The organism is Sporosarcina sp. SG10008 (assembly GCF_044569405.1).
In the GTDB taxonomy this organism is placed as follows: domain Bacteria; phylum Bacillota; class Bacilli; order Bacillales_A; family Planococcaceae; genus Sporosarcina; species Sporosarcina psychrophila.
The window spans coordinates 15,001-72,671 of record NZ_CP172607.1 but is presented as its reverse complement, the minus strand read 5'-3'; the positions used below and the strand labels follow the sequence as shown (position 1 = coordinate 72,671).

General features: G+C 41.7%; 49 protein-coding genes, 2 rRNA genes and 2 riboswitches (1 of these 53 running past the window's edge). Of the genes, 4 read left to right on the top strand and 47 right to left on the bottom strand.

Annotated elements, in window-relative coordinates; genetic code table 11:
* Window positions 1–367: 367 nt before the first annotated feature.
* The 8 genes from ACGLYD_RS00310 to ACGLYD_RS00275 form a co-directional block, all read right to left on the bottom strand.
* Entirely contained in the window at window positions 368–655 is a 288-nt protein-coding gene (locus ACGLYD_RS00310) for a hypothetical protein (protein WP_399630702.1), read from the bottom strand.
* A 28-nt stretch (window positions 656–683) separates the two neighbouring features.
* On the bottom strand, window positions 684–965 hold the full coding sequence (gene qoxD, locus ACGLYD_RS00305) for a cytochrome aa3 quinol oxidase subunit IV (RefSeq protein WP_067205671.1): 282 nt from the start codon (window positions 963–965) through the stop codon (window positions 684–686).
* A gap of 1 nt (window position 966) precedes the next feature.
* Window positions 967–1,563 carry a cytochrome aa3 quinol oxidase subunit III gene (gene qoxC, locus ACGLYD_RS00300; RefSeq protein WP_067205669.1) on the bottom strand — a complete coding sequence of 199 codons (597 nt, stop codon included), beginning with the start codon at window positions 1,561–1,563 and terminating at the stop codon, window positions 967–969.
* Window positions 1,550–3,508, bottom strand: coding sequence for a cytochrome aa3 quinol oxidase subunit I (gene qoxB, locus ACGLYD_RS00295; protein ID WP_399630699.1), 1,959 nt, complete (start codon window positions 3,506–3,508; stop codon window positions 1,550–1,552). The genes qoxC and qoxB overlap by 14 nt, the downstream gene beginning before the upstream one ends.
* 59 nt (window positions 3,509–3,567) lie before the next feature.
* Entirely contained in the window at window positions 3,568–4,494 is a 927-nt protein-coding gene (qoxA, locus tag ACGLYD_RS00290; RefSeq protein ID WP_399630696.1) for a cytochrome aa3 quinol oxidase subunit II, read from the bottom strand.
* An 818-nt stretch (window positions 4,495–5,312) separates the two neighbouring features.
* Window positions 5,313–6,179, bottom strand: coding sequence for an aminoglycoside phosphotransferase family protein (locus tag ACGLYD_RS00285; RefSeq protein ID WP_399630695.1), 867 nt, complete (start codon window positions 6,177–6,179; stop codon window positions 5,313–5,315).
* Window positions 6,180–6,339: 160 nt separating this feature from the next.
* Window positions 6,340–7,293: an alpha/beta fold hydrolase gene (locus ACGLYD_RS00280; protein WP_399630692.1), complete on the bottom strand. Its 954-nt coding sequence runs from the start codon at window positions 7,291–7,293 to the stop codon at window positions 6,340–6,342.
* 245 nt (window positions 7,294–7,538) lie between these two features.
* Window positions 7,539–8,192, bottom strand: a complete 654-nt coding sequence (locus tag ACGLYD_RS00275) for a M48 family metallopeptidase (protein WP_187046616.1) — start codon at window positions 8,190–8,192, stop codon at window positions 7,539–7,541.
* Window positions 8,193–8,978: 786 nt separating this feature from the next.
* Window positions 8,979–9,156: riboswitch (Lysine riboswitch) on the top strand.
* Window positions 9,157–9,278: 122 nt separating this feature from the next.
* Between ACGLYD_RS00275 and dapA the strand changes: the two genes are divergently transcribed.
* Entirely contained in the window at window positions 9,279–10,163 is an 885-nt protein-coding gene (gene dapA, locus ACGLYD_RS00270; RefSeq protein ID WP_338653631.1) for a 4-hydroxy-tetrahydrodipicolinate synthase, read from the top strand.
* A gap of 104 nt (window positions 10,164–10,267) precedes the next feature.
* Here dapA and ACGLYD_RS00265 read toward each other — a convergent pair whose 3' ends face one another.
* The 6 genes from ACGLYD_RS00265 to ACGLYD_RS00240 all read right to left on the bottom strand — a co-directional run bounded on the left by ACGLYD_RS00265 (window position 10,268) and on the right by ACGLYD_RS00240 (window position 15,114).
* Window positions 10,268–10,834, bottom strand: a complete 567-nt coding sequence (locus ACGLYD_RS00265) for a DUF4256 domain-containing protein (RefSeq protein WP_338653633.1) — start codon at window positions 10,832–10,834, stop codon at window positions 10,268–10,270.
* 115 nt (window positions 10,835–10,949) lie between these two features.
* Window positions 10,950–11,603, bottom strand: a complete 654-nt coding sequence (phoU, locus tag ACGLYD_RS00260; RefSeq protein WP_338653635.1) for a phosphate signaling complex protein PhoU — start codon at window positions 11,601–11,603, stop codon at window positions 10,950–10,952.
* A 19-nt stretch (window positions 11,604–11,622) separates the two neighbouring features.
* Window positions 11,623–12,393, bottom strand: coding sequence for a phosphate ABC transporter ATP-binding protein PstB (pstB, locus tag ACGLYD_RS00255; protein ID WP_399633064.1), 771 nt, complete (start codon window positions 12,391–12,393; stop codon window positions 11,623–11,625).
* A gap of 76 nt (window positions 12,394–12,469) precedes the next feature.
* On the bottom strand, window positions 12,470–13,297 hold the full coding sequence (pstA, locus tag ACGLYD_RS00250; RefSeq protein WP_067205651.1) for a phosphate ABC transporter permease PstA: 828 nt from the start codon (window positions 13,295–13,297) through the stop codon (window positions 12,470–12,472).
* A 1-nt stretch (window position 13,298) separates the two neighbouring features.
* Complete coding sequence (gene pstC / locus ACGLYD_RS00245; RefSeq protein WP_187046612.1) at window positions 13,299–14,213, bottom strand: phosphate ABC transporter permease subunit PstC; 915 nt, start codon at window positions 14,211–14,213, stop codon at window positions 13,299–13,301.
* 58 nt (window positions 14,214–14,271) lie between these two features.
* Complete coding sequence (locus tag ACGLYD_RS00240; protein ID WP_082786475.1) at window positions 14,272–15,114, bottom strand: phosphate ABC transporter substrate-binding protein; 843 nt, start codon at window positions 15,112–15,114, stop codon at window positions 14,272–14,274.
* 1,281 nt (window positions 15,115–16,395) lie between these two features.
* Between ACGLYD_RS00240 and ACGLYD_RS00235 the strand changes: the two genes are divergently transcribed.
* Window positions 16,396–17,094 carry a dihydropteridine reductase gene (locus tag ACGLYD_RS00235; RefSeq protein ID WP_399630687.1) on the top strand — a complete coding sequence of 233 codons (699 nt, stop codon included), beginning with the start codon at window positions 16,396–16,398 and terminating at the stop codon, window positions 17,092–17,094.
* A gap of 50 nt (window positions 17,095–17,144) precedes the next feature.
* Here the strand turns inward: ACGLYD_RS00235 and rlmD are convergent, their stop codons facing one another.
* The 4 genes from rlmD to ACGLYD_RS00215 all read right to left on the bottom strand — a co-directional run bounded on the left by rlmD (window position 17,145) and on the right by ACGLYD_RS00215 (window position 21,483).
* Window positions 17,145–18,506, bottom strand: a complete 1,362-nt coding sequence (gene rlmD, locus ACGLYD_RS00230; protein ID WP_399630684.1) for a 23S rRNA (uracil(1939)-C(5))-methyltransferase RlmD — start codon at window positions 18,504–18,506, stop codon at window positions 17,145–17,147.
* Window positions 18,507–18,981: 475 nt separating this feature from the next.
* Window positions 18,982–19,101 (bottom strand): cytochrome bd oxidase small subunit CydS, encoded by a 120-nt coding sequence (gene cydS / locus ACGLYD_RS00225; protein ID WP_399630682.1) that lies wholly within the window; start codon window positions 19,099–19,101, stop codon window positions 18,982–18,984.
* A 13-nt stretch (window positions 19,102–19,114) separates the two neighbouring features.
* On the bottom strand, window positions 19,115–20,140 hold the full coding sequence (locus ACGLYD_RS00220; RefSeq protein WP_067205642.1) for a cytochrome d ubiquinol oxidase subunit II: 1,026 nt from the start codon (window positions 20,138–20,140) through the stop codon (window positions 19,115–19,117).
* The gene (locus ACGLYD_RS00215; RefSeq protein ID WP_187046609.1) at window positions 20,137–21,483 is read right to left on the bottom strand and encodes a cytochrome ubiquinol oxidase subunit I; all 1,347 of its coding nucleotides are present in this window, start codon (window positions 21,481–21,483) and stop codon (window positions 20,137–20,139) included. The genes ACGLYD_RS00220 and ACGLYD_RS00215 overlap by 4 nt, the downstream gene beginning before the upstream one ends.
* A gap of 382 nt (window positions 21,484–21,865) precedes the next feature.
* Between ACGLYD_RS00215 and ACGLYD_RS00210 the strand changes: the two genes are divergently transcribed.
* Complete coding sequence (locus ACGLYD_RS00210; protein WP_187046608.1) at window positions 21,866–22,294, top strand: NUDIX domain-containing protein; 429 nt, start codon at window positions 21,866–21,868, stop codon at window positions 22,292–22,294.
* Between the two features lie 262 nt (window positions 22,295–22,556).
* Here ACGLYD_RS00210 and ACGLYD_RS00205 read toward each other — a convergent pair whose 3' ends face one another.
* From ACGLYD_RS00205 to ACGLYD_RS00150, 12 genes are all read right to left on the bottom strand, one after another.
* Window positions 22,557–23,495, bottom strand: a complete 939-nt coding sequence (locus ACGLYD_RS00205; RefSeq protein WP_067205634.1) for a diacylglycerol kinase — start codon at window positions 23,493–23,495, stop codon at window positions 22,557–22,559.
* An 81-nt stretch (window positions 23,496–23,576) separates the two neighbouring features.
* Window positions 23,577–24,146 carry a thioredoxin family protein gene (locus tag ACGLYD_RS00200; protein WP_067213823.1) on the bottom strand — a complete coding sequence of 190 codons (570 nt, stop codon included), beginning with the start codon at window positions 24,144–24,146 and terminating at the stop codon, window positions 23,577–23,579.
* A gap of 183 nt (window positions 24,147–24,329) precedes the next feature.
* Window positions 24,330–25,760 carry an Asp-tRNA(Asn)/Glu-tRNA(Gln) amidotransferase subunit GatB gene (gatB, locus tag ACGLYD_RS00195; protein ID WP_187046607.1) on the bottom strand — a complete coding sequence of 477 codons (1,431 nt, stop codon included), beginning with the start codon at window positions 25,758–25,760 and terminating at the stop codon, window positions 24,330–24,332.
* Window positions 25,761–25,762: 2 nt separating this feature from the next.
* Window positions 25,763–27,226 (bottom strand): Asp-tRNA(Asn)/Glu-tRNA(Gln) amidotransferase subunit GatA, encoded by a 1,464-nt coding sequence (gene gatA / locus ACGLYD_RS00190; protein WP_067205626.1) that lies wholly within the window; start codon window positions 27,224–27,226, stop codon window positions 25,763–25,765.
* Between the two features lie 25 nt (window positions 27,227–27,251).
* Window positions 27,252–27,539 (bottom strand): Asp-tRNA(Asn)/Glu-tRNA(Gln) amidotransferase subunit GatC, encoded by a 288-nt coding sequence (gatC, locus tag ACGLYD_RS00185; RefSeq protein WP_067205624.1) that lies wholly within the window; start codon window positions 27,537–27,539, stop codon window positions 27,252–27,254.
* A gap of 70 nt (window positions 27,540–27,609) precedes the next feature.
* Window positions 27,610–28,740 (bottom strand): CamS family sex pheromone protein, encoded by a 1,131-nt coding sequence (locus tag ACGLYD_RS00180; protein ID WP_342539655.1) that lies wholly within the window; start codon window positions 28,738–28,740, stop codon window positions 27,610–27,612.
* 4 nt (window positions 28,741–28,744) lie between these two features.
* A complete protein-coding gene (gene ligA / locus ACGLYD_RS00175) occupies window positions 28,745–30,757 on the bottom strand; it encodes an NAD-dependent DNA ligase LigA (protein ID WP_067205618.1) in 2,013 nt (670 codons plus the stop codon).
* 23 nt (window positions 30,758–30,780) lie between these two features.
* Window positions 30,781–33,018, bottom strand: coding sequence for a DNA helicase PcrA (gene pcrA / locus ACGLYD_RS00170; RefSeq protein ID WP_399630675.1), 2,238 nt, complete (start codon window positions 33,016–33,018; stop codon window positions 30,781–30,783).
* 52 nt (window positions 33,019–33,070) lie between these two features.
* The gene (locus ACGLYD_RS00165) at window positions 33,071–33,763 is read right to left on the bottom strand and encodes a heptaprenylglyceryl phosphate synthase (RefSeq protein ID WP_067205615.1); all 693 of its coding nucleotides are present in this window, start codon (window positions 33,761–33,763) and stop codon (window positions 33,071–33,073) included.
* A gap of 107 nt (window positions 33,764–33,870) precedes the next feature.
* Window positions 33,871–34,191, bottom strand: coding sequence for a YerC/YecD family TrpR-related protein (locus ACGLYD_RS00160; protein WP_067205613.1), 321 nt, complete (start codon window positions 34,189–34,191; stop codon window positions 33,871–33,873).
* A 27-nt stretch (window positions 34,192–34,218) separates the two neighbouring features.
* Window positions 34,219–35,283, bottom strand: a complete 1,065-nt coding sequence (locus ACGLYD_RS00155) for a DUF3048 domain-containing protein (protein ID WP_255428572.1) — start codon at window positions 35,281–35,283, stop codon at window positions 34,219–34,221.
* Between the two features lie 9 nt (window positions 35,284–35,292).
* The gene (locus tag ACGLYD_RS00150; protein WP_399630670.1) at window positions 35,293–37,011 is read right to left on the bottom strand and encodes an adenine deaminase C-terminal domain-containing protein; all 1,719 of its coding nucleotides are present in this window, start codon (window positions 37,009–37,011) and stop codon (window positions 35,293–35,295) included.
* 459 nt (window positions 37,012–37,470) lie between these two features.
* On the opposite strand from ACGLYD_RS00150, the gene ACGLYD_RS00145 reads away from it, so the two are divergent.
* Entirely contained in the window at window positions 37,471–38,163 is a 693-nt protein-coding gene (locus tag ACGLYD_RS00145; RefSeq protein ID WP_399630667.1) for a class I SAM-dependent methyltransferase, read from the top strand.
* A gap of 135 nt (window positions 38,164–38,298) precedes the next feature.
* Here the strand turns inward: ACGLYD_RS00145 and ACGLYD_RS00140 are convergent, their stop codons facing one another.
* The 17 genes from ACGLYD_RS00140 to ACGLYD_RS00060 form a co-directional block, all read right to left on the bottom strand.
* Window positions 38,299–39,009: an ABC transporter permease gene (locus tag ACGLYD_RS00140; protein ID WP_338653650.1), complete on the bottom strand. Its 711-nt coding sequence runs from the start codon at window positions 39,007–39,009 to the stop codon at window positions 38,299–38,301.
* Window positions 39,006–39,854, bottom strand: a complete 849-nt coding sequence (locus tag ACGLYD_RS00135; protein WP_338653652.1) for an ABC transporter ATP-binding protein — start codon at window positions 39,852–39,854, stop codon at window positions 39,006–39,008. Before ACGLYD_RS00135 ends, ACGLYD_RS00140 begins: the two co-directional genes overlap by 4 nt.
* A gap of 119 nt (window positions 39,855–39,973) precedes the next feature.
* On the bottom strand, window positions 39,974–41,011 hold the full coding sequence (locus tag ACGLYD_RS00130; RefSeq protein WP_338653653.1) for a LytTR family transcriptional regulator DNA-binding domain-containing protein: 1,038 nt from the start codon (window positions 41,009–41,011) through the stop codon (window positions 39,974–39,976).
* Between the two features lie 417 nt (window positions 41,012–41,428).
* On the bottom strand, window positions 41,429–42,688 hold the full coding sequence (purD, locus tag ACGLYD_RS00125; RefSeq protein ID WP_399630662.1) for a phosphoribosylamine--glycine ligase: 1,260 nt from the start codon (window positions 42,686–42,688) through the stop codon (window positions 41,429–41,431).
* A 13-nt stretch (window positions 42,689–42,701) separates the two neighbouring features.
* Complete coding sequence (gene purH, locus ACGLYD_RS00120; RefSeq protein ID WP_399630659.1) at window positions 42,702–44,237, bottom strand: bifunctional phosphoribosylaminoimidazolecarboxamide formyltransferase/IMP cyclohydrolase; 1,536 nt, start codon at window positions 44,235–44,237, stop codon at window positions 42,702–42,704.
* A gap of 103 nt (window positions 44,238–44,340) precedes the next feature.
* Entirely contained in the window at window positions 44,341–44,913 is a 573-nt protein-coding gene (gene purN / locus ACGLYD_RS00115) for a phosphoribosylglycinamide formyltransferase (RefSeq protein WP_399630656.1), read from the bottom strand.
* Window positions 44,910–45,968, bottom strand: a complete 1,059-nt coding sequence (purM, locus tag ACGLYD_RS00110; RefSeq protein WP_399630654.1) for a phosphoribosylformylglycinamidine cyclo-ligase — start codon at window positions 45,966–45,968, stop codon at window positions 44,910–44,912. Before purM ends, purN begins: the two co-directional genes overlap by 4 nt.
* A gap of 15 nt (window positions 45,969–45,983) precedes the next feature.
* Window positions 45,984–47,405, bottom strand: a complete 1,422-nt coding sequence (purF, locus tag ACGLYD_RS00105) for an amidophosphoribosyltransferase (protein ID WP_067205586.1) — start codon at window positions 47,403–47,405, stop codon at window positions 45,984–45,986.
* Window positions 47,381–49,600, bottom strand: coding sequence for a phosphoribosylformylglycinamidine synthase subunit PurL (gene purL / locus ACGLYD_RS00100; protein WP_338653659.1), 2,220 nt, complete (start codon window positions 49,598–49,600; stop codon window positions 47,381–47,383). The genes purF and purL overlap by 25 nt, the downstream gene beginning before the upstream one ends.
* Complete coding sequence (gene purQ / locus ACGLYD_RS00095) at window positions 49,584–50,270, bottom strand: phosphoribosylformylglycinamidine synthase subunit PurQ (RefSeq protein WP_067205581.1); 687 nt, start codon at window positions 50,268–50,270, stop codon at window positions 49,584–49,586. The genes purL and purQ overlap by 17 nt, the downstream gene beginning before the upstream one ends.
* Window positions 50,267–50,521: a phosphoribosylformylglycinamidine synthase subunit PurS gene (purS, locus tag ACGLYD_RS00090; protein WP_399630650.1), complete on the bottom strand. Its 255-nt coding sequence runs from the start codon at window positions 50,519–50,521 to the stop codon at window positions 50,267–50,269. Before purS ends, purQ begins: the two co-directional genes overlap by 4 nt.
* Before the next feature lie 183 nt (window positions 50,522–50,704).
* Complete coding sequence (purK, locus tag ACGLYD_RS00085; protein ID WP_399630648.1) at window positions 50,705–51,826, bottom strand: 5-(carboxyamino)imidazole ribonucleotide synthase; 1,122 nt, start codon at window positions 51,824–51,826, stop codon at window positions 50,705–50,707.
* Entirely contained in the window at window positions 51,823–52,311 is a 489-nt protein-coding gene (gene purE, locus ACGLYD_RS00080; protein WP_067205573.1) for a 5-(carboxyamino)imidazole ribonucleotide mutase, read from the bottom strand. The genes purK and purE overlap by 4 nt, the downstream gene beginning before the upstream one ends.
* A gap of 257 nt (window positions 52,312–52,568) precedes the next feature.
* Window positions 52,569–52,668, bottom strand: a riboswitch (purine riboswitch).
* Window positions 52,669–52,744: 76 nt separating this feature from the next.
* Window positions 52,745–52,945: an NETI motif-containing protein gene (locus tag ACGLYD_RS00075; protein ID WP_399630644.1), complete on the bottom strand. Its 201-nt coding sequence runs from the start codon at window positions 52,943–52,945 to the stop codon at window positions 52,745–52,747.
* Window positions 52,942–53,463: a DUF2179 domain-containing protein gene (locus tag ACGLYD_RS00070; RefSeq protein ID WP_156476136.1), complete on the bottom strand. Its 522-nt coding sequence runs from the start codon at window positions 53,461–53,463 to the stop codon at window positions 52,942–52,944. Before ACGLYD_RS00070 ends, ACGLYD_RS00075 begins: the two co-directional genes overlap by 4 nt.
* A 1,461-nt stretch (window positions 53,464–54,924) precedes the next feature.
* A 5S ribosomal RNA gene (rrf, locus tag ACGLYD_RS00065) occupies window positions 54,925–55,040 on the bottom strand.
* 81 nt (window positions 55,041–55,121) lie between these two features.
* Window positions 55,122–57,671, bottom strand: a 23S ribosomal RNA gene (locus ACGLYD_RS00060); it runs 382 nt beyond the window's last position.

Genomic DNA, 57,671 nt, shown 5'->3' with positions numbered 1-57,671 from the left:
ACCAAAAATATGACCTCCAAGCATTCTAAAGAATACTATACAGCAATTATTAAAAGATGCAATATTTAGTATTTTACCTATTAAAGCTAATTCACCTATATATGATGAAATAAAAAAGATACCCGGTCCTAACACAAGTCGCAATTGTATCAGAACCAGGTATCTTACACTATCGATTATTTCATAATTCTTTACTACTACACAAAGCTGGTGGGTACCTTTTATTCTTTCATTATATTATCAACCCTTCACTCTTCACTAATCTCTAACGGTTTACCTTCTAAAATCTGCTCGACTTCTTCGTAACCAGTTAAAAATGCGAAGTCGTAACGTGCGGGTATTGCAAAAACATATTTTTCATTACGATTTAATTCTTTTGGTCCGATAGGTGCTGCCCTATATGGAACTTCTCCTGCTGTAATGAATCCCATTGCTCTATTGTGAAAATCATAATCGGTATATCTTGACGCGGATTTTCCGAAGTCCACTGAGGACGTCGAATAGAATTCATTGGACCATTTTCAATTACCTCTTCCGTTTGAGCCTGTGAAACCGCCAAGCCCTCCCACTCGTCCGTTACAATCGAATAATCCTTCCAAGTTGCGGGTAATGTGAAATCAAACCCATATTCTGTGTTTTTATAAAGGAGCGCCATTTTAGGCGCTCCTTTTAGATATATTCTGTTACATATCCCAAGCCAAAATTAGTAATGAACCCAAGATGGTAACAAGCGCTATAGCAACAGCATAATAGATATTCATATAAATCGCCTTTTTATCTTCAGTTTCACCAGCATGCATAAAGACAACGAGTTGAACTGCTGCTTGCACGAATGCTGTGACTAAAAGAATTGTCATCCCCACTGCAAATGAAAAATCTAAGAAATAGACAGTCAGTGCAGCTGCAGTAAGAACTAACGAAAAGATAAAGCCCATTACTTGTTTGCGCGGGAATAATTCGCTCATGTTACATCATTCCTTTCAAGTAGATGAAGCTGAAAATAAAGATCCAGACAACATCTAAGAAATGCCAGTAAAGTGAAAAGATAAATGATTTATTGGCTGTCTCAGGCGTCAAACCGCGCTTTTTCACTTGAAGGATGATGAATAATCCCCAAAAGAAACCAAGTGTAACGTGAGCTCCATGTGTCCCTAATGTAGTTAATAGGATAGCTGTGAATGCACTCGTTTGAAGGCCTGCTCCAACATGGACATAATGCGTAAACTCATAAATTTCTACACCTATGAATGCAAGACCAAGTAGCAAGGTAATCGCAAAGAATGTCATCATTGCATTTTTTTTACCTAGACGCATTGCATGAACACCAAGACCAATCATAAAACTACTTGTTAACAGTAAAATCGTTTCAAAGAGCACTGGAGTGAGTTCAAAAATCTCAGCTCCGGACGGTCCGTTGCCCGTACGATGCTCTAAAATGAAGTAGGTTGCGAAAAGTGTTGCAAACAGCATTACTTCGGCTCCAAGGAAAATCCAGAAACCTAAAATGTTCAATTTATTTTGTTCTGTACCATATTCAAGTGGAAGCGAGTTATCTGTTTTCATCAGCCCGCACCTCGCAATCTTTTTCAGTGTCTTCTACTTCTTGAACGGAAATGTAATGCCCGTGGTCTTTCTCGAATGAACGGTAAGCCAAACACGCAAAGATTCCAATTGTCGTAAGAATTGCAGGAAGCCACATGTTGAATATGAGCGAGAAGCCCCATACGAAGAAAATACAACTCATGATGAACGGCATACCGCTGTTATTCGGCATATGAATCTTTTCAATTTCATCTTTGAATAATGGTTGTCCTTTTTTCTTATGATCCCAGAACGCTTCAATGGAATTAACTTGAGGTGTCTTCGCAAAGTTATACGATGGCACCGGGCTATGAGTGGCCCATTCCAGCGTACGTGCATCCCACGGATCTGAACTGATATTTCTTGATGCATAGCGAATGCTGTGATAGATGTTATAGACAATTAAAGCAAAGCCTATCGCCAGTACAATTGCTCCAGCAAAGGACAGTAAATTAAGCGCTCCATACCCCGATGCTTCAGAGTACGTGTACATCCGACGTGCTTGTCCATCCAATCCAGTGAAGAACATTGGGAAGAATGTTACGTTAAATCCAATCGCGATAAACCAAAATGCCCATTTCCCAATTCTTTCACTTAACATGAAGCCAAACATTTTCGGCCACCAATACGTGAGACCAGCTATCATCGCGAAGACAACACCAGGAATAATTGTGTAGTGGAAATGCGCAACCAAGAACATCGTATTATGGTATTGATAGTCGGCACTGGCCATACCAAGCATTACCCCGGTAACTCCACCGATTGTAAAAATCGGAATGAATCCTATTGTATAAAGCATCGGAACAGTAAATTCAATTTTCCCTTTACGCATCGTAAGCAGCCAGTTAAATATCTTAATCCCGGTCGGAACGGCAATCGCCATTGTCGTGATTGAGAAAATACTGTTTGTCAGTGGACCTTGTCCCATTGTAAAGAAATGATGAGTCCAAACCAAGAATGAGAAAAACGAAATGATTACGATTGATGCAACCATTGATTTATACCCATAAAGGTTACGACGGGAAAAAGTAGAAATGATCTCACTATAAATACCGAATGCCGGCAAAATCAGAATGTAAACTTCCGGATGTCCCCAAATCCAGAACAGGTTCGCCCAGAGCATATCCATCCCGCCATTTGTCATCGTAAAGATATTTGTGCCGAATAGCCGATCCATCGTTCCCAATAGAAGCGCAATTGTCAGTACAGGAAATGCGAAAACGACAATTGCATTCGTGATTAAAGCAGTCCATGTGAACATTGGCATTTTCATCAATTTCATTCCAGGCACTCTCATTTTGAGTATCGTAGTCGTGAAGTTAATGCCTGATATTAATGTACCAATACCGGCAATCTGAATCGCCAGCATGTAATAATTGGTTCCTACAGATTGACTGAAGTCATTCCCTGCAAGTGGGAAATACGAAGTCCAGCCGGCATCAGGAGAGCCACCAACTACGAATGAAATATTGAATAACATCGCCCCCATAAAGAACAACCAGAAACTAAGCGCATTCAAACGAGGGAATGCTACATCGCGCGCTCCAATTTGCAATGGAACAACGAAGTTCATTAATGCATAGATAAATGGCATAGCCATGAAAATGATCATAACAACTCCATGTGTGGTGAAAACTTCATTGTAATGCTGAGCATCTAGCAGCTTGTTGTCAGGTACAGCAGTTTGTGCCCGCATCATAATTGCGTCTACTCCACCACGGAATAGCATTATCAAAGCAGCAATTAGGTACATAATACCGATTTTCTTATGGTCTACGGTCGTCAGCCATTCACGCCATAAATAACCCCATTTTTTAAAATATGTTAATCCGAAGAGAATCGCAATCATGGTTAGGCCAATGGCAACCATTGATGCGTAAATCGCAGGACTTGGATGTGGAATCGCAAAACGATCAAAGTACTCCATACTTCTATGACTCCTCTCAAAAATTAGACTCTATATGCAAAGTGATTTGTTTGGAAATTTTAATGTTGATGTTCCATGTCTGATCCACCATCAACATCGGTAGATTCGTCTTTTTTTGCTTTATCATCGGAATTACTTGATCCATGTTGATGTCCCCCATGCTCCCCTTCTGGAGCCGGTGAGAATTCCAAGTGAGTTTTATTAAACGTTAATTGGCCAAGATGACCCGGTTCTAATAACTCTTCAAATCTCTCTTCAGTAAGAGTATCCGCAGTCGCTTTCACTTCTTCTACCCATTTATCGAATTCCGATTCAGGCATCGCTTCCACATGGAATATATTCTCAGCGAACCCTTTACCGCTAAAGTTTGCATTTCTCCCCATGTATTCTCCCGGAACGCTAGCTGCCAAATGTAACGTGGTCACCATGTCCGACATTGCATATTTTTGTCCGCCAAGTTGTGGAATCCAAAAACTCGTGATGGGTCCGTATGAGTAAAGTCTAAATTCCAACGGTCGATCTGTTGGGATATACAAATAGTTAACCGTTTCGATATTTTCTTCCGGATAACTGAAATGCCATTTCCAGTCAGAGGAAGATGCATAAACAACCAATGGCTTTTGACCTTCATAACCCTTTGGTGTCGCCTCAACTTCATAAGTGGATTTGACAGTGATGATTGAAAGGAAAATGATAATCAGAACCGGAATACCAACAATAATCGCTTCAACCACCGGATTACCTTCGATATGTGGGGGCTCATAATCTGCGCTCTGTTTCGACGCACGATATTTTATTACGATGTATGCCAACATACCGAAAACCACGACCACAACCAACGCCATGGTAGCAATCGATATCCAAATAACATTAGAAATCGTTTCAGCTTGCGGCCCTTTTGGATCCATAACCATTACTGGTTCACAGCCAGCTAACACTGCGATAATACTGATAATCAAACCTAAAAAAGTCCATTTCATTCTCATGAAGGTACCCCTTTCTTTTACTCTATAAGCTTTAGTAGCATAATAAAAAAACATATTAGTCGGTTACTCTCACAACACATTTTCATCTTATTATAATGAAATACTAAAAACAATTACCTAAAGCGAACTTCATCAAAACTTCATCAATTCTTCACCGAAAGGCTAGTAATTACGTCACAAAACGTTCAACAAGTTCACTTTTCATTTATATAAAAATCATGAATACCTTATTATTATTAAATGTTTCATAGTCTGATTACTGAAAAAATATGTTATTCACCCCTTATTAATTCAGGCTTTTCTCACCTCACAAATACTGAAAGAAATAATTTAATTAAAACCCGTATTGGAATCAATTACATTCGTATTCAATTACTCGTTACCACACAAAAAACACTTTTTTTCTTGAATGTATTTTGGTTTCACATTATTAATAACATGCCAAACATCAAATCAATTAATAATAATTTGAGTACCGAGAGGATTAAATGATTTGTTATTGAGTCGAATACTGGACACAAAAAAGGTACCAGGTTAAAAACAATTCCCAATTGTTTTTAACCTGGTACCTTTTGCAATACTTGAATACCCAATAAACCTTTACCCCATTTATAGTAAAGAGATTATTTTTAATGGGTTGGATTCCTTAATAATCTATAATTAAATCTCCAACCATGTAACGCATCCAACGTGCGTTGGGTGCTGACGGTAGTATAAATTAAGATGTAACTGTATTCATTTCTAGAGGTACATATCTAAACTGACATTCGTTGCGTATGACATAATAAAAGGAAGGGGAAATAATCATCCCCTTCCTTTTATATAGTAAACTCAAATTCTTTTAAAGAAGGATTATTTGTCACTAAACCTTTTACTCTTTCTATTGTATTAGAATCTTTGGGTACCCCACCACTTCTATTAAGCACGAGCCACCTGAGACAAGCCAAGGCTTCAAAAACTTCAAGTTCCTTCTGCTGAATATCATTTTCTAAAAGATAAGCAGAACGAAACACATAAGCATATCGCTCTGAGACATATATTTTCAGTAAAGTAAGTGACCACGCAAAATCATATCTCGGGTCCCCTAATTGCCCATTCGTCCAATCGATTACAGTATACTGGTCATTTTCCTCCATAATGTTATTCACATGAAAATCGCCATGAATAATATGTTCTTGCTTTATTTGGGTTGTTTGTACAAGAGAAATCAATGCTTTATATATGTCAGAGTGTTCTCTTACTCCAGGAAAAAAATAGTCAATGAAATCGTACTTTGGAAGTTTTATATTTCCAATCTCTTTAACGGGAATTTGATGTATTTTTGATAAGATGTTTGCAATCTTTGTCATTTTCTTTTCGTTTGCTTTAAGCACAGGTATTCCGTCAAATGTTGTTAACAACACCTTATCTCCTTTTAGATTTATCCCCCAGCCTAATGGTTTAGAGACTGATAATCCTCGTTCCAATAGGACATTCAATAATCGATATTGAAAACTAATATCGGGTTTAGAACTCTTACTCCATACTTTCAATACAAAGCTATCTTTACCTGAACATATCTTCATGACTTCAGCTTCAAATCCATGATCCATTGGCTGCATGGTTAAGGTGTCTCCTTGAATTAATAGATCATCCATAACTTCATTTTGTTCTACCCAATTCACGATGCCTAAAGGGGTTCCCAAGAGTATTCCTTCTCCCTTCTCCTTAGTGAAAGATACACACTACCCAAACAACTCAAAATACCTTTTTATATTTTCACAAGCACTAGATTTCAATTTACTGCATCTTTTTTCTCCTATTCACAACTACGCGACACCAGTGAATAACGCGATTACATATCTCTTAGCACAACAAAGACATATTGTCATCTAACTGTTTTACAGCTCTGCTTATAGTATCTATAACTAATTCTGGGTTTTCTAAATGTATTGAATGATTATTGTTAGTTTTAATTTGCACAGTATTATTTGTCAAATTACTAAGAAGTTTTTGTTGTTTAATCCAAATTGGGTCTATATTATTAGAACTTAGAATTGTTACGGATAGATTTAAATTAAGTGGTTCGGACTTTTTAAGTTGCATAGCAGATTTTTCGCTATATAGAAATTCCTTAAAAACAGCTTCATAAGATTTTGAACGGTATCCTATATACTTAATATACTTCTGATATGGTTCTGGAAGTTGTTTTCTTCCAACAGGAAGTTTTAATAATTTCGGAAGCCCTAAACCACTGGTGAGATAACCGAACTTGAATAAATTCAGATTTTTCCTATGCATTTTCCTTCGAACAGCGTCCCATTCAGCACTCAAATATCTATTTTCATGAACAGAATCAATTAAGATTAAAGATGCTACCTTATTTGGATATTTACTAGCAAATAATCGCATATTTAGACCCCCAAAGGAATGTCCTACTAAGATATATGGTGGATTTATTTGAAGCTTCTCTAAAATCTCCGATAAATCACTAACAACATCTTCGCTTGTGTATGCTTTCTCTATTGCAGTGCTCCAACCATACCCTGCTCTATCAAATGAGATTACCCTGCAAAACTTAGATAATTGAGGCTGAATATAATACCAATCAATTGAACAGCAACTTAACCCCGCGTCTAATATTACAGTACATTTAGCCTCTTCACATTCAGAAACAACAGTATGAACTACCCTATCTTTTATATTTACTAAATCACCTATTTCTCTTACCCTATTCTTCTTATCAAAATACATGTTTGCCATTACAAACGGAAAACCTACTATCTCTAATGTGGTCTTAATGATTTTTTTAGTTTTCATGTCTTCCCACCTTCCCATACAAGGTAAATAATACCATAAACTAATTTAAATTCGCAGAAAACAATGCGAATTTTATAAATTGATTAAAATCCCCTGGATCTGTTCACCTCTTCCAATTTAACCAAATTGAAGTAAGTTGTGACCTCAACCATCGGGGAACTACAAGTAAAACATCACCAAGAACAATAGAGAATACGTTTTCGAACACAAAAAAACGATCACATTTCGAAATGTGATCGTTTTTATTAAAGTGACATTGAATACCCATGCCTCGCCAAATACTCTTCCTTCTCTTTATAATCCGGCATAATACTTCCGACACGTCTCCAAAATGAGCGATCATGATTCATATGAAGTATATGACAAAGTTCATGGATTATCACATAATCGATGACTTCAACCGGGGCCATAGCTAGACGATAATTAAAAGTTAGCTTTTTATCCGAACTACAACTACCCCACTTGGCTTTAGACTCTACTATTTCGATGATTTTAGGCTTTACTTTTAGTTGTTTTTGATATATTTTTATCCGTTCTTCTATAATCGTCCTACAGCTGGCGATATAGAACTTCTTGAGATTTCTTTTAAGTACCTCTTCATTTAACTCACTACTATCTATTAACTCATGAAGAAAACGGTCTTTCCCAAGGTATAAAAACTTCCCTTGAGCGTGATACTCTCTTGCCTTAGGGGCTTCTCGAGCTACTTCAATTTCATGTATTTTCTCTAGTATCCTTTTCCCTTTGCTCTCAATGGCACTGACAATCATTTCTTTACTTGTGTCATTTGGAGCTTTAACAGTTATGAAACCAAACGAATCTATCTGAATCGCTAGCTTCTTCCTATTTCCATACTGAACATTAAATTCTATAATTTCATTTTCAATTTCAACTTTCATAACTAACATCACCTTTATACATTTATTCCTAACTCTTGTTTATTAACTAATCCGCTGTTTTCTTTCTATTCTTAGCCACAATCCATCGATTCGCTTCCTGATACATTCATCTTAGTGTGTATTAACCATTCTGGCAACAAACGCTCCGTAGAGTAATTCAGGCGATACGTGTACAACTACTTTTTGGGACGAAAGAACAGCGGTTCTTCTTATCTGGATATAATCCGCCAAAGATACAATTTTGGCGGCTGAAACTTTCTTTATGATTTTCTCTTTTTTAATAGTAAAGAAGTGTCACTTTCTATTAGGCATCACATGATTAGATGCATAGTCTTTCTTAAAAGTAAGCAAGAAGCACATTATACAACGTTCAAGAGTGCCCGAAATTGTATCTTCGGGCACTTACACTCTCTATAGAAAGTCATCTATTCATTTCTTCCAAAACAGCTGCATTTTCCACTTGAACAATGCAGGAACGCGACAGGCTACTATCCACAACAGGATTACTAAAAAATGTATGGCTAGTACCCCTCAGTAAATCTGTCATGAATAGTTAGCCGGAAGCGGGCCGGAAATAGTCCAGTGAAAATGAAGGTCATCAAGCCCTTCTCACTAGTATTTTATTCAAATAAATGGGTCATCAACAGACGAAATAACATTTAAAAGAATATCAAGTCCCCATTAAATTCAGAACCTTTCTAGAACTCGGCACCTTTCCCTTGCAATTGCGTTAGAATAGAGGTAAGGTTTGTCTAATTAGAAATTCACTTATTTCAAAAATTTTGAAGTAAGGATAGAGGCGCAAAGACCATCAGTACACACGTGGAGGATGATGAGATCCTGTGACATTTGTGGAAAGGGGAATTTGCCGAAGTGGAGAGAATCTCATTTTCTTGAAGCTGGTTCTGTGTTGAATAAACACAGAATTGTCATATAGGAAACTATATGGAGGGCTATCTTATGCAAAGAAATAATTTATTATTTCTACTGCAACAACGAGCCCTTGTTGTTGCTTTTTTGCGTTCATTCACTAACTGCCCTTCTTCCTCTATTTTTTTAAAATAAATTATAGGATGTGGAGAAATAATGAATTTCGGACAAGTATTAACTGCTATGGTGACTCCTTTTGATGAAAATGGTGAAATTGATTTTCAAGCTACAAAAAACTTAATTAATTATTTAATTGCTAATGGAACAGATGGCTTAGTGGTATCTGGTACAACAGGAGAGTCTCCGACGTTAACAGAAGAAGAAAAGGTCAAATTATTCAAGTTTACAGTGGACGTTGTGAATGGCAGAGTTCCGGTGATTGCTGGTACAGGCTCGAACAACACAAAAGGATCAATTGAACTAACAATACTTGCAGAAGATGTAGGTGTCGATGGTATTATGCTCGTTGCGCCATACTATAACAACCCATCTCAAGAAGGATTATATCAACACTTTAAGACAATTTCGGAGGTCACATCTTTACCGATTATACTTTATAATGTTCCCGGACGCAGTGTTGTCAACATATCTGCTGAAACAGTCATTCGCCTTTCAAAAATACCTAATATCGTTTCTATTAAAGAGGCAAGCGGTGATTTAGATGCGATGGTCGAAATTATTACTCATACACCTGAAGATTTTTCATTGTATAGCGGTGATGATGGTTTAACAATTCCAGTGTTATCAATTGGTGGAACAGGTGTTATTTCTGTAGCATCCCATGTTATAGGAAATGAAATGCAAACGATGGTTGAACATTTCAAAAGCGGCAATATTCAAGAGGCAGCTAAGGATCATCGTAGACTACTACCTATAATGAAAGCACTTTTTGCTGCTCCAAATCCATCACCTGTAAAAGCAGCTTTGAATTTAAAAGGAATCCCTGTCGGTGGTGTCCGCTTACCTATGATTCCTTTAAGCGATGAACAACTAAGTTCACTACAACGAGCACTAAATATCCATGAAAAAGTAACTTTTTAAAAACCATTGTGAAGGGTACCAGGTTCCAAAACAATTCACAAATCAATAAGAACCTGGCACCCATCACTCTATCTCATCGTCTATAAGCTTAGTGGGTGCAAAATTTAGACCCTCAGCGAGCCACGGAACCCCCTGGCAGCATAGTAGGATTCTGCTCCATTGTGATACACAAAGACAGTGTCGTAGCGCCAATCACAAAAGATAGCCCCTCCGAGTTTTCTAATATTGGCAGGTGTTTGCACCCAGCTCGATGTTTTCATATCGAACTTTCCAAGTTCCTGTAACTCCCGGTATTGTTCTTCCGTTAAAAGCTCAATGCCCATGTCGGAAGCCATATCAAGAGCATTATTTTCTGGTTTATGCTTTTTTCTTGACTCCAACGCTTCAAGGTCGTAACAAACACTTCTACGGCCTTTAGGGCTTTCTATTGAACAGTCATAAAAAATATAATCGCCCGACTTTTTATCATGACCAACAACATCCGGTTCACCACCGGTTATTTCCATCTCATTAAGCGACCATAGTTTTTCAGTATTCGCTTCCAACTTCGCTTGGACTTTACTCCATTCAAGTTCTTTATGGCGATTCATGTTTTTCTCAAAACGAGCTTTCAATATTTCGAGTAATTCTTCACGTTGTTCTAGTGACAACTCCTTGTTTCTCTTTGTCATACTAGTTTCCTCCCCTATATTTTTATTATGTATAGAATACCCTTAATTTTTATTACGAGCTACCTTAAATAAAACCGGAGGAGAAAATTTTTCATTTTTCTCCCCCGGTTTATTTTTATGAATTAAAATCATATATCTGACCTTTAATCAGATATGCCGCGCTCTCAGCAATATTTGTGATGTGGTCTGCTGTTCTCTCAAGATAACGATTTACAAATAATAACTGAACAAGCTGATTTGTGTCTTCTGGATGTTCACTTAAATACGTAGTCAGTTTTTTATAGTTTTCACGACTACATTGATCCACTTCATCCTCTAAGTCGCCAACTTCTTTAGCAAGTACCATACTTTCCTCTAAAAAAGATCGAAGTGCTTTTCGGAGCATCTCAATTGATAGTTCATTCATCTTCTCTACATGTGTAAGTTCCAGTAAAGAGGTTGTCTGGCCAATCTTAATGGTTGATTTCGCAATATTTACTGCGAAATCCGCAACCCGTTCAATTTCAGATGAAATTCTTAGTACACCAATAATCTCGCGTAAATCCCTTGAAATAGGCGCTTCTTTTGCCATGATCCAGATTGCAAACTGGTTAATATCCATTTCAAGTTTATCAATCGCCGTATCGCCCTCTATGGTTTTAATAGCCAGCTCAACATCTTGTGTTTTCAAGGCTCTCACTGCTCTTTCTAGAGCAGTAATGGATAGTTCACCCATTTCGGTGATTTTAGTTTTTAATTCCTCTAAGTTTTTCTCGAAGTTTTCTCGCATACCCCTTTGTTACCCCCTATTATCCGAATCGACCTGTCACATAATCTTCTGTCCTTTGATCCTTAGGCGTAGAGAAAATTGTATCTGTATCATCGTATTCAACAACTTCTCCATTTAAGAAAAATGCTGTTTTATCAGAGATTCGTGCAGCTTGTTGCATGTTATGAGTAACAATAACAATCGTATAATCTTTTTTCAATTTCGTGATTAGTTCTTCGACTTTTAACGTAGAAATTGGATCTAGTGCGGAAGTAGGCTCATCCATTAATATAACATCTGGTTTCATCGCAATGGCACGTGCAATGCAAACACGTTGTTGCTGACCACCAGACAAACCTAGTGCTGATGTTTTAAGACGGTCTTTTACCTCTTCCCAAATCGCGGCTCCGCGTAAACTTTCTTCCACAATTCGATTTAATTCTTTTTTATTTTTTATGCCTTGCCCCTTTGGACCATAGGCAACATTATCGTAAATGCTCATTGGGAATAAATTTGGTTTTTGAAATACCATTCCCACTTTTGTGCGTAATTTAATTACATCACTTGAATTATAAATTTTTTCATGATCAATGACAACTTCACCTGTAATTTTCACACCATCAATTAAATCATTCATTCGGTTTAATGTTCGTAAAAAAGTGGATTTGCCACAACCTGAAGGACCGATTAAAGCAGTAACCTCATTTGCACGAATAGCAAGATCGACGCCGAACAGCGCTTGTTTCTCACCATAGAATAAATTCAAATCCGTTACATTAATTTTCGATGTACCTACTTTATGTTGCTCCATATGCGCAAATACCTTTCCTACTTGATTTTGTGTGATTGCTGGTTCCATTACTGCTGTACTCATTGATAAGCACTCCTTATTTGTTGGTTCCTTTGTTTAACTTTTTTGATATGTAGGTTGCTGAAAGGTTGATGATCAAAATGAGAACGATTAAGACGATCCCCACTGCTGCAGCAAGTTCAATGTCTCCCGATTCTTGTGTGACTAAATAGGAATGAACCGTTAACGTTCGAGCCGATGAAAAGATTCCATTTGGCATGGCAGCAACAGTTCCGGCTGTTAAGAAAATAGCAGCTGACTCGCCAACAATTCGTCCAACAGAGAGGATGATACCCGATAAAATCCCCGGCATGGCATTAGGTAAAATCACCTTATATAAGGTTTGTAGCTTCGTTGTCCCAAGTGCTAACGAACCTTCACGATAGGAAGCCGGTACTGTTTTCAATGCTTCTTCTGTTGTTCGGATGATGACAGGCAAAACAATAATCGTTAATGTTAATGAAGCAGCAATAATGGACATACCTAACTTTAAGGTTGTTACAAAGAATACTGCCCCAAACAAACCGTAAATAATCGAGGGGATTCCTGTCAAACTTTCTGTTGCAAAACGTATGATTCTTACCAAACGCCCTTGTTTCGCGTATTCTTGCAAGTAAACGGCCGCTAATATCCCAATAGGTGTTGCGATGATCAATGAAATAACAATTGTGTAGACCGTTGTTACAATCATTGGCCAAATACCGCCGCCTCCAGTTGGTGAATAATCGCCAAAGATGAAATCGAAGCTGATTAAACGAAATCCTTTATAAAAGATGAACCCCACAATCATAACGAGGACAGCAACCGATAAGAAAGCCGAGAACCATAAAAGTCCACGTAACAAGTTATCTTTAAATTGCCTCATCTTAGTTGCCACCCTTCGCACTGATTCTGGCTAATACAAAATTCAAAATTAATATAAATGAGAATAAAACAATTCCCGTTGCAAACAACATTTCTTGATGTGTACCGAATGCATAACCCATTTCTAAAGCAACATTTGTCGTCAGTGGACGAACACTATCTGTAAGGCTCGTAGGGACGATTAAACTATTACCAGCTACTAAGATAACTGCCATCGTTTCCCCAATGGCCCTACCTAAACCTAATACGATTGCCGTCATAATTCCTGACTTAGCTGCTGGTACAATGACTTTAAAAATTGTCCCAATATGAGATACGCCAAGTGCTAATGATCCTTCACGATATGTATGAGGGACCGCACGAATCGCTGTCTCTGCTACAGTCACAATTGTGGGTAACATCATGATTGCTAGCACAAGAATAACAGCTAGTAAACTTTGTCCTTTCACTAAACCGAACGTATCTTGTAAAAATGGAACAATGATTGCAAGTCCAAATACACCATATAATACAGATGGGATACCAGCTAGCAACTGAATGGCTGGTGAAATAATTTTAGCTACTCTTTTAGAGGCAATTTCCGCCAAGAAAATCGCTGTAAATAAACCGATAGGAACCCCAATAATTAATGCTCCAACTGTTGCATAAATTGATGCAACAATCATTGGGAAGATACCGAATTTATCTTCACTCGGTACCCAATCAGTACCAAAAATAAAATCTATAAAGCTATAGCCACCTGCTACAAAGGGATGAGCTCCTTTATAAAATACAAATCCAATGATTAACAATAAAGTGATAACTGAAAGAAGTGCGCAAATCAAGAAAATTCTTGAAGACACCTTCTCTAACAAATACTTCCTTTTATTTGCTTTACCGATTGCTACGGCCTGCTCGTTAGTTGTTGGGATAGACACACTTTATTCCTCCAAAATCACACTCAAAATTATGGTTCTGTTTTTCTTTAAGAATCTTTTATTTTATAGGAATAGCTCCTGCTTCAGCTGCAATGAGTTGTCCATCTTCACTTAAGATGAAATCTATAAATCGTTGGCCATCCTCTGTTAATTGACCTTCTTTATATAGAAATAAGAATGGTCTAGACAAACTGTATTGTTCTTTTAGAACATTTTCTGCATTTGCTGCTACGCCATTAATGTCGATTGTCGAAATGGAGTCATCGATATATTCAAATGAAATAAAGCCCACTGCATGTTTATTGTTCCCTACTGTTGTTTTAATATTACCGTTACCACTTGCAATAATTGCATTTCTTATTAATTCGCCAGAGCTGTAATCGACAATTTCTTGGAAAGCATCACGTGAACCTGAACCATCCTCGCGAGAGACAACAACGATTTCCATATCATCTCCACCAAGTTCTTTCCAGTTCGTCACTACTCCAGTAAAAATCTTCTTTACTTGCTCCATCGTAAGATCTTTTATTTTGTTAGTTGGATGAGTCACTACTACAATTCCATCATAAGCAATAACGACCTCATTCAATCCACTCGCTATTTCTTCATCCTTTAAATCTCGTGAAGACATACCTATTTCAGACACGCCACTGATTGCGTTGGTAATACCCGCAGATGAACCAATTTGGTTTATTTCAATATTCGTTTTGTCTTGCTCTGAATATTTGTGGGCTAGTTTTTCAGCAAGCGGCCCTACAGATGTTGATCCTGAAATAGACACTGTTGCGTTACTACCTTTTGACGCTTGTCCGTTAGGTTCATCATTGCTTGTACATGCGGATAGTATAGTAATTAGAGACAGCGTTAATAATCCCATTTTCACTCTTTTCAACCTAGTCATTTGTGACCTCCTAGAAATAGGTTAGGAACTTTTTTATGTCGTATCTTGTCTAATACTAGAATAATCGCCTAGTGTAAATTTTCAACAGGTATTTTGTAAAGCTTTTGTAAATTTCATTAAAAGCAAGATGCTTTATGTTAAAAATTGTTAAGAATTAATACTCGACAAGATAACTTAGGATGAGTTGAAATTAAAACTTAAATACCTTCCATTTATTTCACAGTTATTCTAAGTAGATTGAATACATGATTTCAATTTTATAGTCTCATACAAAGCTGTGTAATCATCTCGTCTTGTCGTAGAATACAGTTTCGAAAAGAACCGCCTTTTGTTCCACTGATAGTTTTGAAGGTTTACCGAGTGATATTCCCTTCTTTGTAAGCAGACCAATAACTATTAACTGTAAAGGGATTATGACCGATTATTTGAGCAATCTAATTGATTTTGGACGCCCTATTGGTTATCTCTATACCCGCTAGGAAGAGCTTAAAATCTTTAAATCAATTATGTTGTTTATTTAGTTTCTTATTAATTTTTAAAATCGATATATTAAACACTGAAATTGTAAAAAGCTTGAGGATTCAAATTTGAATCCTCAAGCTTTTTACATTTATATAGTATGTAAGTCTAACCATGCCAACTCTTCGAATAAAGCTTTTAAGGAACAATATAAAACTGTTCGTTTCGAATTGCATCAAAGAAATTATATAAAAATCTCCAATTGGATAAAAGATGGCACTATATACTTTGGCTACACCTCTCTATTTATCCTATCTAACCAGTTTATCGATGAAATTCCCCATACCAATTCACAATTACCTTGTCTATTTATCGTTTGACTATGTCTGTATAAGAGCCAATTACATGGTGATTGGCATATATTACTCAACATAAAAGGTGAAGAATCAAGTTAAAAACGATTCTTCACCTTTCATTCAATATCTCGTTTCAAATCTCCAACCATGCAACGCATTCGACATATGTGTATTCACCTACACCATCGTTCATGTATATATTTCAGTTGCTTCCCTTTTAAATAGTTGTTTGCCATCAAATACTTTAACTAACAAGAAGTGAGCATGAAGAAATTAATTTTCGCATGCAACATTGGATTCATAGTTCAATGTTACATAGGAACTTTTTATTAAGCATTCTAGCTAACCTGATTTAATTAAAGTTTTTTTTGCAAGACTTGAAATAAAAAACCATTTAATTGATAATCGTTATCAACTACTATATATTTAATAGTGACAGAAAATATAAATGTAAAGGGAGAGTATAATGCAAATATACTGGACTAAAATAAATAAAATTATTGAAGAAACTCCTGAAGTGAAAACATACTTGCTCGATCGTCCGGAGGACTTTTCATGGGAGGAAGGTTCCCACACTCATTTCGCACTTAAAGGTTTTAACGCTGGAGATAAGCCGAACCGTAGCTTAATTCGCCACATGTCAATATCCACTTTACCTCATGAAAATTCAATTGGCATTACAACCCGTATCAGAGAACATTGCTCCGAGTTTAAAGCGATCTTAAGAAATCTTGAAGTTGGCAATGAAGTTGCAATATTTAAAACTCATTCGAATATACCACTTAAAAGAGAAAACAAAAATGTTTATCTATTGTCATCAGGCGTTGGCCTGGCAACTTTCAGACCACTTGTACTTGATTACTTTGAACGTGCGGAAAACGTCAATCAAGTTCATTCCTTAAACATCGATTCGTCAAAGGATTTCCTATTCTCTACTATTTTTGAATCTGCACCTGATAAGAAATTCATATCACGGTTCGTCGATAATCGGAAAGACTACTATGAAGAAGTGAAAAATCTAACTGCCGATAAAGACGGACAGTTCTATATAGTTGGCAGTGACGAATTCCTCATGCAGAATATTGAATTGCTGCGTGAACAAGGGATCAAACCAGAACAAATTATGCTCGATAAACGTCAACAGCAACTGTCTGAGTTTTTATGATTTTAAAAACGGGAAAAGATTCACCTTTTCCCGTTTTCCTTATCCTCGAATCAAATCTCCAACCAAGCCACACACTCCACATGACTCGAATGAGGGAACATATCAACCGGCTGTACTTCCTGCGTGCGATAACCGCCATCTTCAAGTATGCGTAAATCCCGTGCAAGTGTACCTGGATTACATGATACGTAAACAACACGTTTTGGCTTATACTCCAAAATTGTTTTCAAAAGTTCTTCGTCGCAGCCTTTACGCGGTGGATCAACAACCAGCACGTCGAATCGTTTGCCATCTGCATACCATTTCGGAATGACGACTTCAGCAGGGCCTGCTTCGAAATGCGCGTTATTTATGCCATTCAATTCCGCGTTGCGTTTAGCGTCTTCGATTGCTTCGGGAACGATTTCAACGCCATAAACTTCTTTTGCTTTTTGTGCGATGAACAACGAAATTGTACCAATACCGCAATACGCATCGATGACAGATTCATTTCCTGTTAGCTGTGCGTACTCTAGTGCCTGTCCGTAAAGAACTTCCGTCTGTACAGGGTTCACTTGGTAGAAAGAGCGTGCAGATATTTCGAAATCGATGTTGCCGATTGAATCGACAATAACCGGTTTCCCGTATAACAAAACTGTTTCATCACCGAAAATAACGTTCGTTCTCTCGGTGTTAAAGTTTTGCATAATTGACGTTACATTTGGAACGACACGTTTAATAAGTTCTATGGCTGCATCTTTCTGCGTAAATTTCTTTTTGCGCGTTACTAAAACAACCATTACGTCGCCTGAGGTACGTCCTTTCCGGACAATTAAGTGACGAAGCAAACCTAAGTGAGTCTTTTCATCATAGGCATCAACGCCGATTGCATGTAGCTCATATTTCAACATAGCCATTAGGTCATCTGCTTCATGACTTTGGATGAGACAGATATCTGTGTCAACGATGTGATGTGTACGCGATTTATAAAATCCAGAAACAACTTTGCCATCCCGCTCACTGAAAGGTATTTGTGATTTATTGCGGTAGCGCCAAGGGTCGTCCATCCCTTTTACTGGGTGCACTGGCACATGGGGGAGTTTTGCGACACGGTCCATTACATCACGTACTGTTTTACGCTTTTGCACAAGTTGACCTTCGTAAGACAAGTGTTGCATCTGACATCCACCGCATTCTGAGAATACATGACAAGGCGGTTTTACTCGATCAGGGGATGCTTTCGTTATATTTAACAGCCTGCCAAAGCCGTATTTTTTCAATGTTTTACCTACTTGTATATCAACCTCTTCGCCTGGAAGCACACCGGGGATGAAAAGCGGATAGCCGTCCACTTTTGCTACGCCCGAACCATCGTGCGTTAAATCTTCTACGTAGACGCTGAGACGATCGTTTCTATTTACACTATATGACATTATATTTTCCTCCAAATTTCAGATGTCTTTAGTTTACCATGCTGAGAGTGAAAAAACAGATGTCGCATGGGCATCTATTAGACAATACATGTACTTTACTGTGGGAGTAGATTTTTTTTTGGCTAGTCGGCACTTGTATATGCTCGGTTGGTCTACCCATATAATCGGTAAACTAACCTATATGATCGGTCAGCACACGCTTAGGATCGATTGCCTACCTATATGATCGGTCAGCACACACTTAGGATCGATTATGATCGGTCAGCATGCACTTATGATTGGCTACCAACTTTTATGATCGGTTAGCACACGCTTATGATCGGTTGCCTACTTTTATGATTGGTCAGCACACGCTCAGGATCGATTGCCTACTTTTATGATCAGTTGCCTTCTTATATGATCGGTTCGCACCCACATACGCCCGCCTACCGATCACCAACAAAAAACAGACGCCACAATCGACGTCTGCTCTCTTTTACTTTTCTTTTTCAATCTGCTTCTTTATGGCTCCGTCCATTGGTGCAATAACGAACGCAACGACGAGTCCCCCGATGAGGACGATGAAAGGTGCGTAAAACATTAAAAAGTGATTCATGGACCATTCCTCCTTATGCGTGGTAGTCGCCTTTTCCGCGGACGTAGTCTTTATCGAATAGGAATAGACGCATGAGCAAGTACAATGACGGAATCAGCAGCCCAAGTCCCATGATGAACACCACGATAAGCGAGATGGCCATGGCCGGGTTCGTGAAGCTGTCGTAAATCGTCAAATACGGGTACAACAAGTATGGATAATGGGACGCACCATAGCCAAAGAAGGCGAAGGCAAACTGGCCCACTAGCAATAGGAACGCGAGTCCGTAATTACGGCGCTTCCAGATTAGCCAAACCGTTCCGATGAACATGATAAACGAGATAAGGAACATCGGCCAGAAGTTTTGGATGTTAGTGTAATGTTCCGGATTGTGATTTCTTAGTTCGAATATAATGCCCCCTGCTGTGATAATCGTCGGCAATGCCCAGATGAGCGCATATTTCCGAATCATATTCGTCGCTGCAACATCACGTGCTTTATTCGCATACCAAGTCAGGAATACCGCCGATATATAAAGCGTTGCGGCGATGCTTAACACAACGATCGACCAGGTCAACGGACTGGAGAACAGCCTCCAATAATCGAGTACGGGATTGCCATTTACCATGTCGATAAATCCACCTTCAGAAATGGTAAGTACGATGGACAGCGATGCTGGAATAAGTATTCCAGCAAGGCCGTACATGAACGAATACCCTTTGTGTCCACGTGCCCCGTATGTCTCAAATGCATAATAGGAACCACGGATGGCCAGTAGGATAATCCCAATGCTGACGGGGATTAATAACGTCGTTCCATAATAAAACGCTGTTTTCGGGAAAAACCCAATAATCCCCACAAAGAAGAAAACTAAGAAAACGTTGGTCACTTCCCAAACAGGCGATAAATAGCGCTGAATAATGTTGGTCAAAATATGCTGACGGCCAGTGAGCGTGCTGTAGGCATTGAAAAAACCTGCTCCAAAATCAATGGCACCAATCAGTATATAACCGAACAGGAAAGTCCATAGAACGGATATGCCTAGTATCTCAAGTGTCATAGCACGTCGCCGCCTTTCTCCGTATCACGATCTTCAATTTCGCGTTCAACTGGATTGTTGCGGAACATTTTTCTCAGTACGACTATACTACCGACTCCTAGGACAAGATAAAGCAAGCAGAACAAGATAAGCATGGAGTCAACATGTCCGCTCGTCGTAGCAGCGTCCTGCGTTCGCATAATGCCTCTTAGAATCCATGGCTGTCTACCAACTTCAGCAAGCCACCAACCGGCTTCAATCGCTACTAGTGTTAGCGGACCACCGAGTACGATAAGCCAGCGGAACCATTTCGTAGAAACCATTTTCCAACCTCGTTGAACCCCTAACCAAAATACGCCCGATAGAAGGGTCATCCAAATACCAATTGACACCATTATGTCGAATAAGTAATGGATGTAAAGTGGCGGAACTTCATCTTCAGGGAATTGATCCAGACCAGCTACCTCTTGAGTAAAACTACCGTGTGCAAGGAATGATAATGCATATGGTATTTCGATGGCATATTTAACTTCTCCATCTTTGAGAATGCCGTACATTATCAGCGGCGCATTTTCACTTGTTTCAAGATGCCATTCTGCGGCAGCCAATTTTTCAGGTTGATACTCCGCTAAATATTTCCCTGAGAAGTCACCGATAATTGCTGATGCAATTGCAAAGACAAGCCCAACTTTCATCGTTAGATAAAGTGCTTTTTTGTGGTATTCATGATTCGAACCTTTTAACAGACGGAACGCTGCAATCGCTGCAAGCACAAAAGCAGCTGTCATATAAGAAGTCGCAACAACGTGTGCCACTTTCGTCGGCATCGCTGGATTGAACATCGCAAGTAGCGGATTGACGTTAACGAATTCACCATTAACGATATCAAACCCTCTTGGTGCATTCATGAATGCGTTAACGATTGTGATGAACACCGCAGAAAAGGATGCTCCGATGGCAACCGGAATAAGTAATAGAAAATGTTTCTTTTGGTTTTCAAAACGATCCCATGTATATAAGTAAATACCGAGGAAAATTGCTTCAAAAAAGAATGCAAACGTCTCCATAAATAACGGAAGTGCAATGACGTTCCCTGCAAGTTCCATGAAATTAGGCCATAACAAGGATAATTGTAAACCGATTGCGGTTCCTGTTACGACACCAACGGCAACTGTAATGATAAAACCTCTTGCCCAACGTCGTGCAAGTAAAATATAGTGATCATCGTTTTTCTTTATGCCAACCCATTGTGCGATCATAATCATCAACGGTACTCCGACGCCAATTGTTGCATAAATAATATGGAATGATAAAGTTGTTTCGGTTAAGACCCTTGAAAAAAAGACTGCTTCTTCATTTCCCATCTGCGTATCCCCCTTTAGCTCCCGAAGATTTTACCAAAAATTGATAACAGCATAATTCCTGCAATAATAAATGCAAGCCATATAAGTCTTTTTTCATGTATTTTGTACACTTGCACCATGTCCTTTCAAATACATCATGATTCTATTGTATACCCTCTATACCACCCAGTAGTTACGTTTAAAACGATTTACATGAACTATTTGTGACTAGACATATTGAACAAGTGAATACCAATATAAAAAGTGAACGAAGGCGTTCAACAATGAATAGCTTTAATGAATTCAATGAAATTCTTTATTTCAACAAATATGTAGCAAAGTACCTGCTTGCCGGAGGACGGAATATTGTGTATATTTAATAAACTAAAGCGGGGTGAACACAGTGGAACTAAAAAGAAAAATATTAGCTTATATTACAAAAGGTGAGGGTACCAATCGGGAAATTCTGGTGTTCGAGCATAAAGATAATCCTAACGCCGGCTTACAGGTCCCCGGAGGAACAATTGAAGTTGACGAGCTTCTGATAGACGCATTATATCGGGAAATCGAAGAAGAAACAGGTATTAATAGAGAAGATTTAGAGTTGAAAGGGAAAGTTATTAAATCGAATTACTTCCCTGAACATAAGAATGTTATCTATGAAAGGAATATTTTTCACCTCACGTTTATCGGTAAAGAACATGATGGGTGGGAACACCGTGTATATGGAGGTGGCGAAGACGACGGTATGATATTTATCCATCGCTGGGTACCCATCAACAAGTTGCCCGAACTAGCCGCCAATCAAGATCAGGCAATAGAATTTATTTAAGAAAAGCGAAAGGCGCCGTCCTGTCGCAACAAGGAGGGATGTAATTCAAATCCCTCCCCACTCATACCTGCATCCTTGCATGGCCTACTTCAAGCCCCACAGCTGTACTGTACTTTAAAGCTACCTAGCCTAGACACTGCTCCAAAGTGACATTCTTATATTTTCTTATCTTTTTTAGAAAATGAGCTGTAGGAATGCCCACTTTCGGCATCCTTACAGCTCATTTTGTCCAATCTACTAACTACCTAATCCTGACTGCAATTTACGACTCTACAGAAGAATCCGGTAGGTCTACTCGATCCTCATTCCGTAATTCACTCATAGGAACAAACATCTCAATATGCCTATAAAGATTTTCAAACCTTGCCGGTAATACTCCACCGTATTCTCCATCTAGATTGAGGAGTACCTTTTCAGTGGATGTCACTGTGATTTTTTCTGCTTTAGTTGAAATAACAAGCGGATCATCTAGATGCTCACCTCTGAGAGCAAGCGAAACAACACGTATGAATTCAGCGATATTACACTTTTTCAGGATGAGCAAAGTGAATTTCCCGTCATTAATGCTTGAACCAGGGGCAAGTTTTTCAAAGCCGCCGACTGAATTCGTTAAGCCGACGAGAAACATCATTGCTTCATCCTCAAATACTTCACCATCGTATTCAATCTTGACGTGAGTAGAGTGGATCGACGGCAACATCTCAATACCTTTTAAATAATAAGCAAGCTGCCCAAGTACTGTCTTCAATCTGCTTGGGACATCATATGTCAATTCGGTCAATCTGCCGCCACCTGCAATGTTAATAAAGTGGCGATCGTTCATTAAACCAACATCGACAGGTATCGTTTCTCCACGAATGATAATATCTACCGCTTCGTTAATATCACGAGGAATACGTAACGCGCGCGCAAAGTCGTTCGTCGTTCCAGTAGGAATAAGTCCAACTTTGGGACGATTGTCAAATGGACTCACGCCCGCGATGACTTCGTTCAATGTGCCATCCCCACCTGAAGCAATTACAAGGTCAAAACCAGCTTCTACAGCATGTTTAGCTGCTTCTGTTGCATCTCCTTCACACGTTGTCGCATGACAAGATGTTTCATAACCGGCCTTTTCAAGCTTCTCGAGTACCTCACCCAGGTGTTTGCGGAATGCTTCGCGTCCCGACGTCGGATTATAAATAATTCTTGCTCGTTTCATCCGTAATTCCCTCTATTCGTACATATGTTTTTTAAAAGAATCAGCTAAAATGCTCGATTAATAAGACATGCCACTTGGCACTTAAGATTGTTTCTGCAATACCGGTAAGAATGTTTTACGAATGTCATCGTATACTGTCAACCACAGCTCTGGCTTGGATGTATATTCGGCAGTAATCCGCTCGATGAATGCCTGTTGTTTTTCTTTATAAACTGGTGAATCAGCTGCAGGTAAGTCTTTGCGCAATTCTAAAACATATTCTTGAATGGCAGCTGCTCGCGGTCCCCATTTCGCCTCGACTTCCCCGTCTTCATCAAGCAATAAGTATACAGGAATCGACCTACCTCCATTTGTCAGATGTTTGTCGATTAAGTCCGTATCTGCATCACGGTATGCCGTACGTACGTCAAGACCCGCGGCTTCCGCTATTCTTCGAAGAACCGGATTATTCATCATAGCGTCTCCGCACCAATCTTCCGTAATGACTAAGATATTCGGTTTCTTTGCTTTTAATAGCTCGATGAATTCATCATCTGCCGGCACTTCGAATTGTTCATAAATGCGAAAACTTTCTTCTTTATGTTTTTCCATCTTATTCATATACTGTTCGAGTGAAATGGCTTCATCAAAGTATTGTTGTTCAGTTTTCATCAATCATCCACACTCCTTTTCTTTAATTGTACGTCGTCCCTTCCCGCGAATCAAATTACGAGATTAAAAAAAGACGCTCTGTACAGGGACTTGGAAAAGTCTTATGCAGAACGTCTCAATTAAAAATAGGAAATAATAAGTTTTCGCCTAAAAATGGTGTCAAGGCGCCTTACGCTTTTCTAGTTACCTCTTCGCAATTTCCTCAAGAAGAATTTTATTAACGAGTGGCGGGTTTGCCTGCCCTTTCGTCGCTTTCATAATTTGACCAACGAGGAAGCCTACTGCGCGCTCTTTCCCGTTTTTATAGTCTTCAATCGATTGTTCATTTGCATCTAATGTTTCAGTGACGATTGTTCGAAGCGTGCCTTCATCAGAAATTTGGACAAGCCCTTTTTCTTTGACGATGTCTGCTGCATTTCCGCCGTTATCAATCAATTCCTTGAACACTTTTTTCGCGATTTTAGATGAAATTGTACCATCTGTAATCAGCTTAATCATACTTGCAAGTCCTTCAGGCGTTAATGCCGTAGCATCAAGTTCTTTTGCCTCTGCATTTAGATAAGCTGAAACTTCACCCATAAGCCAGTTAGATGCAAGCTTCGCATCCGCTCCCGCCGTAACAGTTGCTTCGAAGAAATCAGACATATCTTTTGTCAGTGTCAATACCATCGCATCGTAAGCAGGTAAGTCAAGGTCGTTGATATAACGGTCCTTACGAGCGTCCGGAAGTTCTGGAATTTCAGCACGAACACGTGCCATCCATGCCTCATCGATATGAATATCTGTCAAATCAGGTTCAGGAATAAAGCGATAATCATTCGCTGGACCTTTGACACGCATAAGAATTGTTTTACCTGTTGCTTCATCGTAACGGCGTGTTTGCTGTTCGATTTTACCACCGGATAATAAAACTTCTTCTTGACGATCCACTTCATATGCGATTCCTCTACGAACGAAGTTGAATGAGTTCAAGTTTTTCAATTCCGTTTTCGTTCCAAATTCCTCTTGTCCAAACGGACGGATAGAAATGTTGGCGTCACAACGGAGTGATCCTTCTTCCATACGGACATCGGAAACACCTGTGTATTGAATGATAGCTTTCAATTTTTCAAGGAAAGCATACGCTTCTTCAGGAGACCGTACATCAGCTTCAGTTACAATTTCAATTAATGGTACACCTTGTCTGTTTAAGTCAACAAGCGAGTGACCTTCATCGGTATGTGTTAATTTCCCTGCATCTTCTTCAAGGTGAACGCGTTCAATACGAATCTTTTTCTTTTTACCATCAACTTCGATTTCTACCCAACCGTTTGCACCAATTGGACGGTCATCTTGAGAGATTTGGTAAGCTTTCGGATTATCGGGATAGAAGTAATGCTTACGGTCGAAATTAGTAATAGGCGCAATTTCACAGTTAAGTGCCATTGCAGCTTTCATACCGAAATCAACTGCTTGTTCGTTCATCACCGGTAATACACCTGGATAAGCCAAGTCAATCACATGAATGTTCATGTTTGGTTCCGCACCAAAATGTGCATGAGCTGGGGACATGATTTTCGAATTTGTTTTAAGTTCTACGTGGACTTCAAGTCCTACTACTGTTTCAAAGTTCATTATTATTTCCCCTCCCATATGACTGGAGTTTGTGTATGGAAATCAGTCGCTTGTTCGTAAGCATGTGCAACTTTGTAGAGTGTCGCTTCATCGTAATGTTTCCCGATAATTTGAAGACCAAGTGGAAGTCCATTCGAAAATCCGCATGGAACCGAAATTGCCGGTACACCCGCAAGGTTAATCGGAACTGTTAAAATGTCGTTTGCATACAGCGTCAACGGATCTTCTAGTTTTTCACCAATTTTATAAGCCGTTGTCGCAGATGAAGGTCCGATGATTACATCGTATTTTTCGAAAAGAGTAGCAAAGTCTTGTGCAATGAGTGTACGTACTTTTTGCGATTTCACATATAAACCACCGTGTTGAGCTGCACCTAATGAATACATACCGAATAAAATACGTTTTTTCACTTCATTGCCAAAAGCTTCAGAACGTGTACGCGCGTATAATTCTTCAAGATCCTTGACGCCTTCAGCACGATAACCGTAACGAATCCCGTCAAAACGAGCAAGATTCGATGATGCTTCAGAAGATGATATGACATAGTAGACTTCAGATGCATACTTCGAATGTGGAAGTGAAACTTCTTCCCACTCGGCACCAAGTGATTCGAGTACTTTGAGCGCTTCCAATACTGCATTTTTCGCTTCTTCAGATACACCTTCACCTAAATACTCGGCTGGAACGCCGATTTTTAAGCCTTTGATGTCGCCGGTTAGTGCAGCACGGAAATCAGGAACAGCCTGCGGAGATGTAGATGAATCTTTTGCATCTAAGCCTGCAATTGCACTTAGTAGCAATGCATTGTCTTCAACGTTGCGCGTAATCGGACCAATTTGGTCTAGTGATGATGCGAAAGCAACAAGACCTGAACGAGACACGCGACCGTATGTTGGCTTCATGCCGACAACGCCACAGAATGCAGCGGGTTGACGGACAGAGCCGCCTGTATCTGAACCAAGTGCGAATGCTACTTCGCCGGCTGCAACTGCCGCCGCCGAACCGCCTGATGAACCTCCGGGAACGTAATCAAGATTCCATGGATTATGTGTCGTTTGGAATGCAGATCTTTCTGTCGTCGATCCCATCGCAAATTCATCCATATTCAGTTTCCCGATTGTTACCATTCCTGCTTCATTGATTTTATCAACCACTGTCGCATCGTAAACTGGTACGAAGCCTTCAAGCATCTTACTAGCAGCAGTTGTAACAATGCCTTTTGTAACGATATTATCTTTCAGACCGATCGGTAACCCGAATAGAGGTCCCCGTCCTTCTAATGGCTGGTTGTCCAATTCTTCCGCTTTAGCGAGTGCCTGTTCGCCATTTGTTGAGAGGAAAGCTTGTACTTTTCCATCCATCTTTTCAATACGGGCTAGTGACTCCTCCGTCAGTTCTTTGACAGATACTTCCCGATTATGTAATAGCGACTGAAGTTCTGTTGCCGTCTTTTCAAATAACGTCATTTTTCTTCCTCCTTAAATCCATTCATCAAATGATAGTCGGCACTTTGATTTGTCCGTCTTCATGCTCTTTCACGCTCTTCAGCATCTCTTCCCTGTCAAGTGCGTCTGTCGGAATATCCTTACGTAATACATTGAAAAGCGGCAGTGGATGTGTCATTGGAGCAATCTGCTCAGTGTCCACTTCTTCTAGTTTAATGGAAAATCCAATCATGTCTTCGAGTTGCTCAGCAAACATTTCTGCCTCAGCGTCTGTCATAGCAATCCTTGCAAGACCTGCGTGACGTTTCACTTCATCTATCGTCAATTGTGTCATTTTTTCTCCTCCTCTTTGAATTGTACGGTTAATCATATCATCTTCCTATTATGATGAAAAGTTATGTTGATCAATAGCCGTAAATATGAACGAATGGCTTATCATTATCTGCCTCTTTCACGATTAATGCTTCCGGTCCATTGACGGACGTTATACTTACTTCTGTATGCACATTCGGGAAATGTTGATTAACGAGTGACGTCATATATTGCGTGAAACCGATCGTTTCACTTGTACCAAAGAATTGGATTGGTACTTTTATTTCAAGCGACTTTAAGTTGTTGTCTTTATAAAATCCGGTGCCTATGACGTTGACGAAACTCGGGAAATACGCATCGATATCCTGTTTAAAGCTATCAAATGTAGTATTCATTTCCCTATATTCGCCATTCGCAGAAGACGCTGGGAAAACAACATACTTCTCGTTAACTACTTTCCAACCTGTCGGTGCCGATTGCCCTTTTCCAGCGATGGCTGTTGCAAAATAAGTGCCCGGGACAATGGAGTTGCGGCTCTCTTGCTTAAACAGTCCGACAACAATCGGGATATCTGATAGCCCTTCCTGTGTACGCAGCCGCTTTACAACTTCTTCAGCCATTTTCATACCTTGCTTCTCAAGTACCTTATCCGTTATTTTGGTCTCTTTTCCACTTCTCGAATAGCTGGTTGAATTAAGTGCTAGACCGACGGAAATCCCGGCAAGATGGAGTTTCTTGTCATCCGTCATTACGAGGTAGTTCTGTTCGACGATATGGGCCAGATAATTCGGCGCCACTTCCGAGGCTGTCTCTTCGCTCATGCCTTCCTCGATGGGTGGATTCAAACCAGCTTTATTCGCTGAACTTCTTGACAGCCAGGCCTGGGCAGTCTCCTTGTCGATATGTTGCCCTTCCTGAAAGTAATGGTTTTTCGGATTAAACTGCTGATTGGAAAGACGTAAGAGCCCTTCCTCTGCTTCCTGCATATCGTATTTTGTATAGATATTGTTTACGATTAGACCACGACTCGCACTTTTCTTGAAAGAGATAGGTGTCTTGTAAAACTCTTCTTTTAATTGGACATCCGGTATCATGACAGTCTCTTCAATGCTTTCGTCGTTCTCCTGGACGGCTTCCTCTTTCTCCGTTCCGAATGAAGGAAGACACCCTCCAAGTAGAAGAATGGCTGCAAGTCCAGGTAGTATACCTATTTTTCTCATCATATAATTACTCCTTTTCGCCAAGTGCTTCAATCAACTCAGCTTCATTCCACACAGTAATTTCAAGCTCCTCGGCTTTTGCCAATTTCGAGCCGGCGTCTTCCCCTGCAATCACAAGATCTGTCTTTTTACTCACGCTACCACTCACTTTTCCGCCGAATGCTTCGATTTTCTCTTTCGCTTCGCCACGGGTCAAAATGGATAGTTTCCCTGTTAGGACAACAGTCTTGCCAGAAAATAGGCCGTCTGTCGGTACATCTTGCCGCCTGCGTCCTTTATAGGCTGTATTCAATCCGTAAGCCTCCAGCTTTCGAAGCACTTCAAGAACTTTTTCATTGCTAAAATAGGTCGTAATTGAATCGGCTACCTTGTCCCCGATTTCGTGGATGGTTACAAGCCGCTCTGCATCGGCTACCATTAGATCAGCAAGTGTTCCGAACTCCTCCGCAAGTATTGCTGCCGCTTTTTCACCTACATGGCGGATACCTAGTCCAAAGAGCATTTTTTCAAGTGAATTTTCTTTTGATGCTTCAATTGCAGTTAGTAGATTCGAGACGGATTTTTCACCCATCCGTTCGAGTTCAATTAATTGCTCTCTTGTCAGCGTATATAGATCCGAGACGTCGTGGACAAGATCTGCCTTGTACAAAAGGTCAACTACCCGTTCACCAATTCCTTCGATATTCATTGCATTGCGGGACACGAAGTGAATAATGGCTTCTTTCATCTGTGCTGGACATTGTGGATTAACACAACGTATCGCAACTTCTTCCTCGATTCGAACGAGTTCTGAATCACAGACAGGACAGTTCGTTGGCATTTCAAAAGGTACTTCATCACCAGTGCGTTTTTCCACAATTGCAGCGACTACCTCCGGAATAATATCTCCTGCTTTTCGGATAATAACTGTGTCGCCGATTCGAACGTCTTTTTCTTTAATGAGATCCTCATTATGCAACGATGCGCGTCCTACAGTCGATCCCGCGACAAGAACTGGTTGAAGTATAGCTGTTGGAGTCACTACACCTGTTCTGCCAACACTAAGCTCTATATCTAGCAACGTTGTGACGACTTCCTCAGCGGGAAACTTGTAAGCAGTCGCCCATTTCGGACTTTTCGCCGTAAATCCAAGCTGTTCCTGATCCTCAAAGTTATCGACTTTTACAACAATCCCGTCGATTTCATAGTCAAGAGCGGAACGGCTTTCCCCCCACTCCCCAACATAGTCAATCACTTCTTCAATTGTGGCGCATCGCTTGCGTTCTTTGTTCGTTTCAAAGCCAAGCGCAGCAAGGTAATCTAATGAGTCTGAATGACTATCTTGTCCGAATAAACTTCCATCGCCACCGATTCCATAAACGAATATCGCCAAATTTCGGCTCGCCGCTATTTTTGGATCGAGTTGGCGAAGTGAGCCTGCCGCCGCGTTACGTGGATTGGCGAACGGCTCATCGCCGGCTTCGTCGCGCATTGCATTCAATTTCACGAACGATTGCTTCGGCATATAAGCCTCGCCGCGAACTTCAATCGCAACAGATTCTTTCAGTCGAAGTGGGATTGTCCGGATTGTTTTTAAACTTGCCGTTATATCTTCCCCGACCGTACCATCTCCACGAGTTGAGCCCTGTACAAACTTTCCGTCGACATATCTGAGCGAAATAGCAAGCCCATCTATTTTTAGTTCACAAATATACGAAACATCGTGTCCTGCTGCCGCCTTAACACGCCTGTCAAATTCTCTCAAATCTTCTTCATTGAATGCATTCGATAGACTAAGCATCGGAAACTCGTGAACGACTTTTCCAAATCCCTTCAGTATCTCTCCACCTACACGCTGTGAGGGGGAGTCCGGATAAATGAGGTCAGGATTTTCCGCTTCAATCGACAACAGTTCCTGCATATATTGGTCATAGATTGCGTCGGAAGTAAGCGGTTTATCAAGCGAATAATAAGCATGACCATACTGATGAAGCAGGTTATTCAATTCTTCCACCCGTTTTTCGAGTTCAAGTCGATCCATCGATTTTTTCTCTCCTTCAGCCATCATGCTTTTTCAATTGGTGCAAATTTTGCTAAGAGACGTTTGACTCCGACTGGATTTGGAAATGCGATGTCCAGTTCTACTTCTTCGCCTGTCCCTTTTACGCTGACAATCATGCCGGTTCCCCACTTTTTGTGAACCGCTTTGTCGCCAGGGCTCCATCCCATTTTGTCTCCACCACTGGTATTATATACAGGCTTTTTAACAGCAGATCGCACAGGTGCTTCATTACGTGCTTTGGATCCGCCTCCAATGGAGAATCCGGAATCTCTTGAAACAATTTCCGTAATGTCATCCGAAATTTCTGCAATGAAACGTGAAGGGCTATTATAGCTCGCACGTCCATAAAGCGTGCGGTACGATGCGGAAGTTAGATAGAGTTTTTGCTCTGCACGCGTGATTCCCACATACGCAAGACGCCTTTCTTCTTCCATCTCCTCGTCATCTCCCATTGAACGGGAGTGCGGAAAGACGTTTTCTTCCATTCCGATGATGAAGACAACAGGAAATTCAAGACCTTTGGCGGCGTGCATCGTCATAAGGACAATTTTCTCTGTAGATTTGTTCTCTTCTTTATCAAGTGAATCAATATCTGCGATGAGCGCAAGATCTGTCAGGAAGGCGACTAATGATTTGTCACCTGTATCTTCTTCTGCACGTTTTTCAAAAGCTTCCGTTACAGATAAAAACTCTTCGATATTTTCCAGACGACTTTCTGACTCAATTGTTTTTTCACGATGAAGCATTTCGCGGTAACCCGATTTATCAAGTATTTGCTCAACAAGTTCAGTCACCGATAAGTATACCTGCATTCGAGTAAATCCTGCGATCAGCTCACGGAACTTGGCAACTTCATTTGCAGCTCTTGACGTAATGCCCATAAAGTCAACTTCTTGTAATGCGTCAAAAATGGAGCGGTCATGTTCAATTGCAAAGCGCGCCATTTTATCGAATGAAGTAGCACCAATACTGCGCTTTGGTTCATTAATAATCCGGGCCAGTGCAAGATCATCGTCATTGTTGGATACGAGTTTTAAATATGCAAGCAAGTCTTTAATCTCTTTCCGTTCATAAAACTTCGTGCCACCAACAATTGTGTAATCGAGATTGGATTTCACAAGATATTCCTCGATAACGCGCGACTGAGCATTTGTACGATACAAAACTGCAAATTGGTCGAGTTTTAGTTTCTCCTGCTCTTGCAATTCAATAACTTTACCTACGACAAACTGCGATTCATCTTTTTCATCGCTTGCTTTGTAGACATAAATTGAATCGCCTTCTTCATTATCTGTGCGTAGCTTTTTATCATAGCGGCTCTTGTTATTTGTTATGACGTCGTTCGCTGCCTGTAAGATGCGTTGTGTCGAACGATAGTTTTGTTCAAGCATAATCATTTCGGCATTTTTATAGTCTTTTTCAAAGGACAGAATATTGCCGATGTCCGCACCGCGCCATCTATAGATAGATTGGTCAGAGTCTCCAACAACACATAAGTTTTTAAATTTAGCCGCCAGCATATTAACAAGCCTATACTGTGCGTTATTTGTATCCTGGTATTCATCCACATGAATGTATTGGAATTTGTTTTGATAAAATTCAAGGACATCTGGTACACGTTCGAATAAGACCAACGTCATCATGATTAAATCGTCAAAATCAAATGATTGGTTTTTACGCAACCGCTTTGCATAGCCATCATAGACGTCTGCAATCGTTTTTTCATAGGGGTTATGAGGGTTGATTTGTGCGCGGTACATTTCTGCATCAATACACTCGTTTTTCGCTGAGCTAATAGCATTCAGCATTGAACGTGGTTCGTATTGTTTCGCATCAAGGTTCAACGTTTTCAAAACGCTTTTAATGACCGACAATTGATCGGCTGAATCGAGAATCGAAAATGATGTTGAAATACCGATTCGATCAACGTTACGTCGCAGTATTCGGACACACATTGAGTGGAATGTCGAAACCCACATCCGCTCGCCTGTGCCAGCACCAAGCAGTCCATCAATACGGTCACGCATTTCACGTGCCGCTTTGTTAGTGAATGTAATCGCGAGAATATTGGAAGGATAAATGTTTTTCTCAACGACGAGATAGGCAATCCGATGTGTTAGGACACGTGTTTTACCAGAGCCAGCACCCGCCATAATAAGCAGTGCACCTTCTGTTTTCTTCACTGCGCGAGCTTGTTCTGGGTTCATACCTATAAGTAAGTCTTCTGCTATTTTATTCATCTATTATCGCCCTCTCGGAACATTTGTTCTTTTATTATACACTGATTTGGCCTTAACGGGAAACCGATTTCACCGCGTCTACTGTTCCCAATGCCGCCTTGAAATCTTCATAGATGACGTTACCAACGATAATTGTATCCGCAATTTCAGCCATCTTTTTAGCATCTTCACCATTCCTAATGCCGCCTCCATAAAATAGGCGAGTTTTTTCGAGCACGCGTGATGCTGCTTCTACTATTTTAGGATCACCATACATACCGCTGTACTCCAGATAAAAAATGGGTAATTTGAAAAGATGTTCTGCCATGCGAGCATAAGCGACGACATCCTCTTCGTTCGGAACTTCTGTCACTCCAGTCAATTTCGCCGCTTTACAATCGGGGTTCATAATGCAATACCCTTCCGGTTGAATTTCATCCCAGTCCATCATATGCCCATATTCACGAAGCGCGGAATGATGAAGTCCATTAATCCATTCGACTTTCGTTGAGTTAAGCACCGTTGGGATGAAATAATAATCAAAACCCGGTGTCACTGAGTCAACTGTCGATATCTCAAGTGCAACTGAAACGGAATACCTTCTAATTCGGACGAGCAAATCGAGTACGTTATCGAGCGTCACTCCATCTGTTCCACCAACAATAATTCCATCTGTTCCTGACTCTGCAAGCAGTTCCAATTGTTCGTCTGTCACTGTTTTTTCAGGATCTAATTTAAAGGCATGACGCCATGTAGTGAAATCCATGTTTGACCACCCAATCTTATAATGTACGTTTCTCTAGTATACCAAAAAAACCGGACAGATTCTTTCCCTGTCCGGTTCTAACTAAAAGCGTAAGGCACCTGAAGTGCTTATTTAGTCTCCGCTTCCTCTTCATTCACTTGCGGATAGAGGCGTCCAAGTACTTTTCCATACCCGCCAGAGCCGTAATCCACACAGCGTCGTACTCTTGAGATAGTTGCAGTACTGGCACCTGTCTCACCTTGTATCTTATCGTACGTCTTCTTCATCATAAGCATTTGCGCCACTTCCAAGCGTTGGGCGAGTGACTGCAATTCACTTATCGTGACGAGATCATCAAAGAATTCATAACATTCATCGAGGTCTTTTAATTCGAGCATTGCTTTAAATAGTTGGTCCGTCTGATGACCACGGATTTTGTCGATTTGCATATGTCTCCCTCTCTCTGAATGAATTTCTTAAGGGGTATATGTGACAGACGTTTCCATTCCAGGTTGAGTCGAAACGATGTGAATCCACGTTTTACCCGGAACAAGTTTCGCAGGAACACCATTTTCCATCGGTGTTAGGATTCCGTCAATATTTTCCCATTCGATTTCCTTTTCAATACCTGCATGGAACATCATACCTCTACCGCCCGATTCAATATCGACTGACTGTCTGCCGACGTTATCAATTGTACGATGGGCTGTTTCGAATATAAGTATATTAGACAGTTCCACTGGCTTTTCGTTGGATTTATCGACTGTTAGGATCCCTTTTACCATTCTATTGTACGTTCCTTTTTCGGCATCGTAGGAATACGTGCTTGTAAAGTCCGGGTCTGTGCCATAACGAACAACAAGCATCGATGCGATATCCCCTATTTTAGCACCTTCTATCGAATCTAGGAAAGAAAATGGCGGTATTACGGACAATTCTATCGACGAATTGGTTTTCTCCATACCTGCTAGCACATTATCTTTCGTTATATACGAATTATGCGGAGCTCTTCGTTCTTTGGAGCGATTGAAAAGCGTTCCATCATATTGCATACCGTTTATATTATCCACGAAACGATTTTGCAGCATTTGTTTGGCATCTGGGCTATATCCGTGCGCCACGTAAAATGCGTCAAGTCCTTTTGAGATTTGGACAAAGTAATCCCTCGCACTGCGGATAGGACCGATTTCTTCAGGTAGCTCACTTTGAAATAATGCCAAAAGCCTTGTAATGTTGCCTTCTGCTGCAAGTTCATAGACAATATCTGCATCACTAATGCCTGATTGTGGTCTTGCAAGCGGATGATTGTTAATCGTCATCAGAACTGCGCGACGGGTACTTTCCTCTTCTGATAGAACACCAGTGAACGGTTCTTTATACAAGGTTGGCCCCTGTACAGGTTCTTCTTCAACGATTACTTCTTCCTCTTCCTCTATCGGCTCGGGTACAACGTCCTCCGCCTTCTCTTCTTTTGAACACGCCGCTAACAGCAACATTAAGATAGCTATGTACAATAGCCACCCTCTCATTTTCTTCTCCATTTACGCCTCCTATCTTCCGGTTACCGGAACAATCATTTCTTTTTTCATAACATCGTACAGCCCCATCTGTGTGATGCGTATGTACGGTAAATGTGTTGATTGCAAGAAAAGCAACGTATAGACTGCATCGCCTTTCGTGTAACCACGATCTGCCAGTGCCTTTTTCAATTCTATCTCCTGCTCAATCAATTTTTGAACCGGTTCTGCCGATAAACCGCCACCGATTGCCAGTGGAAGAGTCGCGACGATACCACCGTTTTCCGAGAGCACCATACCGCCACCGATTCGTTTAATTTCCTTAAAGGCATTGTGCATTTCTTTTTTATCTTTGCCGATTAAGATAATATCCCCTGTATTCGAATACGAAGACGCAAAGCCTTGAATTCCTGTTGCGAACCCTTTAATAATTGTATTGACATGCCATTTTCCATTTCTATCGAGAAGCATAAGGAAACTTTCATCGTGATCATCCGCAAGTTTATCGACCTTTGTGTCAATCGTCACATTATACGGTTTTGTAATGACATCGTTAAGCATTTCGATACCAACCAGATTGTCAAATATGAAATCCGATTCATCAAGTTCGAAATTCGGTGCGAACGCTTCAACAAACGACCAATCAATGGTTGGGAAAGGTTCCGTCGATTCATTTTCACGTTTCAACCATTTTCCTTTGGATAAAACATCCGTCGGCACTGGATTGTACTCATCCTCCAGAATATTTAGCGTTGCAAAACGACCTGTCGCAATGAATCCGTGTAAATCGGTCATATCATAATAGCGCGCAACGTTATAAGATGCCATCTGGTATGCATCAATTGGCGGAACCCCCGCTTCAAGCGCAGCACGGATACATTTATCCATTACGCCATCGAGGTGAAATGAAGGCGTCGATCCGTCCGTCGTCATCATCAAGTGATCAAACACATTTAATTCTTTGGCAACAATGTCTTTTAATAAATGTGGAAGATCCGGACGAATGGATGAATAGCGTAGGGTCACTCCATACCCGTGCAGTAGCCGTGCCTCTACCTCTTCTATCGTCATCGCTTCATGATCACCGTCTGTTCCAAGAAGACGCATCCGTGCCAACGTCCGCTCAGAGGCACCAGGGAAATGCCCTTCTATTTTCTTGCCCCCTATTTTTGCAGCATTTACAGAGGCGACCATATTGGGTTCCCCTGTCATGAGCCGTGGCCAACCCGTCAACTCTCCGCCCACCAATACTTCTGGACGTTCAATCCACTCTTTAATAGAAGCTAGATTAAACAATTCAGCCTCCTTCTGTAGAATCGTCTGTGAATCAAACCGTGCCCACCAGTAAAATGAAAACGGTAATTTATTTAACTCATCAAGCAGCCCAAACGATGTTTCGTTATCAAGAGACATGAATAATATAAGATTATCCGAAATGAATGTCGTTGTCCCAAGCCGCGATGCATAATCTGCAAACGTCCGCGGGTTGTACAATTGAAACGGATGAACATGCGGTTCAATATAACCAGGTACAATTTTCTTCCCTGTAGCATCGAAGATTTCGGCGCCTTCTGTCATTACCGGCATTTCCTTCCCGGCGTACACAATCCGATCGCCAGCAATCCAAATGATGCCTGTCACCCATTTTTTATAGATTGAATGTAAATATTCTGCATTAGTAATAATGAGGTCCGGCGCCTTCTTGCCGTCGATCATATGTAGTTGGTCTTTTATTTCTTTAGGCTCCCACATGATACACTCTCCCTTTAACTGAACTATTCATACTATTTATCGTAGCATAGCATTGAGGAAATAAATAGGGAGTTCGGTAGACATTTTTTGTTATTTCGGACAAACGAGGAGTTCATATTGAGGCGGGCGTTGTGAAGTTTACACTGAACGTTGTTAACTTTTGATATTCTGTTGTCTACTTTTGAGGTAACGTTGCGAACTTCTTGATACGTTGCATGCTTTCTCAACTTTGTTGTTTAGTTTACGCGGTGTGTTGTTTATTTTACGATTAGTGTTGTTTACTTCCCGAGATACGTTGCATAATTCTTGATACGTTGCATACTTTCTCAACTTTGTTGTTTAGTTTACGCGGCGCGTTGTTCACTTTCAGAGATACGTTGCGAACCTTTCCCTCAGTAAAAGGGTTCCGACACCTTTTGACGAAATAGTATAGTATTACAATCGATTGGATTTGATAAAATGACCGACAAGATGGAGTTTGATAAAGAGATGGCCGCAGAATATGACAGAGGAGTGCGCCGAACGTTGCCTACCTACGATTCGATGTTCAAACTTGTACAGGCTTATCTTCGAGCAAACATAACACAACAAGAAAGTGTATTGATAATTGGGGCGGGTGGCGGCAATGAACTTGCTACGTTAGGACCAACTAATCCCGAGTGGACATTTACAGCAGTAGATCCTGCACCACCAATGCTTGACTTCGCGCGAATGAAAGCAATTGACTTGAAGATAGATGACCGCGTGGAATTCATCGAAGGAACTGTCAATGATGTAACAGACGAGAAACTGTTCGGGGCTGCAACCTGTATGCTCGTCCTCCATTTCATTGAAGATATCGATGAAAAAAAGATCCTACTGAAAAAGATCCGACATCATCTTTCGCCTGGTGCTCCATTCGTTATGGCATCCATGTACGGGAACCCGAGCGACCCCGCATTTAATGAGCTATTCGCTCTATGGAAAGCGTACTGGTTGGATTCAACAAATTTAACTGAAGCAGAGGTAAATGAAATGGAGAAAACAGTAAGGAAGCTTTCCTTTATTCCTGAAGAGGAGATTGTACTTTTGCTAAGGGAAGCTGGATTTGGGAACATCGCTAAGTTCTTCACGACGAATATGTTTGGTGGGTGGATTTGTAAGGCGGAGTAGATGGTCAATAAAAACTCCATTGAATCCGCTGTGGCGCTTGGGGATGCCTCCCACGATAAGCCTGATAGAAAATCACTATCAGTCTTATCGCTTCGGCTACCCCAGTAAGGCGCCTTCGCTGGAGAGTGGATAGGATCAATCTATTCTTTTTTTCTTGAACACAATAATTGTTAAAACAAAAATACCGATAATCCAAAGTGCAATGATGCCAAAATTCAACCAAACTCCGCCAAATCCAATTCCACTTTCAACCTTGACTGCAATGTCCGTAAGTTGTGCATTCGGCGTATAACCCATCGCTTTCAATATAGGGTATTTGTCTGCAAACATCGTAGCCATTGATCCAAATCCGAATACAAGCATAAAGGGCAGAATAATCACAGAAGCTTCCATAACTGATTTAGCAAGTAGGCCGAGAAGTGTCCCCAAACCGATGAAAAACAAACTGGTTAATAGGATTGCACTTGCTATGATGACTACATTATCCGATTTATAGCCGGACAGCATAGCCCCAATTATTATAATCATCATCGTCGCTATCAAGCTTAACAAACTTTTCCCACTGAGTATTTCCAATGTCGAAGCAGGTGACAACATTAACCCGCGCAGCGTATTCTTCTCTTTCTCTTCAGCTATTAAACAACACTGAACAAACGCCCCAACAATGACCATTGAGAAATTGATGATCATATAATGTGCAACAATCGAAATATCATCACTCATCTCGCCCAAAAAAAATGCTAGAACAAGCGGTATAGGCACCGTAACCGAAACAGATGAATTTCTTGAAATATCCTTGAAGTCTTTCTGAAAGATAGCATTTACGCGTTTCATTGAAAAAGTCATGATAATTTCCTCCCTGTCACTTCGACAAAAATATCGCCTAACGTCGGTTCATTTGAATGAATGGCGACCACTTGATTTGACGACATATAGTCGAACATCTTTTGGGCATCCTCAGCTGTACTCTTCAACACGACTTTTTCATTGTTTTTCAACTCTACAGTCATCATGGCATCTGAATAGCGCTTTCTTAACGCCCCTGGCTCATCCATTAGTCTGATCTGTCCTTTGTTTAGAAATGCGACTCGATTACAGAGCAATTCCGCTTCGTTCATATCATGAGTGGTAAGGAAAATTGTTGTCCCGCGGGCTTGCAATTCCCGTAGTCCTTCATGAATATGTTGCGAATTCATTGGATCCAGCGCAGACGTCGGTTCATCAAGAAATAGTAGCTCAGGTTCGTGTAAAAGTGTTCGGGCAAGTATCACACGCTGAAGCATCCCTTTCGACAACTTCGAAACAACTTTTTTCTTTTCTTCTGTTAGATTAACAAGCACTAACACCTCCGCAATTCGTTGTTCCGGTACTTCATACAGCACGCAATAAAGCTTCAAGTTATCGTAAATGGATAACCGACTATACAATCCACTGTTGTCCGTCAGTACTCCGATTTTCTTTCTCGATTCACCTTTTTTCATCCCTGAAACCGGTTCTCCAAAGACGGTCGCTTTTCCACTCGTCTGGTTTAATTGACCCGTCAATATTTTAATCGTTGTCGTTTTCCCCGAACCACTCGGACCGAGAAATCCAAAAATCTCTCCCTTTTTAACGTGGAAATTGACGTCTTCAAGTGCCGTCTGATTCGCGAACACTTTCTCCAACGATTGAACTTCGATGATGTTTTCCATTGTTCTCCCCCTGAAATGTACAAGTCGTTGTTTTGTTGTTGCACCTTCAGATTAAGTCGTTTTCAACGCAAAGACAGCATATTTCCATTGAAAAGAGCTTTTTTGGGGGTGAATGGAGCTTATTTCAGGCCCAACATCACTTTCAATTCAGCCATTTTTGTTTTTGACAGTGGGATATTCGACTTTTTTTCATCATCTAGAATGAGACTGTAACTGTTCCGTGTCCATGTAATTACCTCGCGAACTTTTTGAAGGTTTACGATATAGGATCGATGGCAACGGAAAAATCCGAAATGCTGCAATCGTTCTTCAAGCTCATTCATCGTGAACATCGTTGGAAATGCTTCCCCGTTAATATGGAGTGAAGACTGTCCATCGTTACTTTCAATATAATCAATTTCAGGTGGATCAAAGAGAACAATTTTCTCATTTACCTTCGTAGGTATTTTTTCAAATCGGACTGGTTGTATTTCTGTTTTATCTATTTCAGCGCTCGCTTCCAAAATTGAAGGAATGTCCTCTTCAAGTTCCCTAGCTATTTGAATTTCATGCAAACCGTTTTCATCCAACTTAAAAACCTTATCCGCTAAATTGACTGCGCTCTCCATATTCCCCGTTAATATTAGTACACTTTTCCCTTTATCACGTAGCTCTTCCAGCATAATAATTAATACGCGCTGTGTTTCGATATCGATGTTTTGGTCGGGTTCTTCAAATATGAACTGCTCAGGATTTTGAATGAGGAGCTTCGCAAATTGGATCCGTCTTTGCTCCGAGTAAGATAATTTCTTTATCCTTACATTTCGCTTCTCTTCAAGGTGAACTTTTCGTAAAATCGTTGCAGTAGATATATCTGCGCTATAAAGTTTACGGTAAAAATTGATCTGTTCAGCAACCGTTAAACGCTCATATAGCCCTTCATTCAGAAATGAAAAACCGATGTCTGAAAGAGTCACCTTTGAAATCTCGACATCATTTATGTATATTTCGCCGTTTAAAATGGGTATCTCCTTTGTAAGCATCTGTAAAAGCGTGTTACGTACATTAAGACTGGAGTAAATTGCCGTTACTTGATTGCTACCACTATGTAAGTTAAATTCGGGAAAAATGAGTGAATCATTTAATCTTTTCTCCACGCCAGTAAATTGCAAACCCATTGTCTCTTCACCTTTCTGGAAAGCATCACCTTAAGTATAAATAATTTGGTAAATTTTGCAACTATATATTCAGCACTACTTATTTGGAATTAACTAAGTGCTATACTTCACCCGTATAACGAACAAATCTAGCGAAGAAGCGACACTAATGAAAGGCAGCCATTGCCGCGTCCTGCGGCAATGGCTGCACACCCGCATCCTGCAGGCGCCGGATCAATAAGACTGACAGTGTTCTTCTGGCGGGCTTATTGTGTAAGGCCATCACCAAGCGACTAAGCGATACAGGAAGAACATTCCATTCGTTAAGTGCTGACTATATACGTATTCTACCGATCCTCCTTTTCTTTATTATCGGATTGGATGTTTCGTAAACGTGAAAAGACCACTAACTCATTACTAAGTTAGTGGTCTTTTCATTTATTCAAACGTACGCCAGCCAATGTCCTGCCTGTAGAAGAATCCGTTCCATTCTAATTGAGACAAGCCTTTATAAACCTCAACCTGCGCTTCTTTCAATGAATCTGCTTTCGCTGTAATGAGGAGTACACGTCCCCCATTACCAACAAACCCTTCGCCATTTGATTTTGTGCCTGCATGGAAGACTTCTAAGTCACGTGCTGACAAAACGTCAAGATCAGGTAATACCGCCCCTTTTACTACATCTCCTGGATATCTATCTGCCGCAATGACAACGCCTAACATCGCTTTGTCATCCCACTTCAAGTCATACGGTTTACCAGCCATAAGTGCAGCCATGAATTCACCAAAGTCAGACGCCATTCGTGGAAGGACGACCTGCGTTTCAGGATCGCCGAAACGAGCGTTGAACTCAATCACTTTCGGGCCCTTGTCAGTCAAAATGAGACCGGCATATAAAATACCAGTAAACGGAGTCCCTTCTGCAGCCATTGCTTCAACAGTCGGAACGACGACTTTATCGTATGCTTCTTTCACAACTGCGTCCGAAATTTGCGGAACGGGTGAATAAGCGCCCATACCACCCGTATTCGGTCCTCTATCACCGTCATAAGCACGCTTATGATCCTGCGCGACAACCATCGGGTAAATCTGACCGTCATGAACAAACGACATGTAAGAGAACTCTTCGCCGTCCAAAAACTCTTCGATAACAACACGTGATGAAGATTCGCCGAATTTCTGGTTGCCAATCATATCGTCGACTGCTTCAAGCGCATCCTCCAGCGTCATCGCAACGATAACACCTTTCCCAGCTGCAAGTCCGTCTGCTTTAACGACAATTGGGGCACCATTTTCTCGGATAAACGCTTTTGCTTCTTCTGCATCGGTAAATGTTCCATACGCAGCCGTTGGAATAGCATACTTTGTCATCAGCTCTTTAGCGAATGACTTACTTCCTTCGATCAACGCCGCCGCTTTCGTCGGACCGAACGCTGTTAATCCACGTTCAGTAAAGTAATCAACAATTCCTTCCCCAAGCGGTTGTTCAGGGCCGACAAATGTCAGGTCTACTTGGTTCTTTTGTGCGAATGAAGCAAGTGCCTCAAAATCCAACGCATCGATTTGCACACATTCAGCATCATTTTTCATGCCATCATTGCCGGGTGCGACAAAAACTTTATTGACTGAAGGGGAGACATTGAACTGTCTGGCAATCGCATGCTCGCGGCCACCGCTCCCGATAACGAGTATATTCAATGCAATCTACTCCTTAATGTTTGAAATGACGAACGCCTGTAAACACCATCGTAATACCGTATTCATTAGCTTTCTTAATCGAATCTTCATCTTTCACTGATCCGCCTGGTTGAATAATTGCCGTAATACCCGCTTTCGCTGCAGCTTCGACTGTATCGTCCATTGGGAAGAATGCATCAGATGCAAGCGCTGCACCTTTAGCGCGTTCGCCTGCTTGTGTTAGCGCGATATTCGCTGCTCCAACACGGTTCATCTGTCCTGCACCAACGCCGAGTGTCATATTGTCATCAGTCACGACAATTGCATTGGACTTCACATGTTTAACAACAGCCCAACCAAGTTTCATCGCTTCCCATTCAGCTTCAGTTGGCTGGCGGTCAGTCGCAACGCGAATGTTTGCATCCGCAAATCCGTATGCATCCGGCTCTTGCATAAGCAATCCACCTTCAACAGAAACTGTATTCCATTTGTCTTTTTTGTTTTGATCAAACGAAATTGTCATCAAGCGAATATTTTTCTTCTTCGTCAAGATTTCAACTGCTTCTTCTGTGAATGCAGGTGCGATGATAATTTCTAGGAAGATACCCGATAACTTTTCAGCAGTTGCAGCATCAACTTCACGGTTCAATGCAATTATACCGCCAAAGATAGACGTCGAGTCTGCTTCATATGCTTTATTGAACGCTTCGAAAATTGTTTTGCCTGTTCCAACACCACATGGATTCATATGTTTTACCGCTACTGCAGCTGCTTTATCAAATTCTTTAATGATTTGGATAGCCGCATTGGCATCTTGGATATTGTTATACGAAAGTTCTTTGCCATGTAATTGTTTCGCGTACGCAATTGAGAAATCAGAACCAAGTGGACGGCTGTAGAAAGCTGCTTTTTGGTGTGGATTTTCTCCATAACGAAGCGGTTGTTTTAATTCATATGTATACGTAACCTGCTCAGGGAATTCTTCGCCTGTAAGGTCAGTCAAGAAACCGGCAATAAGTGCATCGTATGCTGCTGTATGACGGAAAACTTTTGCTGCAAGACGTCTGCGCGTTTCAAGTGTCGTTTTGCCATCTGCTTTGATCTCGGTAAGCACTTGATCGTAATCTGTTGCATCTACGATAACTGTGACGTATGCATGGTTTTTCGCTGAAGCACGAAGCATCGCTGGTCCACCAATATCGATATTTTCAATTGCATCATCATTGGTTACGTCCGGCTTTGAAATCGTTTCTTTAAACGGATACAAGTTAACACAAACAACATCAATCGGCTGGATGCCATGCTCTTCCATTTGTAAGATATGAGAGGGATTGTCTTGTTTCGCAAGAAGTCCTCCGTGAATCATTGGGTTGAGCGTTTTAACGCGGCCTTCCATAATTTCAGGGAATCCGGTTACTGCATCGACTGCTGTTACTGCGACGCCATTGTCTGCAAGATGTTTCATTGTACCGCCTGTTGATAACAGTTCATAACCGAGACTTTCCAATTCTTTTGCAAATTCCAAAATACCGTTTTTGTCTGACACGCTAAGCAATGCACGTTTTTTCACGAATAAAACCCTCCAATTAGTATGTTAGGATAGCAGTCTAAAATCGCGACTTCCTGTCGCAACGACTGCATGACCTGCTTTCTGCCGGCCCAAGCCTTGATCATTACCGGCTAAAAAGTTCGTTTAACGTATCTTTATATAAACCGTGTTCAACAGCATGAATCGCTTCGGCTGTTTTATCTTCATCTCCACTGACAACATCGACTGCACACTGTGCAAGAATTTGTCCTGTATCCATTCCTTCATCCACAAGATGAACGGTAACACCCGTTACCTTCACGCCATGCGCAACCGCTTGTGCAATCGCATCTTTTCCAGGAAACGAAGGCAGTAGTGAAGGATGAATATTGACTATGCGAGAAGGATAAGCCATCAATAGGACCGGCCCAACAAGACGCATATAACCTGCAAGAACTAGCCATTCCGCCCCGGATTCTCGAAGTGCATGAAGAATTGCTTCTTCGTACGCATCTTTCGTTTCGAACTCTTTTGGACGTATTGCTGCAACTGGAATACTCACTTTGTCAGCACGTTCAACAACAAATGCTTCCGGCTTATTTGTCACCATCAGGACGATTTCAGCATTCAATTCACCTGCGCTACATGCTTGTTCAATTGCTGCAAAATTACTGCCGCTCCCAGAAGCGAAAACGGCAATCTTCACTTTTCGATTCATTCGGCAAGACTTCCGTCATGTGTACCTGTAAATGTGACGCCTTCGCCTTCAATTACACGTCCGATAATGAATGCTTCTTCGCCATGCTCAGCTGCAATTTTAAGGGCAGCATTCGCTTGTTCTTCAGGAAGTGCGACAACAAAACCGATACCCATATTGAATACGCTGTATAGATCTTTATCCAACAGTTCGCCTTTTTCTTTCAGCATTTTGAATACTGGAAGTACTGGCCATGAACCAAGGTCAATTTCCGCTCCGAATCCATCTACCAACATACGCGGTAAGTTTTCGTAGAAGCCGCCGCCCGTAATATGGCCCATTGAATGGACGTCGAGTTCGTTATGCATTTGAAGAACAGGTTTCGCATAAATTTTCGTCGGTGTAAGAAGTGCGTTTCCAACTGTTCCAAGATCTTCGTATCCAGCAATCAAACCGTCAATTTCACAGCCCTGATCTTCAATTACAATTTTACGGACGAGTGAATAACCGTTCGAATGAATACCGCTTGAAGCGATACCGACAAGAACGTCTCCAGCAACAACTTTTTCACCCGTGACAACTTTACTCTTTTCACATGCTCCAACTGCAAATCCTGCAAGGTCATACTCATCGACTTCGTAAAGTCCTGGCATCTCAGCCGTTTCTCCACCAATTAATGCTGCACCAGATTGAACACAACCATCTGCGATTCCTTTAACAATCGCTTCTACCTTTTCAGGAACGGCTTTGCCAAGCGCGATGTAATCAAGGAAGTAAAGAGGTTCTGCGCCCTGCGCCACAATATCGTTAACACACATAGCGACACAGTCAATACCAATCGTGTCATGCTTATCTGCCATGAACGCCAGTTTCAACTTTGTACCAACACCGTCTGTACCGGAAATAAGTACCGGTTCTTTGTAGTTAAGTGCGGATAGATCGAACATGCCACCAAAACCGCCGAACGTTCCTGTAACACCTTTACGCGCAGTTCGCGCAACATGTGACTTCATCCGTTCAACTGACTCGTAACCAGCTTCGATATTTACACCTGCGTTTTCATAAGCCTTCGACATGTAAAAGTCCCCCTATCAAACAATTTCTTTCTTATGTGGCAACACTGTATCTGAATAGATTTCTGTAGGATATTCTCCTGTAAAGCATGCAAGGCATTGTCCACAGTTCTTTGTTTTATCGGGACGTCCAATGGCTTCGACCATTCCCTCAGCAGACAGAAACGTCAGTGAATCTGCACCGATAAGTTCTCGGATTTCATCAACCGTCCTATTTGTTGCTATCAATTCTGAATCCGTACTGATATCTACACCATAAAAACACGGACTGACAAGCGGTGGAGACGCAATCACAACGTGAACTTCTGTCGCACCGGCTTCTTTCAACAGATTGACAATCCTTTTAGACGTGGTGCCGCGAACAATCGAATCATCCACCATGACGACTCTTTTACCGTTCACAACTTGACGCACTGGAGAAAGTTTCATCTTCACGCCTCTTTCACGCATCTCCTGTGTTGGTTGAATGAAAGTTCGCCCGACATAACGACTTTTGATCAGTCCTAACTCATATGGAATTCCACTTTCCTCAGAAAACCCAATAGCGGCTGAAATACTTGAATCCGGTACACCTGTGACGACGTCTGCTTCGATATGCACTTCACGTGCAAGTCGTTTGCCGCAACGCTTCCGTGCTGAATGAATATTAATACCATCAATATCCGAATCAGGGCGTGCGAAATAGACATATTCCATCGAGCACATAGCCGAGTCCGCAGCTTTCGCAAAACGGTCCGACTGAAGACCTTTATCATTAATAATGATGAGTTCTCCCGGCTCTACCGAACGAACCCATTCTGCGCCAATAAGATCGAACGCACATGTCTCAGATGCTACGACCCAAGCATCTCCCAGTTTCCCAAGGGATAATGGACGCAAACCATTCGGATCCTGCGCAACCATTAATCCGTCATCCGTCAAGATGACAAACGCAAAAGCACCTTTTAACATCGACAATGCTTTTTTTACACGATCACGCTGTGTTAAAGAACCGCTACTTTTCTTAATTAAATGCGCTAGCACTTCTGTATCAGAATTCGTTTGAAAAATACTACCTTGACGTTCAAGATGCTCGCGTAGTTCGACCGCATTCACAATGTTGCCATTGTGAGCGACCGAAAGACTTCCAGTTGTTGAACGGAAAACGAGCGGCTGAACATTTTCGATTCCGCGACCGTTCTCTGTAGAATAACGCACTTGCCCAATTGCTGAATTTCCTTTTAAATCATTGATCTCATTACCAGAAAACACTTCATTGACAAGACCTTCGCCTTTAATCACATGAAACTTTTTGCCTTCCTTCGTAACGATACCGGCTCCTTCTTGTCCCCGGTGTTGTAACGCGTGCAGACCATAATAACTGATCTGCGCCGCGTCTTCATGACCCCAAATGCCAAACACACCGCACTCTTCGTTTAAGCCTCTGAGTTCAGCAAGCATTGGATAGCCCCTTTCCAAGCAGAACGGAGTTCATCCACCGTCCCGTCGATTAACGTACCATCTTCACCGTTAATAACGATACGGTTACTATCCGTAACTACACCGATCTTAATCGCATCTGCTACAGCTTTTTCGAAATCTGCTGCTTTTTCTTCTTTTACAGTCACAAGGAAACGTGATTGTGTTTCACTGAATAATGCTGTTACTGCAGATCCTGAAACTGTAACGCCTGCTCCAAGACCTTCCGTACCGAATGCTTTTTCACAAAGCGCTACTGCAAATCCGCCTTCTGATAAATCTGTTGCTGATTGAACAAGTCCCGCTTGGATCGCTGTCAAAAGTTCTTTCTGGCGTGCTGCTTCAACTTCAAGGTCAATTGCCGGAGCTTGGCCGAAAATTTTCCCTTCCGTCATTTGTTGCAATTCACTACCGCCGAAATCAAGTGATGCTTCACCGATGACATAAATGACATCGCCTGCATTTTTGAATTCAGTAGTCGTTACTTGTGATAAATCATGAACAAGGCCGACCATACCAATCGTTGGTGTCGGATAGATTGGAACACCATTCACTTCATTAGATAAGGAAACGTTCCCGCTTATTACAGGAGCATTCAACTTGCGGCATGCATCAGAAATTCCGTCAGCTGATTTCTCAAGCTGCCAAAATACTTCCGGCTTGTCCGCACTACCAAAGTTTAAGCAATCTGTAATTGCAATTGGTTCCGCGCCTGAACAAATGAGATTACGTGCTGCTTCAGCAACGGCAATTTTCCCGCCTGTTTCTGGGTCAAGATAGACGAAACGTGAGTTACAATCGGATGTCATCGCAAGTCCTTTATTCGTTCCAGTGACACGAATGACACCCGCAGATGAACCTGGTGCAACGACCGTATTTGACCTAGCTTGTGTATCGAACTGATTATAGACCCATTCTTTCGATGCAATCGTTGGACGTTGCAAGAGGTCTTTAAGTGTTTCATTCAAATCTGTCACGACAGGTTCTGTCATTTCCATCGCTTGGAATTCTCTGAAATAAGCAGGTTCCTCGGATTTCTTATGGTAAACCGGTGCGTCTTCAGCAAGTGCATCAGCTGATACTTCAGCGACAACTTCACCTTTATGAAGCAGGCGCAGCATTTTATCATCTGTTACTTTACCAATCGTTACCGCTTCGACATTATATTTCGCAAATAAATCCGTTACTTCCTGTTCACGGCCTTTTTTCACGACGATTAGCATACGTTCTTGAGATTCTGACAACATCATTTCATATGCTGTCATTCCTTCTTCACGTTGTGGTACTAGGTCAAGGTTTAACTCAACACCATACCCTGCTTTTGATGCCATTTCAGCCGCAGAAGAAGTAAGTCCTGCTGCCCCCATATCTTGAATCCCAATTAACGCATCTGATTTTACAAGCTCAAGGCATGCTTCCATCACAAGTTTTTCAAGGAACGGGTCACCAGCTTGCATCACTGGAAGTTCTCCATCTTTTACTTCGGATGAAGACATCGTCGCACCGTGAATCCCGTCACGTCCTGTTGTAGCACCGGCATACATCACACTATTACCGATACCGGAAGCGATCCCTTTTTGAATGTCTTCATGATTTAACAAACCAACAGCCATCGCATTGACGAGTGGACGTTTAGAATAACAATTATCGAACTGAACTTCGCCAGCAATAGTAGGTATACCAATCGCATTTCCGTAACTTGCAATCCCTGCAACCGCTTCTTCGAATAAATAACGGTCACGTTCGTCTGTTAGATCGCCGAAACGAAGTGAGTTTACAAGTGCTACAGGGCGGGCACCCATTGAAAATACGTCACGCAGAACCCCACCAGCACCAGTTGCTGCCCCGATGAACGGTTCAATCGCAGAAGGAGAGTTATGGGATTCCATTTTGAAAACAGCTGCTTGATTGTCGCCAATGTCGACGATTCCTGCTCCTTCTCCTGGTCCTTGAAGAACACGTGGCCCATCAGTTGGGAATTTACGCAGTACTGGTTTCGAGCTCTTATATGAGCAGTGTTCAGACCACAATGCAGAGAATAAACCCGTTTCCGTATAGTTTGGAAGGCGTCCTAACATCTCTGTTGCACGTTCGAATTCCTCATCTGTCATTCCCATTTGGCGGTATAATTGTTCATCTTTAATTTGTTGTGCGTTCGGTTCATGCTTGGCTGACATTATTTTCACTCCACCTTTTCAAGATTGAATTGAATAGAGGCAATCCATCTGTTCCTCCGATGATTTCCTCAACTGCACGTTCAGGAAGGGGCATCATACCGAGCACATTGCCTTTTTCGTTTAAAACACCCGCGATGTCCGCTGTGCTGCCATCTGCATTACCGTCCGCATATGTAAATACGATACGGTTAGTACTTTTCAATTCTGCTACTGTTTTTTCATCAACATAATAGTTGCCGAATTCATGAGCAAACGGAATTGTGATTTCTTGCCCGTTGTCGTAATCTGCCGTAAATATAGAATCTGTATTCAAGACAGTCAAGTTCGTTTTGCCAGACCTGAATTTCAGTCCTTTATTGCGCAAGAAAGCGCCTGGTAAAAGGCCTGCTTCAGCGAGAATTTGGAACCCGTTACCCACACCAAGAACAGGTTTCCCTGTTGCAGCAAATGCTTTCAAGCTCTCGATTGCTGGTGAGCTTTGCGCTAGTGCACCCGCACGCAGATAATCCCCGTACGATGCTCCACTCGGAATAAGTACTGCGTCATAACCGTCAAGATTCGCTTCTGTATGCCAGATGTATTCTGCTTTATTGCCCAGAACGGTATTTACCGCATGATACATGTCGATGTCGCAACCCGATCCTGGGAAAACAAGTATAGCGAACTTCATTTGCCCGCGACCTCCCCGATTTCATATCGGTAGTCCTCAATAACTTTATTGACTAAAAGCTTTTCGCACATTTCTTTGATACGTGCATCGATATTTGTAACTGATTCGTCTAATTCTAGCTCAATCAATTTCCCAATGCGTACGTTTTCGACCTCTTTATAACCCATCGTTTGAAGCGCTTCTTTAGTTGCTACCCCTTGTGGATCAACAACACTTTCACGGAGTGTTACGTATACGTTTACTTTCGTCATGTCTTTTTTCCTCCCAAATGGAATTAGATTAAGTTTCTTTTTGAAACTTTGAAATGTTGAAAAGCTGCCGTCAATTATTCAGTCAAGACGGAGCTGCTTGAAATTCGTATAACACTTATTTTGTTCTAACCGTACAGCGTCCATTTCTGGACTGGGGTATCGCTTTATCATAAGTATCCCCCTCTATTCAGACCAAATTCCCGTTGAATTAATGTCTTCCAATGTCTTTTCAATGTTGTCCGTCATGATTGTGACATGTCCCATTTTTCGCTTTAATTTCGCTTCGGCTTTGCCATATAGATGGATTGACCAATCTGGATAATCCGTAACAATCTTCGTCAGTGGTGCTACATGTTCGCCGAGCACATTCACCATAATCGAAGATTGCCATAATATCGGCTTGCGAAGTGGCCAGCCACAAATAGCACGGATATGCTGATGGAACTGCGAAATGTTACACGCCTCAATTGAATAATGACCCGAGTTATGTGGACGTGGTGCTAATTCATTAATAATAATTTCATCATTTTCTAAGACGAACATTTCAACCGCCAATGTTCCGACAAGATTGAGATGATCTGCGATTTTCTTCGCTGCATCTTCGGCTTGGGCTAAGACTTTTTCATTGACCCGTGCTGGAACGATTGATTCATGCAGTATATGGTGTTTATGAATATTTTCAGCAACTGGAAGACAGTAAGATTGTCCTTTATCATTCCGTTGAATGATCACTGATATTTCTTTTGTAAACGGAACGAACGCTTCTGCAATACATGCCGAATGAACAAAGAGTGATTCCGCTTCGTGAAGATCACTTTCAGAGTCGATTTTCACTTGCCCTTTGCCGTCATAACCACCGAATGCAGTCTTGACGATACAAGGGTAGCCGACTTCTCCAATTTTCAATGTTAGCTCTTCAAACGTCTGTGCCGCTACATAGTTTGCAACAGGTGCACCCGATGCTGTAATTTCTGCTTTTTCATTGATACGATTCTGTGTGATCCGGACAAGTTCTGCGCCCTGCGGTACGTGTGCGATTTGAGTGAGCCTTTTCAATCCCTCATAATCAATGTTTTCGAATTCATATGTGATGACGTCACTCACTTCACCTAGTTCCTCGAGTGCAATCTCATCGTTGTAAGGTGCAACAATCCGTATATCAGCAATTTGACCACACGGTGAATCCATAACAGGATCTAGCACCGCGATTTTGAATCCCGCTTCCTTCGCGGCAAGCCCCATCATCCGACCAAGCTGTCCCCCACCAATGATCCCTATCATTTGTCCAGGTAAAATTGTTTTCATAGTAAGTCACCGCTACTTTCTAGTGCCGCATCACGCATGTTATTACGGCGCTCTTCAATACGTTTCATTAGAGCTTTGTCATGGACACCTAACATCTGTGCTGCAAGAAGACCTGCGTTCACTGCGCCTGCTTTCCCAATCGCCATAGTCGCCACTGGAACACCTCCAGGCATTTGAACAATGGATAATAAGGAATCCATTCCATTCAACGCTTTTGACTGAACAGGTATGCCAATAACGGGTAGCAATGTTTTTGCTGCAACCATCCCTGGGAGGTGTGCAGCTCCCCCAGCTCCTGCAATAATGACTTCTAAACCTTTATCTTGCGCTTGTTCTGCATATTCAAACATGAAATCAGGTGTACGGTGTGCTGAGACGACTTTCTTCTCGTAAGGGACTTCTAGTTCGTCCAAAATGTCACACGTATGCTTCATTGTTTCCCAATCACTTTTACTTCCCATAATGACACCGATTTTCGGTTCCACTTATAATCCGCTCCTTTTAAGAAAAGCGTTAGGTGCCGCTACAAATGAATGTTGCCTAAGTTTGCCACTTTTTGTGGCAACAGGCCGTCTTATGACCCGAGCGTCTGGCACCTGAAGCCTAGCCAACATTTCCTAAACTAAAAAGTCCTCGAACAAACCACTCTTCATATGCATGAAAAGCAGATCATTCGAGGACGTTGAAATATGCGTTAAGATGATTGCACCCATAGGTACCCACACACCTTTCGCTACAATTCCTGAAAGTCGCTTTCCCGCATAGTCCGGACATTACGGTGTCCTGGTAGAAACACTGCGGCCAATTCCACAGCATATATGGGGATTCTATTTACTCTCTATATTTTAACAAGACCGCGAGCATTCGTCAATAGAAAAGGCGAACAATTACATATCGCCATCCCATAACGTTCGCCTTTTAGGCGTTTTCATCTTCTCTTAGTACACCTTTGAACTTGATAACTTGCCGTACTGGAATAAATTCTCCATTCACCTCAGTAAACAGCGGCTCTTCCTTTCGTCCCGCAACTGCATAACCTTCTGCAGTCATTCTCTTCAAACAGTCCTCAATAGTCTCTTCTGCTTCCACATCAAACCATATAGTCTTCTTTTTACTCACTTGAACAACTTCCCTTTCCTCACACTCTTAACCCAGAAACCGCCATGTATCATTTTCGCCTCGTATGCAATAATAAATGCTTTTGGGTCTATTTCTTTAATAGTAACGTAAAGTTTCAATTCATATTTACGCGGAGTAAGAATCTGCATAGCAGACCGATCCCCATCAAGACCATTCGCTGACCAATCTGTGACTCCGTAACCTTTTTCCCGCAGTATACTCGGTAATTTCAAGTTCTTCTCTGACGTAATTACATTTACTGTAATATAGCCAAGTGCCATCTTCTCTTCAATCTTCGACCCAATAATAACTCCACAACCATAACCGATTGCATAGGCTACTAAGTTCTGTATTTCATTCAGGTTATCAAGCACTAAACCAAGGCCGATAACATAGATAACGATTTCTACTACACTAAGTCCGGCAGCGATGTATCTATAGCCTTTTAACGTTAGAATCATGCGCACTGTAAAAAATGTAACATACACGATATTAATCGCGAATATAATGAGCACCATTTGCAAAATAACCACCCCTTTCAATATTGCTTGACCCTTATCGTATCGCTGTTAGGCTATGATTTCAAGCTATTAAGAATAGACGGACAAGTAGCTCGGATCCGAAGATGAATTTAGGTATTCTAATCGCCACTTCCATAATCTAACGCCAATTCTTATGTCGCTAATTGTTCAATCATAATGGCTAAAATTATAGGCGAGCGAGCGTATAAGGAGCACGACCGATCATATCAATACCTAAACAATCATAACCGCTGCACGACCGATCATATCAACACGTAAACCGATCATAACCATTGCACAACCGATCATATCAACACCTAAACAATCATAACCACTGCACAACCGATCATATCAACACCTAAACAATCATAACCAATGCACGACCGATCATATCAACACCTAAACAATCATAACCGCTGCACAGCCGATCATATCAATACCTAAACAATCATAACCAATGCACAACCGATCATTTCAACACCTAAACAATCATAACCGCTGCACGACCGATCATATCAATACCTAAACAATCATAACCAATGCACAACCGATCATTTCAACACGTAAACCGATCATATATATAACACACTTACATTAAGACCTGTACATTTACGGAATTTCGTTATTATATAAATTGAAGTAAATAAACCCTTCAATATCGCATTTTGTATGCCCAACCCCATTAATCTAACTGCTTCACCTATCCTATAGTCATTTGGCTCCGTCTTTCCCAGTAAGAAGCTAGCGCTCTGTTTTCATAACATATTCAATAATTTAACTTAGATAGCATTTCTCCATAAGTACGAGATTTCATTATTTCCCGGACGACAAAAAGGCCATTACCTATTGGCAATGACCTTACTACCGGCGACGTCCTACTCCTCACAGGAAAGAGCTCCGAACCACCATCAGCATGCGAACTTATTATCCCTATGCCTAGTAATGTAGACACGGAAGGGGAAAGGCGACGTTTTTCTAATTGAGACCACCCTTTTTTCGAAAGACAAGAAATTATAAACTTTTTCACCTAGAGTAGTGTCTATACTCCAGCGCCTAGCTCCCGATCCTACACAACGGGGGGCATGCAGAGCTGTTGCGACATTGTGTCACCTGTGTCGCGCTGATCCTAAGCTGCCTTCCTCTATCGCTTGTCGTCCTTTTCGGCTCCACCAAGGCGCTTGAGTTTTTTATGTATACGATTATCCTTACTTTTTTTTGTATAAGTACAAATTAACCTATGTAAGTTAAAATTAAGAATCCCTTTGAATTCCTTATTGCGCTAGGGATATCTCGCTCCCTAAGCCTAGTTAGTGCTCCATTACTCTCAGAGCTTCGGATGCCTCTTTAAATGCGCATTCTCTAGGTTCCTATAGTTACTCATTTATTTAATATATATATCTAAAAAAATTTCTAAAAATAAACACAAAAAAAGCCATTACCTATTGGCAATGACCTTGCGCCCGGCGGCGTCCTACTCTCGCAGGGGGAAACCCCCAACTACCATCGGCGCTGAAGAGCTTAACTTCCGTGTTCGGGATGGGAACGGGTGTGACCTCTTCGCAATCGTCACCAGACTCTTTGAGCTTGTTCGCTCAAAACTGAATAAAACAGACATTGTGCTACACAGAATCAGGGTAATCAAGCCCTTTTCAAAATTGGTTAAGTCCTCGATCGATTAGTATCCGTCAGCTCCACACGTCGCCGTGCTTCCACCCCAGACCTATCAACCTCATCTTCTTTGAGGGATCTTACTTACTTGCGTAATGGGAAATCTCATCTCGAGGGGGGCTTCATGCTTAGATGCTTTCAGCATTTATCCCGTCCATACATAGCTACCCAGCGATGCCTTTGGCAAGACAACTGGTACACCAGAGGTATGTCCATCCCGGTCCTCTCGTACTAAGGACAGCTCCTCTCAAATTTCCTGCGCCCGCGACGGATAGGGACCGAACTGTCTCACGACGTTCTGAACCCAGCTCGCGTACCGCTTTAATGGGCGAACAGCCCAACCCTTGGGACCGACTACAGCCCCAGGATGCGATGAGCCGACATCGAGGTGCCAAACCTCCCCGTCGATGTGGACTCTTGGGGGAGATAAGCCTGTTATCCCCGGGGTAGCTTTTATCCGTTGAGCGATGGCCCTTCCATGCGGAACCACCGGATCACTAAGCCCGTCTTTCGACCCTGCTCGACTTGTAGGTCTCGCAGTCAAGCTCCCTTATGCCTTTGCACTCTACGAATGATGTCCAACCATTCTGAGGGAACCTTTGGGCGCCTCCGTTACTCTTTAGGAGGCGACCGCCCCAGTCAAACTGCCCGCCTGACACTGTCTCCTGCCCCGATAAGGGGCATGGGTTAGAAGTCCAATACAGCCAGGGTAGTATCCCACCAACGCCTCATCCGAAGCTAGCGCTCCGGAATCCAAGGCTCCTACCTATCCTGTACAGGCTGCACCGGAATTCAATATCAGGTTACAGTAAAGCTCCACGGGGTCTTTCCGTCCTGTCGCGGGTAACCTGCATCTTCACAGGTATTATAATTTCACCGAGTCTCTCGTTGAGACAGTGCCCAGATCGTTACGCCTTTCGTGCGGGTCGGAACTTACCCGACAAGGAATTTCGCTACCTTAGGACCGTTATAGTTACGGCCGCCGTTTACTGGGGCTTCAATTCGAAGCTTCGCTTGCGCTGACCTCTCCTCTTAACCTTCCAGCACCGGGCAGGCGTCAGCCCCTATACTTCACCTTGCGGTTTTGCAGAGACCTGTGTTTTTGCTAAACAGTCGCCTGGGCCTATTCACTGCGGCTCTCTCGGGCTTTAACACCCTACCAGAGCACCCCTTCTCCCGAAGTTACGGGGTCATTTTGCCGAGTTCCTTAACGAGAGTTCTCTCGATCACCTTAGGATTCTCTCCTCGCCTACCTGTGTCGGTTTGCGGTACAGGCACCTCCCGCCTCGCTAGAGGCTTTTCTTGGCAGCGTGAAATCAGGGACTCAGGGATAAATCCCCTTGCTGTAACAGCTCAATGTTATAGGAACGGGATTTGCCTCATTCCACACCTCACTGCTTAGACGCGCATAACCAACAGCGCGCTCACCCTATCCTACTGCGTCACCCCATTGCTCAAACGGCGGGGAGGTGGTACAGGAATATCAACCTGTTGTCCATCGTCTACGCCTTTCGGCCTCAACTTAGGTCCTGACTAACCCTGAGCGGACGAGCCTTCCTCAGGAAACCTTGGGCATTCGGTGGAAGGGATTCTCACCCTTCTTTCGCTACTCATACCGGCATTCTCACTTCCAAGCGCTCCACCAGTCCTTACGGTCTAGCTTCGACGCCCTTGGAACGCTCTCCTACCACTGACATCTAAGATGTCAATCCACAGTTTCGGTGATTCGTTTAGCCCCGGTACATTTTCGGCGCAGCGCCACTCGACCAGTGAGCTATTACGCACTCTTTAAATGATGGCTGCTTCTAAGCCAACATCCTGGTTGTCTGGGCAACGCCACATCCTTTTCCACTTAACGAATACTTGGGGACCTTAACTGGTGGTCTGGGCTGTTTCCCTCTCGACTACGGATCTTATCACCCGCAGTCTGACTCCCAAACATAAATCATCGGCATTCGGAGTTTGTCTGAATTCGGTAACCCGGGATGGGCCCCTAGTCCAAACAGTGCTCTACCTCCGAGATTCTTAAGTTTGAGGCTAGCCCTAAAGCTATTTCGGAGAGAACCAGCTATCTCCAGGTTCGATTGGAATTTCACCGCTACCCACACCTCATCCCCGCACTTTTCAACGTACGTGGGTTCGGGCCTCCAGTAAGTGTTACCTTACCTTCACCCTGGACATGGGTAGATCACCTGGTTTCGGGTCTACGACCCCATACTCTATCGCCCTATTCAGACTCGCTTTCGCTGCGGCTCCGCATTCACTGCTTAACCTTGCATGGAATCGTAACTCGCCGGTTCATTCTACAAAAGGCACGCCATCACCCATTAACGGGCTCTGACAACTTGTAGGCACATGGTTTCAGGATCTATTTCACTCCCCTTCCGGGGTGCTTTTCACCTTTCCCTCACGGTACTGGTTCACTATCGGTCACTAGGGAGTATTTAGCCTTGGGAGATGGTCCTCCCGGATTCCGACGGAATTTCACGTGTTCCGCCGTACTCAGGATACACTCTGGAGAGAATGGACTTTCAACT

Bases quoted from the DNA above. Each gene is read 5' to 3' on its own strand.
- ACGLYD_RS00140 (WP_338653650.1), bottom strand. From the start codon at position 39,009: ATGACTTTTTCAATGAAACGCGTAAATGCTATCTTTCAGAAAGACTTC.
- cydS (WP_399630682.1), bottom strand. From the start codon at position 19,101: ATGAATCACTTTTTAATGTTTTACGCACCTTTCATCGTCCTCATCGGG.
- ACGLYD_RS00135 (WP_338653652.1), bottom strand. From the start codon at position 39,854: ATGGAAAACATCATCGAAGTTCAATCGTTGGAGAAAGTGTTCGCGAAT.
- rlmD (WP_399630684.1), bottom strand. From the start codon at position 18,506: ATGTCATATAGTGTAAATAGAAACGATCGTCTCAGCGTCTACGTAGAA.
- pstB (WP_399633064.1), bottom strand. From the start codon at position 12,393: ATGGAGCAACATAAAGTAGGTACATCGAAAATTAATGTAACGGATTTG.
- purN (WP_399630656.1), bottom strand. From the start codon at position 44,913: ATGAATCGAAAAGTGAAGATTGCCGTTTTCGCTTCTGGGAGCGGCAGT.
- ACGLYD_RS00280 (WP_399630692.1), bottom strand. From the start codon at position 7,293: ATGAAAACTAAAAAAATCATTAAGACCACATTAGAGATAGTAGGTTTT.
- qoxC (WP_067205669.1), bottom strand. From the start codon at position 1,563: ATGAAAACAGATAACTCGCTTCCACTTGAATATGGTACAGAACAAAAT.
- purM (WP_399630654.1), bottom strand. From the start codon at position 45,968: ATGTCGAAGGCTTATGAAAACGCAGGTGTAAATATCGAAGCTGGTTAC.
- ACGLYD_RS00150 (WP_399630670.1), bottom strand. From the start codon at position 37,011: ATGTGGGAGCCTAAAGAAATAAAAGACCAACTACATATGATCGACGGC.
- gatA (WP_067205626.1), bottom strand. From the start codon at position 27,226: ATGACGTTATTTGAAAAGACGGCAACAGAACTTCAGTCGCTATTACAT.
- ligA (WP_067205618.1), bottom strand. From the start codon at position 30,757: ATGGATCGACTTGAACTCGAAAAACGGGTGGAAGAATTGAATAACCTG.
- ACGLYD_RS00200 (WP_067213823.1), bottom strand. From the start codon at position 24,146: ATGAAAACTGAACAACAATACTTTGATGAAGCCATTTCACTCGAACAG.
- ACGLYD_RS00240 (WP_082786475.1), bottom strand. From the start codon at position 15,114: ATGACTAGGTTGAAAAGAGTGAAAATGGGATTATTAACGCTGTCTCTA.
- ACGLYD_RS00265 (WP_338653633.1), bottom strand. From the start codon at position 10,834: ATGACAAAGAGAAACAAGGAGTTGTCACTAGAACAACGTGAAGAATTA.
- gatB (WP_187046607.1), bottom strand. From the start codon at position 25,760: ATGAACTTTGAAACAGTAGTAGGACTTGAAGTCCACGTAGAACTTAAA.
- ACGLYD_RS00160 (WP_067205613.1), bottom strand. From the start codon at position 34,191: ATGCAAATCGACAAAATCCGTGGTCATCAGACGGACCAACTATTTAAA.
- ACGLYD_RS00310 (WP_399630702.1), bottom strand. From the start codon at position 655: ATGGCGCTCCTTTATAAAAACACAGAATATGGGTTTGATTTCACATTA.
- ACGLYD_RS00275 (WP_187046616.1), bottom strand. From the start codon at position 8,192: ATGAAAGTTGAAATTGAAAATGAAATTATAGAATTTAATGTTCAGTAT.
- qoxA (WP_399630696.1), bottom strand. From the start codon at position 4,494: ATGAGAATGAAATGGACTTTTTTAGGTTTGATTATCAGTATTATCGCA.
- ACGLYD_RS00130 (WP_338653653.1), bottom strand. From the start codon at position 41,011: ATGGGTTTGCAATTTACTGGCGTGGAGAAAAGATTAAATGATTCACTC.
- dapA (WP_338653631.1), top strand. From the start codon at position 9,279: ATGAATTTCGGACAAGTATTAACTGCTATGGTGACTCCTTTTGATGAA.
- purS (WP_399630650.1), bottom strand. From the start codon at position 50,521: ATGACGAAAGTAAACGTATACGTAACACTCCGTGAAAGTGTTGTTGAT.
- purL (WP_338653659.1), bottom strand. From the start codon at position 49,600: ATGTCAGCCAAGCATGAACCGAACGCACAACAAATTAAAGATGAACAA.
- ACGLYD_RS00235 (WP_399630687.1), top strand. From the start codon at position 16,396: ATGCAAATATACTGGACTAAAATAAATAAAATTATTGAAGAAACTCCT.
- ACGLYD_RS00215 (WP_187046609.1), bottom strand. From the start codon at position 21,483: ATGGGAAATGAAGAAGCAGTCTTTTTTTCAAGGGTCTTAACCGAAACA.
- pstA (WP_067205651.1), bottom strand. From the start codon at position 13,297: ATGAGGCAATTTAAAGATAACTTGTTACGTGGACTTTTATGGTTCTCG.
- ACGLYD_RS00180 (WP_342539655.1), bottom strand. From the start codon at position 28,740: ATGATGAGAAAAATAGGTATACTACCTGGACTTGCAGCCATTCTTCTA.
- ACGLYD_RS00220 (WP_067205642.1), bottom strand. From the start codon at position 20,140: ATGACACTTGAGATACTAGGCATATCCGTTCTATGGACTTTCCTGTTC.
- purK (WP_399630648.1), bottom strand. From the start codon at position 51,826: ATGAAAACAATTTTACCTGGACAAATGATAGGGATCATTGGTGGGGGA.
- purF (WP_067205586.1), bottom strand. From the start codon at position 47,405: ATGCTTGCTGAACTCAGAGGCTTAAACGAAGAGTGCGGTGTGTTTGGC.
- ACGLYD_RS00205 (WP_067205634.1), bottom strand. From the start codon at position 23,495: ATGAAACGAGCAAGAATTATTTATAATCCGACGTCGGGACGCGAAGCA.
- pcrA (WP_399630675.1), bottom strand. From the start codon at position 33,018: ATGAATAAAATAGCAGAAGACTTACTTATAGGTATGAACCCAGAACAA.
- purQ (WP_067205581.1), bottom strand. From the start codon at position 50,270: ATGAAGTTCGCTATACTTGTTTTCCCAGGATCGGGTTGCGACATCGAC.
- qoxD (WP_067205671.1), bottom strand. From the start codon at position 965: ATGAGCGAATTATTCCCGCGCAAACAAGTAATGGGCTTTATCTTTTCG.
- ACGLYD_RS00165 (WP_067205615.1), bottom strand. From the start codon at position 33,763: ATGGATTTCACTACATGGCGTCATGCCTTTAAATTAGATCCTGAAAAA.
- gatC (WP_067205624.1), bottom strand. From the start codon at position 27,539: ATGACACAATTGACGATAGATGAAGTGAAACGTCACGCAGGTCTTGCA.
- phoU (WP_338653635.1), bottom strand. From the start codon at position 11,603: ATGCGAGAAAACTTCGAGAAAAACTTAGAGGAATTAAAAACTAAAATC.
- ACGLYD_RS00155 (WP_255428572.1), bottom strand. From the start codon at position 35,283: ATGGAGAAGAAAATGAGAGGGTGGCTATTGTACATAGCTATCTTAATG.
- qoxB (WP_399630699.1), bottom strand. From the start codon at position 3,508: ATGGAGTACTTTGATCGTTTTGCGATTCCACATCCAAGTCCTGCGATT.
- ACGLYD_RS00145 (WP_399630667.1), top strand. From the start codon at position 37,471: ATGACCGACAAGATGGAGTTTGATAAAGAGATGGCCGCAGAATATGAC.
- ACGLYD_RS00070 (WP_156476136.1), bottom strand. From the start codon at position 53,463: ATGGTGCTCATTATATTCGCGATTAATATCGTGTATGTTACATTTTTT.